53 protein-coding genes (1 of these 53 running past the window's edge) are annotated in these 56,077 nt (G+C 61.7%); 29 read left to right on the top strand and 24 right to left on the bottom strand.

Translation table 11 applies throughout. From position 1 onward, the window contains the following. Together HMPREF2724_RS03405 and HMPREF2724_RS03400 are read right to left on the bottom strand one after the other, a co-directional pair. On the bottom strand, positions 1-483 hold the 5' end (the start) of the coding sequence (locus HMPREF2724_RS03405) for a glutamate ABC transporter substrate-binding protein (RefSeq protein WP_070587169.1). 525 nt of this gene lie to the left of the window's left edge; the window shows 483 of its 1,008 coding nt (coding positions 1-483); the start codon lies at positions 481-483; the stop codon falls past the left edge of the window. Next, positions 483-1,943 carry a hypothetical protein gene (locus HMPREF2724_RS03400; RefSeq protein WP_210386635.1) on the bottom strand — a complete coding sequence of 487 codons (1,461 nt, stop codon included), beginning with the start codon at positions 1,941-1,943 and terminating at the stop codon, positions 483-485. The genes HMPREF2724_RS03405 and HMPREF2724_RS03400 overlap by 1 nt, the downstream gene beginning before the upstream one ends. Positions 1,944-2,040: 97 nt before the next feature. Between HMPREF2724_RS03400 and HMPREF2724_RS03395 the strand changes: the two genes are divergently transcribed. From HMPREF2724_RS03395 to HMPREF2724_RS03385, 3 genes are read left to right on the top strand one after another with little or no spacing between them, the layout of a single operon-like run. Further along, on the top strand, positions 2,041-2,550 hold the full coding sequence (locus tag HMPREF2724_RS03395) for an NUDIX domain-containing protein (protein ID WP_070587167.1): 510 nt from the start codon (positions 2,041-2,043) through the stop codon (positions 2,548-2,550). A 30-nt stretch (positions 2,551-2,580) separates the two neighbouring features. Further along, on the top strand, positions 2,581-3,540 hold the full coding sequence (locus tag HMPREF2724_RS03390; RefSeq protein WP_070587164.1) for an ABC transporter ATP-binding protein: 960 nt from the start codon (positions 2,581-2,583) through the stop codon (positions 3,538-3,540). A 14-nt stretch (positions 3,541-3,554) separates the two neighbouring features. Next, positions 3,555-4,322, top strand: coding sequence for an ABC transporter permease (locus HMPREF2724_RS03385; protein ID WP_062044454.1), 768 nt, complete (start codon positions 3,555-3,557; stop codon positions 4,320-4,322). 282 nt (positions 4,323-4,604) lie between these two features. Here the strand turns inward: HMPREF2724_RS03385 and HMPREF2724_RS03380 are convergent, their stop codons facing one another. Genes HMPREF2724_RS03380 through HMPREF2724_RS03365 form a run of 4 tightly spaced genes read right to left on the bottom strand, consistent with a single transcriptional unit; the run spans position 4,605 to position 8,382 of the window. Then, positions 4,605-6,074 (bottom strand): phospholipase D-like domain-containing protein, encoded by a 1,470-nt coding sequence (locus HMPREF2724_RS03380; RefSeq protein WP_070587160.1) that lies wholly within the window; start codon positions 6,072-6,074, stop codon positions 4,605-4,607. Positions 6,075-6,090: 16 nt separating this feature from the next. Then, positions 6,091-6,900 (bottom strand): exodeoxyribonuclease III, encoded by an 810-nt coding sequence (locus tag HMPREF2724_RS03375; RefSeq protein WP_062037049.1) that lies wholly within the window; start codon positions 6,898-6,900, stop codon positions 6,091-6,093. A 3-nt stretch (positions 6,901-6,903) separates the two neighbouring features. Beyond that, on the bottom strand, positions 6,904-7,713 hold the full coding sequence (locus HMPREF2724_RS03370) for a GNAT family N-acetyltransferase, cg3035/Rv0428c family (protein ID WP_070587158.1): 810 nt from the start codon (positions 7,711-7,713) through the stop codon (positions 6,904-6,906). 42 nt (positions 7,714-7,755) lie between these two features. Continuing rightward, positions 7,756-8,382 carry a peptide deformylase gene (locus tag HMPREF2724_RS03365; protein ID WP_061924803.1) on the bottom strand — a complete coding sequence of 209 codons (627 nt, stop codon included), beginning with the start codon at positions 8,380-8,382 and terminating at the stop codon, positions 7,756-7,758. A 16-nt stretch (positions 8,383-8,398) separates the two neighbouring features. On the opposite strand from HMPREF2724_RS03365, the gene HMPREF2724_RS03360 reads away from it, so the two are divergent. The 3 genes from HMPREF2724_RS03360 to HMPREF2724_RS03350 all read left to right on the top strand — a co-directional run bounded on the left by HMPREF2724_RS03360 (position 8,399) and on the right by HMPREF2724_RS03350 (position 10,700). Then, on the top strand, positions 8,399-8,662 hold the full coding sequence (locus tag HMPREF2724_RS03360; protein ID WP_062039327.1) for a DUF3263 domain-containing protein: 264 nt from the start codon (positions 8,399-8,401) through the stop codon (positions 8,660-8,662). Positions 8,663-8,679: 17 nt separating this feature from the next. Further along, entirely contained in the window at positions 8,680-9,456 is a 777-nt protein-coding gene (locus HMPREF2724_RS03355; RefSeq protein WP_070455284.1) for a LytR C-terminal domain-containing protein, read from the top strand. 107 nt (positions 9,457-9,563) lie between these two features. Continuing rightward, complete coding sequence (locus HMPREF2724_RS03350; RefSeq protein ID WP_070455282.1) at positions 9,564-10,700, top strand: glutamate--cysteine ligase; 1,137 nt, start codon at positions 9,564-9,566, stop codon at positions 10,698-10,700. Between the two features lie 17 nt (positions 10,701-10,717). On the opposite strand, the gene HMPREF2724_RS03345 is transcribed toward HMPREF2724_RS03350, so the two are convergent. The 8 genes from HMPREF2724_RS03345 to HMPREF2724_RS03310 form a co-directional block, all read right to left on the bottom strand. Next, complete coding sequence (locus tag HMPREF2724_RS03345; RefSeq protein ID WP_083286022.1) at positions 10,718-12,004, bottom strand: glycosyltransferase 87 family protein; 1,287 nt, start codon at positions 12,002-12,004, stop codon at positions 10,718-10,720. A gap of 19 nt (positions 12,005-12,023) precedes the next feature. Beyond that, on the bottom strand, positions 12,024-12,404 hold the full coding sequence (locus HMPREF2724_RS03340) for a monovalent cation/H(+) antiporter subunit G (protein WP_061924793.1): 381 nt from the start codon (positions 12,402-12,404) through the stop codon (positions 12,024-12,026). Beyond that, positions 12,404-12,676, bottom strand: coding sequence for a monovalent cation/H+ antiporter complex subunit F (locus HMPREF2724_RS03335; protein ID WP_061924789.1), 273 nt, complete (start codon positions 12,674-12,676; stop codon positions 12,404-12,406). Before HMPREF2724_RS03335 ends, HMPREF2724_RS03340 begins: the two co-directional genes overlap by 1 nt. Further along, the gene (locus tag HMPREF2724_RS03330) at positions 12,676-13,194 is read right to left on the bottom strand and encodes a Na+/H+ antiporter subunit E (protein ID WP_070455280.1); all 519 of its coding nucleotides are present in this window, start codon (positions 13,192-13,194) and stop codon (positions 12,676-12,678) included. Before HMPREF2724_RS03330 ends, HMPREF2724_RS03335 begins: the two co-directional genes overlap by 1 nt. Beyond that, positions 13,194-14,966 carry a Na+/H+ antiporter subunit D gene (locus tag HMPREF2724_RS03325; protein ID WP_070587156.1) on the bottom strand — a complete coding sequence of 591 codons (1,773 nt, stop codon included), beginning with the start codon at positions 14,964-14,966 and terminating at the stop codon, positions 13,194-13,196. The genes HMPREF2724_RS03330 and HMPREF2724_RS03325 overlap by 1 nt, the downstream gene beginning before the upstream one ends. Continuing rightward, a complete protein-coding gene (locus HMPREF2724_RS03320; RefSeq protein ID WP_070432320.1) occupies positions 14,959-15,459 on the bottom strand; it encodes a Na(+)/H(+) antiporter subunit C in 501 nt (166 codons plus the stop codon). Before HMPREF2724_RS03320 ends, HMPREF2724_RS03325 begins: the two co-directional genes overlap by 8 nt. 2 nt (positions 15,460-15,461) lie before the next feature. Next, positions 15,462-18,407, bottom strand: coding sequence for a Na+/H+ antiporter subunit A (locus HMPREF2724_RS03315; protein ID WP_070432319.1), 2,946 nt, complete (start codon positions 18,405-18,407; stop codon positions 15,462-15,464). Between the two features lie 377 nt (positions 18,408-18,784). Continuing rightward, positions 18,785-20,167: a dipeptidase gene (locus tag HMPREF2724_RS03310; RefSeq protein ID WP_070587185.1), complete on the bottom strand. Its 1,383-nt coding sequence runs from the start codon at positions 20,165-20,167 to the stop codon at positions 18,785-18,787. Between the two features lie 184 nt (positions 20,168-20,351). Here HMPREF2724_RS03310 and HMPREF2724_RS03305 point away from each other — a divergent pair, with 184 nt between their 5' ends. The 5 genes from HMPREF2724_RS03305 (at position 20,352) to ppk2 (ending at position 26,450) form a co-directional block, all read left to right on the top strand. After that, positions 20,352-22,373, top strand: coding sequence for an OPT family oligopeptide transporter (locus HMPREF2724_RS03305; RefSeq protein WP_083306083.1), 2,022 nt, complete (start codon positions 20,352-20,354; stop codon positions 22,371-22,373). A 292-nt stretch (positions 22,374-22,665) separates the two neighbouring features. Further along, positions 22,666-24,312 carry a chaperonin GroEL gene (gene groL, locus HMPREF2724_RS03300; RefSeq protein WP_070587153.1) on the top strand — a complete coding sequence of 549 codons (1,647 nt, stop codon included), beginning with the start codon at positions 22,666-22,668 and terminating at the stop codon, positions 24,310-24,312. A gap of 669 nt (positions 24,313-24,981) precedes the next feature. Continuing rightward, complete coding sequence (locus HMPREF2724_RS03295) at positions 24,982-25,167, top strand: PorH family porin (protein WP_062043238.1); 186 nt, start codon at positions 24,982-24,984, stop codon at positions 25,165-25,167. Between the two features lie 64 nt (positions 25,168-25,231). After that, a complete protein-coding gene (locus HMPREF2724_RS12610) occupies positions 25,232-25,399 on the top strand; it encodes a porin (protein ID WP_141748324.1) in 168 nt (55 codons plus the stop codon). Positions 25,400-25,550: 151 nt separating this feature from the next. After that, on the top strand, positions 25,551-26,450 hold the full coding sequence (gene ppk2, locus HMPREF2724_RS03290; RefSeq protein ID WP_070587151.1) for a polyphosphate kinase 2: 900 nt from the start codon (positions 25,551-25,553) through the stop codon (positions 26,448-26,450). Positions 26,451-26,666: 216 nt separating this feature from the next. On the opposite strand, the gene HMPREF2724_RS03285 is transcribed toward ppk2, so the two are convergent. The 7 genes from HMPREF2724_RS03285 to HMPREF2724_RS03255 all read right to left on the bottom strand — a co-directional run bounded on the left by HMPREF2724_RS03285 (position 26,667) and on the right by HMPREF2724_RS03255 (position 35,432). Beyond that, on the bottom strand, positions 26,667-30,617 hold the full coding sequence (locus HMPREF2724_RS03285) for a Pls/PosA family non-ribosomal peptide synthetase (protein WP_070587148.1): 3,951 nt from the start codon (positions 30,615-30,617) through the stop codon (positions 26,667-26,669). Continuing rightward, positions 30,618-31,076 carry a MarR family winged helix-turn-helix transcriptional regulator gene (locus HMPREF2724_RS03280; protein WP_062037089.1) on the bottom strand — a complete coding sequence of 153 codons (459 nt, stop codon included), beginning with the start codon at positions 31,074-31,076 and terminating at the stop codon, positions 30,618-30,620. 61 nt (positions 31,077-31,137) lie between these two features. Then, positions 31,138-31,467, bottom strand: coding sequence for a type II toxin-antitoxin system HicB family antitoxin (locus HMPREF2724_RS03275; RefSeq protein ID WP_062037092.1), 330 nt, complete (start codon positions 31,465-31,467; stop codon positions 31,138-31,140). 135 nt (positions 31,468-31,602) lie between these two features. Next, on the bottom strand, positions 31,603-31,905 hold the full coding sequence (locus tag HMPREF2724_RS03270) for a rhodanese-like domain-containing protein (RefSeq protein ID WP_070432316.1): 303 nt from the start codon (positions 31,903-31,905) through the stop codon (positions 31,603-31,605). Between the two features lie 27 nt (positions 31,906-31,932). Further along, on the bottom strand, positions 31,933-33,948 hold the full coding sequence (locus HMPREF2724_RS03265; RefSeq protein WP_070587146.1) for a hypothetical protein: 2,016 nt from the start codon (positions 33,946-33,948) through the stop codon (positions 31,933-31,935). Positions 33,949-34,080: 132 nt separating this feature from the next. Next, positions 34,081-34,737, bottom strand: a complete 657-nt coding sequence (locus HMPREF2724_RS03260) for a LuxR C-terminal-related transcriptional regulator (protein WP_062037101.1) — start codon at positions 34,735-34,737, stop codon at positions 34,081-34,083. Next, entirely contained in the window at positions 34,734-35,432 is a 699-nt protein-coding gene (locus HMPREF2724_RS03255; RefSeq protein ID WP_070587143.1) for a sensor histidine kinase, read from the bottom strand. The genes HMPREF2724_RS03260 and HMPREF2724_RS03255 overlap by 4 nt, the downstream gene beginning before the upstream one ends. Positions 35,433-35,542: 110 nt before the next feature. Here HMPREF2724_RS03255 and HMPREF2724_RS03250 point away from each other — a divergent pair, with 110 nt between their 5' ends. The 3 genes from HMPREF2724_RS03250 to HMPREF2724_RS03240 are packed head-to-tail and all read left to right on the top strand — an operon-like array spanning position 35,543 to position 38,555. Beyond that, positions 35,543-36,229 carry an ABC transporter ATP-binding protein gene (locus HMPREF2724_RS03250; RefSeq protein WP_070587140.1) on the top strand — a complete coding sequence of 229 codons (687 nt, stop codon included), beginning with the start codon at positions 35,543-35,545 and terminating at the stop codon, positions 36,227-36,229. After that, positions 36,226-37,626 (top strand): FtsX-like permease family protein, encoded by a 1,401-nt coding sequence (locus HMPREF2724_RS03245; RefSeq protein WP_070587137.1) that lies wholly within the window; start codon positions 36,226-36,228, stop codon positions 37,624-37,626. The genes HMPREF2724_RS03250 and HMPREF2724_RS03245 overlap by 4 nt, the downstream gene beginning before the upstream one ends. Continuing rightward, positions 37,623-38,555 (top strand): S41 family peptidase, encoded by a 933-nt coding sequence (locus HMPREF2724_RS03240; protein ID WP_070455268.1) that lies wholly within the window; start codon positions 37,623-37,625, stop codon positions 38,553-38,555. The genes HMPREF2724_RS03245 and HMPREF2724_RS03240 overlap by 4 nt, the downstream gene beginning before the upstream one ends. A 15-nt stretch (positions 38,556-38,570) precedes the next feature. Here the strand turns inward: HMPREF2724_RS03240 and HMPREF2724_RS03235 are convergent, their stop codons facing one another. Beyond that, complete coding sequence (locus tag HMPREF2724_RS03235; protein WP_070455266.1) at positions 38,571-39,404, bottom strand: endonuclease domain-containing protein; 834 nt, start codon at positions 39,402-39,404, stop codon at positions 38,571-38,573. Positions 39,405-39,599: 195 nt separating this feature from the next. Further along, complete coding sequence (locus HMPREF2724_RS03230; RefSeq protein WP_062037114.1) at positions 39,600-40,073, bottom strand: inorganic diphosphatase; 474 nt, start codon at positions 40,071-40,073, stop codon at positions 39,600-39,602. Between the two features lie 116 nt (positions 40,074-40,189). Here HMPREF2724_RS03230 and dacB point away from each other — a divergent pair, with 116 nt between their 5' ends. From dacB to HMPREF2724_RS03165, 14 genes are all read left to right on the top strand, one after another. After that, positions 40,190-41,464: a D-alanyl-D-alanine carboxypeptidase/D-alanyl-D-alanine endopeptidase gene (dacB, locus tag HMPREF2724_RS03225; protein ID WP_070455264.1), complete on the top strand. Its 1,275-nt coding sequence runs from the start codon at positions 40,190-40,192 to the stop codon at positions 41,462-41,464. Further along, the gene (gene tilS, locus HMPREF2724_RS03220) at positions 41,454-42,461 is read left to right on the top strand and encodes a tRNA lysidine(34) synthetase TilS (protein ID WP_070455262.1); all 1,008 of its coding nucleotides are present in this window, start codon (positions 41,454-41,456) and stop codon (positions 42,459-42,461) included. The genes dacB and tilS overlap by 11 nt, the downstream gene beginning before the upstream one ends. Positions 42,462-42,473: 12 nt before the next feature. After that, the gene (gene hpt, locus HMPREF2724_RS03215) at positions 42,474-43,061 is read left to right on the top strand and encodes a hypoxanthine phosphoribosyltransferase (protein ID WP_061924728.1); all 588 of its coding nucleotides are present in this window, start codon (positions 42,474-42,476) and stop codon (positions 43,059-43,061) included. Positions 43,062-43,087: 26 nt separating this feature from the next. Beyond that, entirely contained in the window at positions 43,088-45,430 is a 2,343-nt protein-coding gene (gene ftsH, locus HMPREF2724_RS03210) for an ATP-dependent zinc metalloprotease FtsH (RefSeq protein ID WP_070587133.1), read from the top strand. Beyond that, complete coding sequence (gene folE, locus HMPREF2724_RS03205; RefSeq protein ID WP_062037128.1) at positions 45,420-46,010, top strand: GTP cyclohydrolase I FolE; 591 nt, start codon at positions 45,420-45,422, stop codon at positions 46,008-46,010. Before ftsH ends, folE begins: the two co-directional genes overlap by 11 nt. A gap of 2 nt (positions 46,011-46,012) precedes the next feature. After that, the gene (folP, locus tag HMPREF2724_RS03200) at positions 46,013-46,924 is read left to right on the top strand and encodes a dihydropteroate synthase (RefSeq protein WP_070455259.1); all 912 of its coding nucleotides are present in this window, start codon (positions 46,013-46,015) and stop codon (positions 46,922-46,924) included. After that, positions 46,924-47,298 (top strand): dihydroneopterin aldolase, encoded by a 375-nt coding sequence (gene folB, locus HMPREF2724_RS03195; RefSeq protein WP_061924717.1) that lies wholly within the window; start codon positions 46,924-46,926, stop codon positions 47,296-47,298. Before folP ends, folB begins: the two co-directional genes overlap by 1 nt. A gap of 2 nt (positions 47,299-47,300) precedes the next feature. Further along, positions 47,301-47,768, top strand: coding sequence for a 2-amino-4-hydroxy-6-hydroxymethyldihydropteridine diphosphokinase (gene folK, locus HMPREF2724_RS03190; protein ID WP_070587129.1), 468 nt, complete (start codon positions 47,301-47,303; stop codon positions 47,766-47,768). After that, positions 47,765-48,229, top strand: a complete 465-nt coding sequence (locus HMPREF2724_RS03185; protein ID WP_061924713.1) for a DUF3180 domain-containing protein — start codon at positions 47,765-47,767, stop codon at positions 48,227-48,229. Before folK ends, HMPREF2724_RS03185 begins: the two co-directional genes overlap by 4 nt. 37 nt (positions 48,230-48,266) lie before the next feature. Further along, positions 48,267-49,394 (top strand): DUF6779 domain-containing protein, encoded by a 1,128-nt coding sequence (locus HMPREF2724_RS03180; RefSeq protein WP_061924711.1) that lies wholly within the window; start codon positions 48,267-48,269, stop codon positions 49,392-49,394. After that, on the top strand, positions 49,395-49,730 hold the full coding sequence (locus HMPREF2724_RS13095) for a Rossmann-fold NAD(P)-binding domain-containing protein (RefSeq protein ID WP_246818195.1): 336 nt from the start codon (positions 49,395-49,397) through the stop codon (positions 49,728-49,730). A 109-nt stretch (positions 49,731-49,839) separates the two neighbouring features. Beyond that, on the top strand, positions 49,840-50,067 hold the full coding sequence (locus HMPREF2724_RS13090; protein WP_246818194.1) for a 6PGD fold domain-containing protein: 228 nt from the start codon (positions 49,840-49,842) through the stop codon (positions 50,065-50,067). Next, on the top strand, positions 50,064-50,831 hold the full coding sequence (locus tag HMPREF2724_RS03170; protein WP_070432306.1) for a pantoate--beta-alanine ligase: 768 nt from the start codon (positions 50,064-50,066) through the stop codon (positions 50,829-50,831). Before HMPREF2724_RS13090 ends, HMPREF2724_RS03170 begins: the two co-directional genes overlap by 4 nt. A 10-nt stretch (positions 50,832-50,841) precedes the next feature. Further along, a complete protein-coding gene (locus HMPREF2724_RS03165; RefSeq protein ID WP_070587125.1) occupies positions 50,842-51,756 on the top strand; it encodes a 2-dehydropantoate 2-reductase in 915 nt (304 codons plus the stop codon). Between the two features lie 351 nt (positions 51,757-52,107). Here the strand turns inward: HMPREF2724_RS03165 and HMPREF2724_RS03160 are convergent, their stop codons facing one another. Next, positions 52,108-54,198 carry a PhoX family protein gene (locus HMPREF2724_RS03160; RefSeq protein WP_070587122.1) on the bottom strand — a complete coding sequence of 697 codons (2,091 nt, stop codon included), beginning with the start codon at positions 54,196-54,198 and terminating at the stop codon, positions 52,108-52,110. Positions 54,199-54,363: 165 nt separating this feature from the next. On the opposite strand from HMPREF2724_RS03160, the gene lysS reads away from it, so the two are divergent. Further along, on the top strand, positions 54,364-55,941 hold the full coding sequence (lysS, locus tag HMPREF2724_RS03155) for a lysine--tRNA ligase (RefSeq protein WP_070587120.1): 1,578 nt from the start codon (positions 54,364-54,366) through the stop codon (positions 55,939-55,941). Positions 55,942-56,077: the final 136 nt, after the last annotated feature.

The following is a 56,077-nucleotide window of genomic DNA, read 5'->3' as shown; positions in this document are numbered from 1 at the left end:
CATCGTGCGAATGACAATATCCACGCTTTCATCGTTGAGCGCTCTCGTGCGCTCTGAGGACTCGACGAAGCGGAAGTCCACCTTGTCTGGGTCGCCGAAGATATCGCGGGCAATCTCGCGTGCGATATCCACCTCAAAACCACGTACCTCGCCCGTGGCGGTGTCGCGGTAGCTCATCAGGTTATTGGAGCGGTCCACGCCGACGATGATGCGCCCGCGCTTATAAATGGCAGGAATTCTTTCCTTCGCGCTCTTGCCGTCCGGTTTGTAGGTGCCCTTCAGCGGCGCGTCCAATACCGGCCGGGGCTCGGCGCTGCCGGCGGGCTCGAAAATGGAGTTATCGGGAAGGGGAGGGCCCGCCTCCGCGTCTAAGGAAGCGCGCGGAATCCTTTCTTCCTCGCTGCCTAAGTCGGGGACACCGCAGGAGGCGGCACACAGGGCGGCCGCAGATAAGACGGCTAGAAGGCGAGTGGAATGAGCCATTAGAGGTACTCCTGGAGTCGCGGACGAATACCCAACCAGACGGCGATGATAGCGCCCATGGTCAGCAAGAATACGGCCGTGGCCACCATGGTCATCGCGTTGAGGCCTTCTTCCAGATAGGAGCGCATGGCCACGCGCGCCTCGCCGATGAGCTCCGCCAGCGCGGAATCCACGTCGTTGAAGGAGCTCGCGGTGGTCGGAGCGCCATCCGGGGTAATCGCCGTGGCTTCGTGGATAGCGTCGTCATAGTGGCCGTCGGCAAGCGCGTTCATGAAGACCTCGTGCGAGGCCTCCCATTCTTTGGTGGCGCTTTGTGCGGCTGGCAGGAGGGCGGGATCGGTGACGGGAATGTCGTTGTCGGCAAGCGCGGCTTCGTAGTCCTCGAGGGCCTGGTTGATGGAATAGACCGTCGAGCCAAAGCGCACCGTCATGTCGGACTCGGAGGAGCGCAGGACCAGCGCCAGGGTCTCCGAGGTGCGGGTCTGCTGGGCCTCAATCCGGGAGGCGGTGAGCGAGTCCCACGGACGGGAGACCGTCTCGAAGCTGTGATAGCCGGAGCTCCAGGTGGCGAAGTTCGCCATCGCGGCCCAGGAAAGCGCCAGGAAGAGCAGCACGCTGGCGGCCAAGAAGCCACGGTTGAAGCGGCGGCGCGTCAGGCGCCACAGCCACCACTGCGCGACAAAGAGGAAGAAAAGCGCCGCCACTAAGCCGGAAAGCGGGACCCACTGGGGGCTGGTCAGGCGCTGCTGTTGCTCCTTGACCTTGGCCGTGGTGAGTGAGAAAAGCTCGGCGGCCGCGGGCAGGATCTTGTCACTCATCAGCGAAGAGGCGTTGGACATATACGAGTTCGCCACCGCATTGCCCGCGCGGTGGTTGGTTCGCGCCTTTTCCACCAGGGCGGTATAGACGGGCAGCTCGCGCTGGATAAAGGTGACCAGCTCGCGAATGCGGGCGTCGTTAGTGTTGGTGCCCAAAACGGACTCGGTGGCCGCCACGGAGGCAGCGTCGATGGCCTTGTTATAGCGCTTGCGGTTGATCTCGGAGTCCACGCCCGCCTGGACGAAGCCCGTGGTGGCGACGGTATCCGCCAGCGAAAGGTTGGTGTAGAGGTGGTGCGCCGCGTTAGACATCGGCTCGGTGGAATTGAGCAGCTCGTCCAAGGCCTCGTGGCGGCTGGCGGAAGTATTCGACATCGACAAGCCGGCGGCGGCGAGCGCCACCGTCAGAATCACAGTGACGGTAAAAAGCTTGCCTGGGGTAGTGGCCGCGAAGTGGTAGAGACGGCGGGCCAACCGCGCCGGGCCAGCGAAGGAGTTCATGGCCAGCTGCGTGGCGTTGTTGAAGGCCGGGGTAGCGGGCTCGGTGACTTCGTCGAGCCAGTGATCGCCTGGATGCGCTTCGTGCGCGGCCGGATGCTCGCTGGGACGTGCGGCAGCATCCTCCAACCCTGTGCCAGTCATTCCCATAGAATAGCGCAGTTCCGCGCCGCTTTGGTGATGCACGCCACCGCTGTGCGCTGTCGCTGCACGCTGTCGCATGCAGCGAGAGGATCGTAGGATGGGCGCCATGAAGCAAGGAGAGCACATAAGTGGCGATGGCTGGGCAGCCGGCCCGGGCGGGATAAAGCTATGGGGCAAGTTTGGCGCGGCCGGGCTTTTCCTCCTTGCCGGCGAGCGCGTGCTGCTCCAGCACCGTGCGGAGTGGACCAACCACGGCGGCACCTGGGGCATTCCCGGCGGCGCGCGGGATTTCCACGAAAGCGCCGTTGCGGCTGCACTGCGAGAAACGCAGGAGGAATGCGCCATCGCGCCTGCCGACGTCCTGGTGCTCGGCGAGCGCGTCACCGCCGGGCCCTATCCCGCAGTGGGGGAGCTGCCCGGCAACTGGACCTATACCACCGTCATCGCACGCACCCGCGATGATGAGCCGTTGGACGTTATTGCCAACGAGGAGTCCAACGAGCTGCGCTGGGTGCACCTCGACGAGGTGGAAAAATTACCTCTGTTGGGGGCATTTCGTGAGGCCATTCCCTCCTTGCGGGCCTTTATCGCGGGCCAACCTCGGTGAGGAAGAAGAAACTATGGCACCCTTGACAGCATGATTGAAGTTGAGGGACTGACGAAACAATATAAGTCTGTCCGTGCAGTAGACGACCTCACCTTTAAGGTGGAGCCAGGCATCGTGACCGGCTTTCTAGGTCCGAACGGTGCGGGCAAGTCGACGACCATGCGCATGATTCTGGGCCTGGATAGCCCCACGGCGGGCCAGGCCCGTATTAACGGCAAGGCCTACTGCGAGTTGAAGAGCCCGCTGCGGGAGGTCGGCGCGCTGCTCGATGCCAAGGCCGTGCACCCGAACCGCACCGCGGCCAACCACCTGAAGTGGATGGCGCAGTCCAACGGCATTCCTACCTCCCGCGTGGATGAGGTGCTGGGGCTGGTTGGGCTTTCCGACGTCGCCGGTAAGAAGGCCGGCGGCTTCTCCCTCGGCATGGGCCAGCGCCTCGGCCTGGCCGGCGCCCTGCTGGGTGACCCGGGAATCCTCATCCTGGACGAGCCGGTCAACGGCCTCGACCCAGAAGGTATTCGCTGGGTTCGCTCCTTGGTCCGCGCGCTCGCGGCAGAGGGCCGTACCGTCTTGATTTCCTCCCACCTGTTGTCGGAGATGTCCATGACCGCAGACCACCTCGTGGTCATCGGCCGTGGCCGCCTAGTGGCTAGCCAGTCCACCTATGACTTTGTAAAGCAGCACTCGGATTCCTCAGTCATCGTGCGCTCCGATCACCTCGAAGAGTTCGGCGGCGCGCTGCGTGAGGCCAACGTGGCTTATACAGACGGCAGCGACGAGGAAGGTCGCAAGACCCTCATCATCAATGACGTCAGCACCGATTTCATCGGCCAGCTGGCATATTCCACAGGCGTTCCGCTCAACGAGCTAAGCCTGAAGCGCGCTTCGCTGGAGGATGCGTTCATGCGCATGACCGGCGAGGACGTGCAGTACCACGCCAGCACCCCAGGTGCTGGGCAGCCGAACCAGCCTAACCAGCCTGCCGCATAGGAGGAATGCTAAAAGTGATTATCAATACCCTCCGCGCCGAGTGGACCAAGCTGCGCACCACCAAGTCCTTCTACTGGACCACCGGCCTGATTTTTCTCCTGTCCTTCCTGTGGGCGCTGTTCAACGGTCTCAACGCTGAGATGGACCCAGCGATGCCGATTAGCCCGCTTACTGCCGAGGGCATGAACTCCATCCTGCTGATGCTGGGCATCCCGATCATCATGATCCAGGCCATCATGATCGTGACCACCGAATACCGCTTCGGACTGCAGTCCACGGTCTTCATGGCGAATCCGAATCGCTCCATCGTGGCGCTGGTCAAGCTCCTGATGTACGCGGTTATTGCCGCAGTCATCCTGTTCCTGGCGCTGGTGCTGATTTACTTTGTCTCGGACCTTTCCGCATCCAAGGAAATCGCGGACATCTACAAGCCTTTCGAAGAAGACGGCGGCAAGCGCGCACTGTGGCTCTTACCTCTGCTGGGCTTTATGGTCGTGATCTTTGTGCAGGGCTTGGGCTGGCTGCTGCGCCAGACCGCTGGCACCGTGGCACTGTCCCTGATTCTCTACCTGGGCATTGAGAACGTCGTGCGCCTGCTGCCGAAGGTCGGCGACGACCTCATCCCCTACATGCCATTTTCCGCCTTCGGCAACTGGGCTTCGGACACTGTGCCGGAAAACGTCCCATGGGACTCCTCGGCGGGAAGCGCCATCGTCTTCATCGTTTGGGCGGTAGCGCTGTGGATCCTCGGCGTCTTCGTGCTTGAAAAGCGAGACGCATGATCTCTTGGCCACTCCTGGCTACATTGGCGCTGTTGTCTTCAACAGCGCCTTTTGTCACTCGTCGCCATTTGCAGCGTGCTTCCTCACCATTTGGCTATCTACCCAGGGCTGAAAACCCAGACCTCCTGTTCGTGGATCGCTGCGCTTGCCGACGCCCCTCATTCCAGCAGAGAGCTGCATTTCCAGGTCTGGGTATTTAGTGGGGAAGGGGCCAAACGCGACGGGAGCGCAGGCAGTGTGCGGGGGAGGGCGGCCCAGGCGGCGCTGACGGTGCCGGTGGCGCTATTGCAGCGCCGAGGTCAGGCGCATCACGTTGTCCATGTAACGGCGCACGAAGCCGCGCTCGTTCCATTCCTCCAAGGTCAGCTCATGGCACACCGCGCGGTAGTTGCTAGCAAGCTGGTTAAACTCCGCCAATAAGTTGCCCTTGGCCACCAGCATCGTGGATTCGTAGTTCAAACCGAAAGAACGCATGTCCATATTCGAGGAGCCGAACATGCACAGCGGGTGGCGGCCCGGCTCGTCTGGGTCCGTCATGATGAACTTCGAATGCAGCACGAAAGGCTCTGGGAATTGGAAGATCCGCACCCCTGCCTCCAAAAGTGCCTGGTAGTAGGAGGACTGCGCGTGGTTGACCATGAACTGGTCCGCCTTGGCCGAGACATAAAGCTCCACGTCCACGCCGCGATAGCAGGCAGTGGTGACCGCCTCCATCAAAGATTCATCGGGCACGAAATAAGGCGAAACCATTACCAGGCGGTCTTTGGCGTGGTGCACCAGTGAGTTGAACATGCGCAGGTTCGGCTCCGTGGTGTAACCCGGGCCCGACGGGATGAGCTGGAGGAAGTTGGAGTCCTCGGTGTCCGCGTCGTCGTAAGGCAGCGGCTCCAAGGAAAGTGCTTCTTCTGATTCCAGGTACCAGTCCACCGCAAAGACCGCCGACATGGAGGTAACCACCGGGCCGGTGAGCTCTACCATGTAGTCCACCCAGTAGCGGTCTTTGGTGCGGTAGCTGCGCTTAATCATGTTCATCGAGCCCAGAAAGCCCGTTTGGCCGTCGATGATGACCAATTTGCGGTGGTTGCGCAGGTCAGGGCGGCGGAAGCGGAACTTGTGCAGCTGCAGTGGCAGCATCAAGTGCCAGTCGACGCCGATGGCGGTTAGGCGCCGGCCGAATTTCCAATAGCCGTGGTACTTCAGGCTGCCAATCTGGTCTAAAAGCAGCTTGACTTCCACGCCCCGCGAGCGGGCGCGTTTGAGAGCCTGGTAGAAGACATCGGTGGCCTCATCCCAGGATTGGATATAAATCTCGATGTAGACGTACTTCTCGGCGCGGTCGACGGCGTCGGAAATCGCGCGTATTGCCTCGTCGTAGTCGGCGTAAATGCCCCGATTGTGGCCCACGAGCGCCGGGAAACCCGTCAGATTGCGATTGAGCGCAATGACGGATTCCACCTCCGGAGAAAGCCTGCCCAGCGGATGATTCGGCGTACTCGCCGTGACGTCTTCCATCAGGTCATGGGCCTCCTGCTGGATGCGGTGGCGGCGGCGATTGATATATGGCGAGCCCATCAGCAAAAACAGCGGCAGGCCCACGATGGGCAGCAGCAAAATAGCCAGCAGCCAGGCCGTGGAGCTCGAGGGTCGGCGGCCTTCGGGCACAAATCCGATGGCCAAGATTTTGATGCCGTAGTCCAAGATGAGGAAAAACAGCTGCCAGAAAGAAAGATCGATGTTTAGTGAGAAGTCCATGCCCCGGTAGGTGCTCCTAACGCACCGAATCGAAGTCAGGCAGATCGAAATCTGCCAGCAGCGGGCAGTGGTCAGAGGTCTTGTCGCCGGCGCGTTCTACCATGTCTACCTGCGCAGTTTTCACCGTCGCGGCCAAGGACTTCGAGGCCAGCTGGAAATCGATGCGCATGCCCTCGTTCTTCTGAAAGCGCATCGACTTGTAGTCAAAGTAGGTCCAGCGCTGCTCTTCCGTAAAACGCCGCGTAACCTCCTCAAGGCCTGCCTCCTCCAGCATCTGGAAGGCCGCACGCTCTGGCTCCGTAACGTGGGTCTTGCCGCGGAAGGCCTCGATATCCCAGACGTCCTCATCGCGCGGGGCAATGTTGAAATCGCCGGTGAGCAGCAGCTTCGACTGCGCGCGGCTCTCGCTGTAGTGCGCCAGCGCGTAGAGGAAGCGCAGCTTGTAGTCGTAGTGGCGGTCGGTGATTTCGCGGCCATTGGGCACATAGAGCGACCAGATCTCTACGCCGCGAATCCGCGCGCCCACCGCACGGGCTTCCAAATCCTGCGGCTTTTCTGGGTCCTTGGCAAAGCCTGGCTGGCCGGGGAAGGAGTAGAAGACTTCCTCCGGCTCCGCCTTGGAGACGATGGCCACGCCGTTCCACTGGTTCAGCCCGTGATGGGTGACGTGGTAGCCGGCGGCTTCGAATTCCATAACGGGGAACTTATCGTCGGCAACCTTGGTCTCCTGCAGGCACAACACGTCGATGTCGTGTTTGGCCAGCAGGTCTACCGCCCGCTGCACGCGGGTGCGGACCGAGTTGATGTTCCATGTGGCTATGCGCATGGACTACAGGGTACCGCCTTTGCGCACGGCATACCCACGGCGATGGTGTTCTAAAAACCCGACTTCACTAAGCAGGGCCAACGCTGCGCTTTCCGACGCCTCCACCTCCACGAATGCATTCTCCGCACCGTTTGCTTTGCCCCAGGCCAAAAGCGCCTCCAGCTGTGAGGGGGTGGCGTTTCCAAGCAGCGAGATTCCCAGCCACACGCGCTCGTCGCCGGATTGGCTGAGCGTGGCGTCGAAAAGCGCGGAGTCAAGGTGCGGCTCGGCGCTCGCAGTGTCTAGGGAGCGGGTAAACACGAGGACCTCGGGCTTGAGCTGCCATGCCGCGGGCTCGTTATCGAGTACGCGCAATGCCGCCTTGCCGATGCGCTCCGGGATGGCCAGGCGGGTGGGCAGGTTGTGCTCGGCGTAGAAGGCGTCGATTTCTTCCATGGGCGCGGGCATGAAACCTGCGGAGGGGCCCAGAGGAATGGCGGAATCGGTGCCTTCGCCGAAGCGCATGAGCCATTGGCCATCATTGGTCCAGACTTTCGTCCCGCCGCGCGCTGCCGCGGCTGCCACCTCGACGGCGCGGATTTCGGAGTTGCGCACCGTGCGCGGCGAGAGCTTCTTGATGATCTTCAGCTGCTCGGCGGGGATTTCCACCGCCTCCAAGTCGGAAGGGTAGCCACCCACCGCCTGCGGCCGGATGACAAGCGGTGAGGTGCTCAGCACATGGCCGATGACATCGGAGTGGGTGCCGCCGAATTCGCGCCGGGCAACCACGCGGTCGCCGACGCTGACGGCATCAGAACGGAAGATATAGCTCATGTCGATTAAGGGCGATTAGGGGCGATTAGGGGTGCAGTCTATTTACGCGCCGTGGCCGAAGGGATCCTCGTCCTCGCCTGGCATCCAGGTCCAGCCGGCCTCGGTCCAACCGTTGCGCTTGATGGTCTTCTTGGCCTGGCGCTTGAAGCGGCCGGTGAGCACGTCGGTGTAGACGTAGCCGTCCAGGTGGCCGGTCTCGTGCTGGAGCATGCGCGCGAAGAATCCATATCCTTCGATGGAAATGTCGTTGCCGTGCTCGTCCTTGCCTGTAACGCGGGCCCAGTCGGCGCGGCCGGTGGGGAAGCCCTCACCGGGCACGGAGAGGCAGCCTTCGTCCTCGGAGCCGTCGTCGGCAGGCATGCCCTCGGGAATCTCGGAGGTCTCCAGCACCGGGTTGATGACGCAGCCCTTGCGCATGCCGCTTTCTCCAGCACCAAGCTGCTTGGCGCTACCGTTTGGGCCGTCGGTGTCAGGGCAGTGGTAGACAAACAGGCGCTTGTTCACTCCTACCTGGTTGGCGGCAAGGCCGACGCCATGGGCGACGTCCATGGTCTCGTACATGTCGGCGATGAGCTGCTGCAGCTCTGGGGAGTCGATGGGCTCAGTGACCGGCTCGGTGGGATTGTGCAGAACCGGGTCGCCGTGGATAACGATGGGGCGAATAGTCATGCCCTACAGTTTAGGCATGCAATCCTTGTCAGACCTAGACGCGGCCATTTTGGAGTTCGAATCGCATGCCCCGCGCGGTATCGGGCCTAAGGAAGAGGCCATTCGCGCGGAGCTGGATATCTCGCCGGTGCGTTATCACCAGCGCTTGAACGTGCTTCTCGACGCCCCCGCTGCCGCCGAGGCCTATCCGGTGCTGGTTGCGCGCTTGCGGCGCGTGCGGGACGGCCGTCAGGAGGTGCGGCGCGCCGCGCGGGAGGATGCACCAGATTTCCCTAATTAGAGACTAGGGTTGCTGCTGTGACTAATGTGAATTCAGATAAAGCAGCAGAATCCACCTCCACGCCGAGCAAACAGGCGGGTGCGCACCGCAGCTCGTCTAGCGGCCTGCCGCTGCGCGGCTTCGCAATGGTGCTCATTGCCGTTGCTGTCATGCTCGGCATGTGGGGCCTTTACACGCTGACCTCCAAAGACTCCACCGATACTGCCCAGACCGGCAGCACCGGCGTCGCCACGCTGCCGGCTCCCGCCGAGGGCGAGCCCGGCGCACAGGGCGGCCCATCTGCGCAGCCGGGTGCTGCCGGCAGTGCCGCGCGGGGCACGCAGGATGCCAAGGCTGGCCAAGACGCAGCCGGACAGCCTGCCAAGGAAGGCCAGGATGTAGCCGGCCGCGAGGCAGCCAACAAGGACGGTGCCGCTGCCGGCGCTGCTGGCGCTGTAGGTGCAGAAAGCGCTGCGGGTGCCGAGCGCGCCGCCAAGGACATCCCGGTCAACGTCTTTAATAACTCCGGCCGCGCGAACTTCGCTGCGGAGCAGGCAGACAAGCTGAAGGAGAAGGGCTTCAAGATCGGCGAGGTGGGCAACCTAGCTGGTGATATCCTCACCGTTCCGCAGACCACCGTCTACTTCCCGGCAGGCGATAAGGACGCAGAGAGCCTCGCACGCGAGACCGCAGCGCAGTTCTACGGCGCGCAGTCCATCCCGGAGGGTGCCATCGCCGAGTACCCGGCAGAGCTCAAGGCTGAATTCACCAAGGGCAACGCAGTCGTTGCAGTTCTGGCCATCCCGCAGGCCTAAAAGATTCGCAAGATAGATGCACGGTGGAATCGAAGACAAAATCCACCGTGCATTTAATGTATAAGAAAATGCTCTAGCTGGGCCTTGCTGCGGATAGACTCACAAGGGTGAACATCCCGGAAGAATCCTTCACCCGTTCGGCCGGGCCCACCTTGGGCGTTGAATGGGAAGTAGCCCTCGTCGATCCGCACTCTTGGGATCTGGTCCCGCGCGGCGCCGAGCTGATTGAACGCGTGCAGGCGGCCACGCCCGAAATCCAGCTGGAGAAGGAATTCCTCCAAAACACCGTGGAACTGGTCACCGGAATTTGCCACACGGTGCCGGAAGCAATCGCGGATTTGTCGCACAAGCTAGAGCATGTGCGTGCCGCTGCTCAAGGAATGGGCGTGGCCCTGTGGGCCTCCGGCGGGCACCCTTTCACGGACTACCGCGAGAACCCTGTCTCGGAGAAGGCAAGCTACTCCGAAATCATCAACCGCACCCAGTACTGGGGCAAGCAGATGCTGCTGTGGGGAACCCACGTGCACGTGGGTATCCGCCACGAAGACCGCGTGTGGCCCATCATCAATGCGCTGATGACCAAGTATCCGCACCTGCTTGCAATCTCTGCCTGCTCGCCAGGCTGGGAGGGCATGGATACTGGTTATGCTTCCAACCGCACCATGCTCTATCAGCAGCTGCCCACCGCCGGCATGCCTTATCAGTTTGCGGATTGGCGCGAGTGGCAGGACTATATGCGGGATCAAGCCATCTCCGGCGTTATCAACCACACCGGCTCGATGCACTTCGATATTCGCCCGGCGGCAAAGTGGGGCACCATCGAGGTGCGGATCTCGGATGCCTCATCTAATCTCCGCGAACTTTCGGCCATCGTCGCGCTCACGCATTGCTTGGTGGTCCACTATGACCGCATGCTTGATACAGATCAGGAGCTGCCCACGCTGCAGCCGTGGCACGTGGCTGAGAATAAGTGGCGCGCCGCCCGCTATGGCATGAACGCCTTGGTAATTACCTCTCGCGCAACGGATGAACGCTGGGTCAAAGACGAGTTGGTTGACTTGGTCGAGGAGCTAACTCCTCTGTCTCGCGAGCTGGGCTGCGAGGCCGAGCTGCAGCTCATCCACGAAATCATCGAGCGCGGGGCCGGCTATGAACGCCAGCGCCGCCTCTACGAGGAGACCGGCAGCTGGCAGAAGGTCGTGGAGGCCACGAGTAAGGAGATGGATAGCCTCCGTCCGCTCTAGGCCCCTCAAGGCTCGGCCTACTTGCGCACTACCGGAATGCGCACGTCGGTGGGGTAGTCCGCCACGTTACTCTGGCGTGCGGCATGCTTGCCGGATGGCTTGCCGTGCGGGAAGCACCCCCAAATGCCATAAACCGCGATGTAGAGGAAGCATGCAAAAGGCCACAGCAGCCATGCCCACGGATGCAGGTTCTCCATGGCCTCTAGGCCATGGGAGGACATCAAGCGCCACACCGGTGGGGAGACGAAGGGCAGCTCCACGAGCAGCAACGCCACGAAGGATGCCAGGCCCGCCAGCTGCGCACCCCAGAAGGAGGGCAGACGCTTGCCGACGGCCTCATTGACCGCCAGCATCACCCATACGCCGAGCGGTACTACCCAGACGAAGTGGTGGTACCAGGAAAAAGGCGAGACCAAGCAGGTGGCCAAGCCCGCCAGCGCCAGCGCGGCGGAGGAATTCTTATTGATCCAGGCGGTGCGCAGCGCCAGCATGGTCACCATCACCACGATGACCACGGCCAGGACCCACAGCGCGGTGTTCTCTTCGCCGTTGAGACGCGCGATGATCGAGCGCAATGACTTCGCGCCGGGGTGGTCCAGGTTGCCCACGCGATCAGAATTGAACATCTTATCCGTCCAGAAATCCCAGGCATCGGGGATGGTCTGCACGCCCACGTAGACGGTAAAGAAGAAGGTAAACACGCAAGCGAAGGCGGACCACCAGCGCTTCTGGAATAACAAAACCAGGCCCATGAAAGCAGGCGTTAGCTTCATGCCAGCGGCAAGGCCGATGCCGATGCCAGGCAGGCGCAACTTACGCGGTAGCAGGTCGAGGGAGACCAGGAACATCAAAAGGATGTTGATCTGGCCATAGAAGAAGGTGCCGTTTACCGGATCAGTAGCCAAGCTGCTTATAAGCAGCGCGAGGCCTACGAACCAAGAGGCTGGGCCCATCTTGTAGCCACGCTCGCGGATGACCAGCATGATAACGGCGAAAAGAGCGATGCCCGTGATCCACTGCCAAGTCACCATCAGGCCATGGTCGGAAAAACCAGCCATCCACTCGAAGAACCAGCCTGCAAACGGCGGGTAGGTGAAAGGAAAGTTGTGGATATACGGGGCGTCGTAAAGATCGCCGCCCGCCTTCACGTCGGCGCCGGCGAGCTGGTAGATCTTCAGGTCGAAAGGAATCCTGCCAAAGAAGGCGCGCCCGCGCTCATCCGAGACGTTGAAGCGGTAAATCACGAAGGCGGCGAAGGCCGTCAGGACAGTAGCCAACGTGGGCAAGCCGTAGAGCTTTTTCACCTGCTGTTCCCTTCAAAGGTTATTTTTTACGCAAAGCACGGGTTGCTGGTTTGTCGTTTCGGGACATCAGTTCCGGCGACCCGTAGAGGCCCTCACGGCGCGCGATTCGGGAAGTGCGCTGCGCCGTAACGGGACTCGTAATCATGGCAAACAGTACCAGCAACAACAGGATTCCCAGATCACCACGCTCTGCCGGGCCGAAGGAATCTGCGCCGGTGACGCGGAAGAATGCACCCAGGATGCTCAAGATGAGACCTGTCGTTTGCGGCTTAGAAATGGCATGCACGCGCGACATGGTGTCGGGAAAGCGCGCGACGCCGATTGCGGCTGCCAGCACCAAAAGCGCACCGGCGAGGATCAAGATGATCGAGATGATGTCGGCGAAAAGGTGATAGCTCACTAGGCATCCCTCTTTCGGAATCTGGTGACAGACACGGTGGAGATAAATCCCAAAAGGGCCACGACCAGCATCGCGGAGACCACCGAGGTGTTCAGCGTCCAACAAATATAGGCGGCCATCGCGCATTGGAACATGGCCACGAACCCGTCCATGCCCACCAGGCGGTCCAGCGAATTCGGGCCGGTGATAATCCGCCAGGTGGTAATCAGGAAGGCCACGACCAAGATGCCGGCGGCAACGCCCAGAAGAATGTCATAAAGCTGGGGATCCATTAGGGGTGGCTCCTTTCAAAAATCTCAATCATGCTTGCTTCGAGCCCCGCGACGTTCGCGATTTCGCGCTCTAAAGCGGTTTCCGACGCCGCGTCCAGGACGTGGATGGTCAGCATGCGGTTGGCGATGTCGATGTCGGTTACCGTGCCGCCTGGCTGCAGGTTGTACAGGCTAACCGCCAGAGACAAGATAAACTCGCTGTCCAGGCGCATCGGCAGCTCGAGGATGGCCGTCTTCGGTGGATCTTGCGGGCGCACCGCCAGCCAGGCCACCTTGAACGAGGCGTGGAATAAGTCGATGGTCCAGCCCACCATGAATAAGGCTAGCTTGCCCCAGGAGACCTTCAGCTCGGCAATCGGCATGGCAGGCAGTGGCAGCGCAAGCACCACGAACAGGCCCACCAGTAGTCCGCCAACTAGGTTGGCTACGGTGACCTCGCCCATGAGTAGGCACCACATGGCGGTGATCCACGCGATGAACCAGGGGCGGAAGCGGTGGCGGAGTCCAGCAAATTTCATTACTTCGCCTCGCTTTCGGTGGGTTGTGATTTGGGCTGTTCCTGAGGCGCAGTTTCTACCGCCGGAGCTGGGTCCTTGATGGGCCCACGGCGTACTTCAAAAGAATCCTGCTCGTTGGTGTAGCGATCCTTCTGGTTCTTGTGCCGGGTGGGGTTATCTGCGTTATCGCCCAGGACCGCGTAGCGGTAGATGGAATCATCCTGCGCAGACTCGGCGGCGCGGCTGGTCACGCCGGAGATCGGGCCGGCCAGGAAGGTGATGGACACCGAGGCCAGCACCAGCAGGCAGGTGGAAGCCAGCATGCCAAAGGGCACGCGGCCGACGTCTTGGCGCTCGTCGAATTCGACGACATCCGTGACGTCGGAAAGCGGCGATGGATGCGCCATCACGATGTTGCCTTCCGGGGCGTCGGCGCGGTCACGCAGGAAGCCCTTGGACCAGACCAAAACCATGACGTAGAGGGTAAGCAGGGAGGTCACTACGGCACCGCCGATGACCACCCAGGCCTGCCAGGAACCCTCGTTGGCGCCGGCCTGCAGGAGGATGACCTTGCCTAGGAATCCGGAAAATGGCGGGATGCCGCCCAGGTTCATTGCCGGAATGAAATACAAGATGGCGATGAGCGGAGCGGTATAAATCAGCGAGCCCAGGCGCCGCAGGGAAGAGGTGCCGGCCTGGCGCTCGATGAGGCCGACCACCAGGAACAGTGCGGTCTGGACCAGAATGTGGTGCACGGCGTAGAAGATGGCGCCGGACAGGCCCTCGGCAGTGCCCAGCGAGACGCCGAAAATCATGTAGCCGATGTGGCTGACCAAGGTAAATGACAAAAGACGCTTGATGTCGGACTGCGCGATGGCGCCCAAGATACCCACCAGCATCGTGGCGAGGGCAACCCACATGAGCAGCTGGTCCAGCCCGCCGGCGGTTAAGATAGAGGTGCGGGCGCGGATAATCGCGTAGACGCCGACCTTGGTGAGCAAGCCCGCGAAGACTGCCGTCACCAGCGAAGGTGCGGTGGGGTAGGAGTCCGGCAGCCACGCCTCCAGCGGGAAGACGGCGGCTTTGATGCCGAAGGCGATGAGCAGCACCGAGAAAATAGCGGTGCGGGTACCGGCCGGGATTTCCTCCATGCGCATGCCGATCTGCGCCATGTTCATGGTGCCGACCGCGGCGTAGATATAGCCCAGCGTCAGCACGAAGATCAGCGAGGAAGCCATCGAGACCATCACGTAGCCCACGCCCGCGCGCACACGCGCCGGGGAAGCGCCCAGCGTCAGCAGCACGTAGGAAGCCACGAGGAAGATCTCAAAGCCGACGTAGAGGTTGAAGAGATCGCCTGCCAAGAAGGACACGTTCACGCCCATGGTTAGCAGCATGTACGTGGGCAGGAAGACCGCCACCGGCTCGTCCTTGGAACCGTCGCGAATACCCTGCGAGATGGCGTACCACATCACCGAAAACAGCACTACGGACGAGGTAAACAGCATCACGGCGGAAAGGCGGTCAGCCACCAGCGTGATGCCCACCGGCGCGTCCCAGCCGCCCACCTGGAGCGTTTGAATTCCGGCCGTATCGGCGATGAAGATCAGCAGTGCGTTCGCGGCGGCGAGCAACAGCAGCGAGAAGAATGCGATCTGGCGCTGCACGCCGGTAAAGCGTGCGCACAGCATGGTCAGGGCCGCAGCCAGTGCCGGGATTATCACCGGCATGGGGATGAGGAAGCCGGTATAGGGCAGCAGGAAGTTAACCAGCGGAAGCAGCGTCTCAGTCATCGTTTGCCTCCTTTACTGGCTCTTCGAAAAAGTTGGGGCCAAAGGCGTCGCCCTGCTTGGTGGCGCGGCCGGTGGTTGGGTCATTGGAAGCATCGTGGTCCGGTGCCGCCGCGGCGTTGCCAGGGCGGGTGGCCATCGCTGCAATCGCGGTATCTTCCGCGTCATCCTCAATGACGTCGGCGGTGCGGTAGCGGTACTGGCGGTAGGCCAGGGTCAGGATGAAGCCGGTCAGTGCCATGGAAATGACGATGGCCGTCAGAATCATGCCTTGGGCCAAGGGATCGGCGATTTGATCGCCATACTGGGCGGTCTCGCGGCCGTCGATAGGCGGCGAACCCGCCTTGCCGCCGGCCTGCAGCATGAGCAGGTTAGCGCCGTTACCGAGCAGCAAAATGCCCAGCAGCATCTTGGTCATCACGCGGTCCAGCATGAGGTAGACGCCGGTACCGCACAGCACGCCCGCGGCGAGGAGAAGGAACAGGTTTGCTTCCATGTTTATTTCTCCTTTCCGGAGGTCATTGTTCGGCTTGCGGATTGCGCCGTGGCGCGGTTGCGCTGGCGGCGCGCGAGGGAGCGGGCGCGGTCGCGGGCGCGCTGCTTACGCATGTCCTCTTCCTCGTCGAGCTTGGCGCCCAGCGAGTTCAGGATGTAGAGCGTGAGCCCCACGACGATGAGGTAGACGCCGGCGTCGAAGACCAAGGCCGAAGGTAGTGAGACATCGCCCACCAGCGGCACCGGCAGCTTGGTGTAGCCGGTGGTCAGCGGCGGATGGCCGAAGGCAAAGGGGACTACCACCGAGGCGATCGAAATCAGCAGGCCGGTGCCCATGGTGCGCCCGCCGTCGATTGGCAGTGCCTCATCGAGCTCTGCGCGGCCGCCGGCGAGATAGCGCAGGATGAGCGCGAGCGCGGCCACCAGGCCACCGGCGAAGCCGCCGCCCGGCGCGTTGTGGCCGGAAAAGTAGAAGTAGAGCGAAAGTGCAATCATTGAGGGGAAGAGCAAGCGCGTGGTGACGTCCACCATGAGCGAACGGTTCAGCGCCTGCTCGGATTCCGCACCGGCTGCCAGCCAGCGACGCCCGGTCACGCGCAGCGTAGGACGCCGCGAGGAGCGGGTAAAGGACTGGGTGCGGTAGATCAGCGAGGCGATGCCGGTGGCCGCGATGACCAGGACGGTGATCTCGCCGAAGGTATCCCACGCACGCAGGTCCACCAGCAGCACGTTGACGGTGTTTGCGCCGTGGCCGATTTCCTTGGCCAGCTCCGGCATGAAGCTGGAGATGGACTCGCTGCGGCGGGCATTGATGGAAAACATGCCCACCAAGGTCACGCTAAGGCCAACGCCAACGGCAAGCCAGGCGCGCAGGCGCGAGACCTTGGGGTCTTGCTTCCAATCGGTGTTTGCCGGCATGCGGCGCAGCACCAGCATGAACAGCACCATGATGATGGTCTCCACGAGCAGCTGGGTTAGTGCCAAATCCGGTGCGCCGTGCAGGGCGAAGATGAAGGACAGACCATAGCCGGTCACGCCGACGATGATGACGCCGGAGAGGCGGTTATCGGTCACCGTCGCCGCAATTGCCGCGATCATGATGATGACGGCGGCGACTACCTGCCATGGGTTTTCCGCGACTTCCATGTGCACGTTGGTCAGATCGCCGCGGATCAGCATGATGACCGGCAGGATCATGAGCGTGCCGAAGATGATGGACAGGTTCATTTGCAGCGAACCGCGCTGGGTGGAGGCGGTGGTGCGCAGCGAGAGGGTGCGCAGTGCCTGGAGCACGGAATCGTAGGCGGCGTCGGCTGAGCCCAGCGCCGGGTACTGGAACTGCCACTTGGCCACCACATTGCGCTGCCAGTGCACGACGATGCCCACCACCACGATGAGCAGCGACAGGCCCAGCGGAATGGTGATGCCGTGCCACAGCGCCAGATGGGTGTGCTCGTGGTGGCCGAAGAGATTGTCCAGATGCTGGTTGATGCCGAGGGAAAGCGGGCTTGGCTGCAGGCCCAAGAAGATGGTCAGCGCGGTCAAGATTGCCGGCGGAATCCACAGCAGCGGGGCGAGCGCATGCATGTTCTCCACGGCTTCGGAGGTGCCCAGACGCTCGCCGTCTTTATCCTTTTTTACGGCGAAGGCGCCCCACAGGAAACGTAGCGCATAAGCCATGGTGAGCATAGAGCCCACCACGACGCCGACGAGCAGCATGTTGCGCGGCATTCCTACGAGGAGGGACTCGTGGAGGATGGCCTCCAGCGTTGCCTCCTTGGCCACGAATCCCAGCAGCGGTGGGATACCAGCCATGGACAGCGCGGGGATGATGGCCAGCAGATACAGTCCCGGTTTAGCGCGGCCAAGGCCGGAAAGCTTGGCGATGTCGCGTGTGCCCGAGGCATGGTCGATGGCGCCGACAATCATGAACAAAGCAGCCTTGAACAGCGAGTGTGCGAAGGTCAGTGCCAGGCCTGCTTGCAGCGCCTCCCGGGAGCCGATGGCCACGATGGAGGTGATAAAACCGAGCTGGGAGACGGTGCCATAGGCCAGAATCAGCTTGAGATCGCGCTGCTTTAGGGCCATCCAGCCGCCCAACAGCATGGTGAATAGACCCAGCGGAATAATGACGAGATGCCAGGTGGCGACCTCGTGTAGTTCGGGAGCGAGGCGGGTGACCAGGTAGATGCCTGCCTTCACCATTGCCGCGGAGTGCAGGTAGGCCGAAACCGGTGTTGGCGCTGCCATGGCGCCGGGCAGCCAGAAATGGGCGGGGGCGATGGCGGACTTGCTGATCGCACCGGCCAGGATCAGGACGATAGCGATCGTGATATAAGGCGTCTGTGTGATCTGCTCGAAATCTGCGAGTGCGCTGAAGGTCCACTGGCCGGTCTGTCGGCCCAGCAAAATGATGCCCATGAGCATCGCCAGGCCGCCCAGGGTGGTGATCATCAATGCCTGCTGGGCCGCACGCCTCGAGGAAGCTCGTTCTCCGTAGTAGCTAACGAGGAGGAAGGAAAGCAGGGAAGTGATTTCCCAGAAGACGTACATCATCAAGATGTTGTCTGAAACCACCAAGCCAAACATGGCGGTGGCAAAGGCAGTCATCTGCGCGCCAAACATCGCAAGGCGCCGCCGGGTTTGGTCGAAGTAGCCCCAGCAGTACAAAAGCACGAGCGCGCCCATACCTAAGATGATGAGGCTAAATAGCGCCGATAGCCCATCCATCCGCAGGGTGATGTTGAGGTTGGCGTCCGGCATCCATTTCAGGTTGTACTGCAGCGAGTTGCCGTCATTGAACGTGGAGTTTGTCAGCTGGCTGAGTACCCAGAAAAAACCCGCGCCCGGGGCGATGGCAAGAATGCCGAAGGCAGGCCTGCCCAAGTAATAGATCAAAAATGGGGCGAGGACTGTGGCCAGTATTAGAGCACTCAGCACTGCTATCACAGTTAAGCCGGATCTCCTTTGCAAGATGGAGACGCGCGAGCATTTTTAGGCGCACGTGCGACGTTGTGTGTACACGAAATCGAGCATGCGCCGATGAAGACATCTAGGCCACCGAAAAGACCTGGTTGATGAACCACTGTGAAAAGGAAACCCCACTAGAGGGGTGCCGCTGGCAGCGTCAACGCCCTGCCTTAAAAGAAAGTAGGGGGCGTATCACATTTGGCGCAGCCAATACGGCCACTATACCGGCATAACCAGCAAAAGTCACTGATTTTTAATCAGACAGTATTATATGGGGCTATTTTGGCTGAACACAGCCTCAATAGCCCCATGAGTTCAACGCAGTCACAGCGTCTGCTGTGCGGTCTGCCGCGCGATTAGGCGAAGCGCTGGAGGAAATAAGCCTCGGCGGTGGCGATCTTTTCGATCTCGTTTGGATCGACGGACTCGTTTGCCGAGTGGATGGTGGCCTGTGGATCCTCCACGCCGAAAAGCGCGATCTCTGCGTTCGGGTGCTTTTCCTGCAGCTCCACGGTCAGCGGGATGGAACCGCCCATGCCCTGGGAGCTGGTCGCAGTGCCGTATGCCTCAGCCAGGCACTCGCCGAGCAGCGCTGCGGCTGGCTTTGCAGGATCGGTCTCGAAACCGCGGTTGGCCTCCAGAATGTCGACCTTGATGTGAGCGCCCCACGGAACGTGGTTCTTCAGGTGCTCGGCAACTGCCTCGGCGGTGGCGCGCGGATCCATGGTGGCCGGGGTGCGCAGGTTCAGTTTTGCAGCGGCGGTAGCTGGAACGGCATTGACGGCTTCGGCAACCGGGGTAGAGGTAAAGCCGGTGACGGTCACGGCCGGGCGAGCCCAGATCATGTCGGCGATTTCGGTGGCGCCGGCCGGATCTTGTGAGCCCATGATTTCGGTGCCCTCAAGCATCTGCGCGTCGGTACGGAAATCTTCCGGCTTATAAGCGGTGGTCTGGCCCTCAGCCAGCGGCCAGGTGCCGGCGCAATCGACGCCGTCGATAGTGGTGCGGCCGTGCTCGTCGCTCAGGGAATCGAGTGCGCGCATCAGCGCCTTAACGGCATCCGGAGCGGCGCCGCCGAACTGGCCGGAGTGTACGCCGGATTCGAGGGTGTCTACCTGGACATAAATCTGCGCGCCGCCGCGCAGGGAGGTGGTCAGCGTGGGCTGGCCAGCCTTGGCGTTGCCGGCATCGGCGATGAGGATGGCGTCGGCAGCGAAAAGCTCCGGGCGCTCCTCGATGAGTGCGGACAGGCCCTCGCCGCCGCGTTCCTCAGAACCCTCGATGAGGAAGGTCAGGTTGAGGTCGGTGCCACCGTTTGCATCGATAGCGCGCAGGGCGGCCAGGTGCATGGCGATGTTGCCCTTGCAGTCTGCCGCGCCGCGGCCATACCAGCGAGTATCGCCGGAAGGTGCAGTGCGCTCGGTCAGGGTCAGCGGGTCAGATTCCCATGACTCGCGTGGGCCGACCGGGACTACGTCGTAGTGGGAGTAAAGCAGGACGGTCTTGGCACCCTCTTTGCCGGCGCGCTTGCCAACGAGCGCGGTAGAACCGTCCGCAGTATTCACCGCCTCGACCTTGACGCCGGCGTCAGTAAGGGTCTTTTCAACCCACTGCGCTGCCTTCTGGGCTTCTTCCTCGAGGCCCGGCTCGTTGTGTACGGAGTTGAAAGAAACGAGTTCTTTGAGCTGCGCGAAGATATTCGCGCGATCATTTGCGATGTAGTCAGAAATAGCAGTCATGTTGTCCAACATACTCGCAGGGTTGGACACGCACGCCAGGTGCCGTTTGGAGAACCTGTCCGAAAATTAGTATTGCCTGAACGTTTGAGATCGTGCCCGGGTGAACTAGAGTTCTAAGAATATTTAATTCCCATAATTAAATACACATACCTTCACATTGGTTTCTCGTTAGAAAGGTCTCGGCATGGCACACGACGCCGTCCAGGCTTCCCCCGCTTCTGCGTCCCACTCACCAGGGGCAACAGACAATGATGCAAGTTCTTTGCGCGAGCTGACGCTGCGCGGCATCCTAATCGGCGGACTCATCACGTTGGTCTTTACCGCAGCCAACGTCTATCTCGGCCTCAAGGTCGGCCTGACCTTCGCCACCTCGATTCCGGCAGCCGTTATTTCTATGGCTGTGCTGCGTCGCTTTGCCGGGCACAATGTCAAAGAAAACAACATTGTGCAGACCATCGCTTCTGCGGCCGGCACTCTTTCTGCCATCATCTTCGTCCTGCCGGGCCTGGTCATGGTGGGCTACTGGAAGGGATTTAGCTTCTGGGAGACCGCAGCTGTCTGCGCCATCGGTGGCGTGCTCGGCGTAATGTACTCGATCCCGCTGCGCCGCGCGCTGATTACCAGCTCTGACCTGCCCTACCCGGAGGGCGTTGCCGCCGCTGAGGTTCTCAAGGTAGGCGATAGTAACGGTGCGTCGGAAGCCGCTGCGGAAGAAAACGCCCAGGGCTTGCGCGTCATCTTGGTTGGCGGCGTTATCTCCGCGGTGATGGCGCTGTTGGCTGCGATGAAGGCTGCAGCCTCCTCAGTCTCGACCTACTTCAAGCTGGGTTCTGGTGCCACCACCTTGGGTACTTCGCTGTCGCTGGCTCTCATCGGTGTGGGCCACCTCGTTGGCCCGGCCGTCGGCTTTGCCATGCTCATCGGCGTCATCATTTCCTATTTCTTCCTGCTGCCGATGCACACTGCGGGCGACGTCTCTGGCCTAGACGCCACTGCGCTGGCTGATACCGTCGATTCCGTTTTCTCCGGCGAGGTCCGCTTCATCGGTGTTGGTGCCATGGCCATCGCCGCGATCTGGACGCTGATCAAGATCACCGGCCCGATCATCAAGGGCATTTCTGAGTCTCTGGCTTCCTCCCGCAAGCGCAAGGAAGGCCACACCGTCGACGTCTCCGAGCGTGACATCCCGTTCCCGTACGTGCTTGGCACCATCGTCATCTTGATGGTTCCGATTGCGCTACTGCTATGGGACTTCGTACGCGGCACCGATATCCACGAGCACATGGTCGTGCTGATTACAGTCTCGGTGCTGTTTACCTTGCTGGTTGGCCTCATCGTCGCTTCCGTGTGCGGCTACATGGCCGGCCTGATTGGTGCGTCTAACTCGCCGATTTCTTCCGTTGGCATCATCGCCGTGCTGGCTGCCTCGCTGCTGATTGCCGCGGTAACTCGCGGCAGCAGCGCGGACCCGCTTTCGCTGGTGGCTTATACCCTCTTCACCGCGGCCATCGTCTTCGGCATCGCCACGATTTCGAATGACAACCTGCAGGACCTGAAGACCGGTCAGCTCGTCGGCGCGACACCGTGGAAGCAGCAGGTTGCGCTGATTATTGGCGTCCTTTTCGGCTCTGTTGTCATTCCCCCGATCCTGCAGATCATGCTCAACGGCTTCGGCTTCCAAGGCATGGAAGGCGCGGGGGAGGACGCTCTCGCTGCCCCGCAAGCTGCGCTAATGTCTTCGGTGGCATCGGGCATCTTCGATAACTCCCTGGACTGGAACCTCATCTTCACCGGTGCCGTCATCGGCGCGGTTCTCATTGTTGTTGATGAAGTTCTGCGTAAGACCACCAAGAAGTTCTCCCTGTCCCCGCTGGCCGTGGGCATGGGCATGTATCTTCCGGCCGCGCTGACCATCATCATCCCGATTGGCGCAATCCTGGGTTACTTCTACGACAAGTGGGCGGCAAGGCAGGCTAATCCGGACTTTTCCAAGCGCATGGGTACCTTGCTGGCAACCGGCCTCATCGTTGGTGAGTCTCTGTTCGGCGTGGTCAATGCTGCCATCATCGCGGCAGCCGGCGGCGAGTCCCCGCTGGAGATCTTCGAAGGTGGCACCTCCGCTAACGTCTTCGGCCTCATCCTGTTCATCACAGTGCTGGGCTTTATTTACCGTTGGACCGCCAAGAAGGTGAAGAAGGCCGAGTAGAACCGCGAAAACGCGAAGAACTCAATAAACTTCGCAAACTCCGCAACTTAATTTCTGACACGAACACCCTCCGGAACGCTCACAGCGAACGTACTGGAGGGCGTTCGTGTCTTTCCTTGCACTCGTAGTGGTCGAGTGCCAGAATGGTCGCTAGCACTCCCACCGGGTAAGTGCCAGAAAATCTCATCTATGTGGTTGAGGCTGGTTAACACTCACCAGCCGTGCCGTCGCGGGCGTCCGTATAGATACAGACGTGAGTGTCGTCCTAAACAAATCAAGGAGCACAAACACAATGGCAAAGCTTATTGCTTTCGATGAAGAGGCACGTCGCGGCCTTGAGCGTGGTCTGAACACGCTGGCCGACGCAGTAAAGGTCACCCTCGGCCCAAAGGGCCGTAACGTCGTCCTGGAGAAGTCCTGGGGCGCTCCGACCATCACCAACGATGGCGTCTCCATCGCTCGCGAGATCGAGCTGGAAGATCCTTATGAGAAGATCGGCGCTGAGCTGGTTAAGGAAGTAGCAAAGAAGACTGACGATGTTGCCGGTGACGGCACCACCACCGCTACCGTTCTGGCACAGGCACTCGTACGCGAGGGTCTGCGCAACGTTGCAGCAGGCTCCAACCCGATGGGCATCAAGCGCGGCATCGAGACCGCTACCAAGGCAGTCGTTGACTCCCTGCTTTCTTCCGCTAAGGAGATTGAGACCCAGGAAGAGATCGCTACCACCGCTGGTATCTCCGCCGCTGACCCAGCAATCGGCGAGAAGATCGCTGAGGCTATGTACACCGTGGGCAACGGCTCCGTAAACAAGGACTCCGTTATCACCGTGGAAGAGTCCAATACCTTCGGCGTTGACCTCGAGGTAACCGAGGGTATGCGCTTTGATAAGGGCTACATCTCCGGTTACTTCGCTACCGATATGGAGCGCCAGGAGGCAGTCCTGGAGGATCCGTACATCCTGCTGGTCTCCTCCAAGATCTCCAACATCAAGGACCTGGTTCCGCTGCTGGAGAAGGTCATGCAGTCCGGCAAGCCGCTACTCATCATCGCTGAGGATGTTGAGGGCGAGGCCCTGTCTACCCTCGTTGTGAACAAGATCCGCGGCACTTTCAAGTCCGTTGCGGTTAAGGCACCGGGCTTCGGCGACCGCCGCAAGGCCACTCTGCAGGACATGGCCATCCTCACCGGCGGCCAGGTCATCTCCGAGGAGGTCGGCCTCTCCCTCGAGACCGCCGAGCTCGAGTACTTGGGCCAGGCACGCAAGGTTGTCGTCACCAAGGACGAGACCACCATCGTTCAGGGTGCTGGCTCTCAGGAGCAGATCGACGGCCGTATCAAGCAGATCCGTGCCGAGATCGAAAGCTCCGACTCCGACTACGACCGTGAGAAGCTGCAGGAGCGCCTGGCCAAGCTGGCTGGCGGCGTTGCTGTCCTGAAGGTCGGCGCTGCAACTGAGGTGGAGCTCAAGGAGCGCAAGCACCGCATTGAGGACGCAGTCCGCAACGCAAAGGCTGCCGTTGAAGAGGGCATCGTTGCCGGCGGTGGCGTCGCCCTCCTGCAGGCTGCCTCCGCTCTGGATGCGTTGAATGACCTGACCGGTGACGAAGCAACCGGCGTCAAGATCGTTCGTGAGGCACTGTCTGCCCCGCTGAAGCAGATTGCTCACAACGCTGGCCTGGAGCCGGGCGTTGTTGCTGACAAGGTTGCATCCCTGCCAGCAGGCGAGGGCCTGAATGCAGCTACCGGCGAGTACGTTGACCTGATGTCCGCTGGCATCAATGACCCGGTCAAGGTCACCCGCTCCGCACTGCAGAACGCTGCTTCCATCGCAGCGTTGTTCCTGACCACTGAGGCTGTCGTTGCTGACAAGCCGCAGCCTGCTGGTGCAGGCGCTGGCATGCCTGACGCTGACGCTATGGGCGGCATGGGCTTCTAATAGCGCCAAACCTCGAAAGGCGTCCATGTAGCTCCGTGCGAGCTAGATGTTGTCGATTTAAGGCGCCCTACGTGAGATAAAGAACGTCTCTCGTAGGGCGCTTTCGCGTGTCGCTACACGGAAAGATGAAAAGTGTGATTCCAAACCTCAACTTTCACACTAGACAACAATTTTCACAGCTAGCGGCCCATTTTTGAGGCTGAATGGCGGTTGATTGGTTGCGCCTTCGCCTCTATTTGACTGCCTGGAACTCCGGGCGAAAGCGAAAACGGCCAATCTGGGGTCTTTGGTACACCCCCGCATTGGGGCAATTTTGGAACCGATTTTCCGCTGAATTTCTGAATTTTGGACCGTGTCCATCGGGGGGTTTCTGATGTTTGTTACACACTTTTTCCAAAGAATTTGACCATTTCTGTCTATCGTCAGAAAACCCGCTGGTAATGGGCATTCTAATTAACTTTCGAGTAAGAAATGACTTGGAGTATGCTGTGTATAAAGTGACGGTTGGGAACTGTGGGGAGCTTTCCCGAGATTTAAAAACTCGAGAGTTTCGGATTGATTTTTGAGCGCTGTGTGACAAAATAGTTACTTGTGACGCCCACAGAGGGTGTCTGCAAATCCGCAATACCCTCGGGTGTAAATACCCGAAACCTATCCAAGGAGTTCATTATGGACCTCTCCATGATTCAGACCCACCTCGAGAACTTTGCTACCACCTGGGAGAACTGGACCAAGGTGTTCCAGGGCTTCGCTAACGTTCTGAAGTTCGTCGTCGATTTTGCAACCCCGGGTCAGGATGGTTTCATCCCAGCTGAGACCGCTGCTGCAACCACCTCCTCCATTTTCGAGCAGTAAATTTCAACGGCTTGGGTAGCATCGCCTAAGTTGACAACACCTTTAAGAACTTAAGGAGTTCAAAATGAACCACGATAACTTCGATACCGCCGCAGCTGAGAACGCACAGACCGTTGCTGACCAGTGGTCCACCCTGTCCTCCGATGGCGTCTTCGGCTTCATCTTCGACCTTATGGGTCAGTTCGCTGACATCGCTGAGGCTGCCGCAAAGCTCATCGGCCTGATTGCCTAAGAGCATCTTCGCGTAAGCGATTTCTAAGAGCCTCACCTTTAGGTGGGGCTCTTTTGCTATGTCTGGGTGGGGGAGACCTTAGGGGTAAATCGGTAGAGTTGCAGTGTAATTTAACGCGCCGAATAGTTGGGTGACCGGTAAACTTTTAAGTATGGCTGATATTAAAGACGACGAACTTCCCGAGATCGACCTTGCTAAGACCGACGGCTACGTCGTCGATGATTCTGATGAGGATGACCCGGCGCTGATCATGCCGGACGGTTCCCCCATCGATACCTGGCGAGAGAACTACCCTTACGAAGAGCGCATGACGCGTGATGAGTATGAGGCCACCAAGCGTGCGCTGCAGATTGAGCTTCTGAAGTGGCAGAACTGGACCAAGGAAACCGGCCAGCGCCACATCATCTTGTTTGAGGGCCGTGACGCCGCTGGCAAGGGTGGCACCATCAAGCGCTTCAACGAGCACCTGAACCCGCGTGGTGCGCGCACCGTCGCACTGGAAAAGCCCTCCCCGCGTGAGTCCACCTCCTGGTACTTCCAGCGCTACATTCAGCACTTCCCAGCAGGCGGCGAAATCGTCTTCTTCGACCGCTCCTGGTACAACCGCTCCGGCGTCGAGCGCGTCATGGGCTTTTGCACTGAGTCCCAGCACGCAGAGTTCCTGCGCGAGGTGCCAATGCTCGAGAACATGATTCTTGGTTCCGGTATTTCCCTAACCAAGCTGTGGTTCTCCGTTACTCGTAAGGAGCAGCGCACCCGCTTCGCTATTCGTCAGATTGACCCAGTGCGTCAGTGGAAGCTTTCCCCGATGGACCTGGCGTCCCTCGACAAGTGGGACGACTATACCCGCGCGAAGGAGGAGCAGTTCCGCTACACGGATACTGAAGAGTCGCCGTGGATCACCATCAAGTCCAACGACAAGAAGCGCGCCCGCATCAACGCTATGCGCTACGTGCTCTCTAAGTTCGAGTACACCAACAAGGACCATGAACTGGTCGGCGAGCCTGACCCGCTCATCGTTATGCGCGGCCGTGACCAGATTGGTGACTAACGTTTGTTTCGCCGTGAGGCTCTAGGTTGGCTCTAACGCCGAAAGGCTGGATGCACGATGCATCCAGCCTTTCGCTTTGCGCCTCATCGCCCTAAGTGCCAGATCGTGGGCCTACGATGGCTAAATCTTCCCACGAGTTGGCATTTAGGCAGGCACGCCGGCGAGAAAACGCCGCTGCAGCCTATTCCGCAGAGGAAAATCGGCGGCAGGCCGGGCCTAGTCCCACGGCTCAATTGGATTGCCCTGCCATACTGAGTTGGCGGGCACGCGGTCGCCGCGCATGACGAGCGAGCCGGGGCCGACGGTGCCGGCGTCGCCAAGCAGCGATGCTGGCAGTGCGACCGAGTGGGCAGCAAGGGTCGCGCCGTCTTCGATGGTGACGGTATCCAAGCTCATCACGCGGTCCTGGAAGAGGTGGGTCTGCACCACGGTGCCGGGGCCCACGGAAGCGCCCTTGCCCACGTAACAGAGGTCCGTCTCCGGGAACCAGTAGGAATCGATCCAGGCGCCCGCGCCGATCTTTACGCCCAGCGCGCGCAGTCCGAGATTGATCTCCCCAGCGCCCAGCGTGTGCTGGAAGAACCACGGTGCAGCGACGGCCTCAACGAAGGTGTCCTGCAGCTCATTGAGCCATACGAACGCGGACCACAGTGGGTGGTCGGCCGCGCGGTGCTTGCCCACGCAGATCCACTTCACGGCCACGGTGATAGCCATGCTGACCGCGCCAATTGCCATAAGCAGCAGTCCAGAGACAGCCCAGGCAAGGCCCACACCGTAGTTATCCACGAGCACGTACATGGTGGCTAACGTTGCTGCCAGCAGCATCGCCGAGGTCATCGGCGCGAGCAGGCGCATGGTCTCAACGAGACCGCGGGCCGCCTTCACTCCGAAGCCAGGGTTATAGGTCAGGGACTCGCCCTGTACGCCCTCAACGCTGGCCTCCACGCGGCGCATGCGCTCCGGCGGCGAACCCCACCAGTTCGAGCCCGACTTGGACTTCTTCGGCGTCGAGGAGAGCACCGCAACCAGCGAGTTCTTACCCAGCTTGCGGCCCGGGCCCGTGATGCCGGAGTTGCCCACGAAGGAGCGCTTGCCGACCTTGGTCTCGCCCGTGAGCATCCAGCCGCCGCCCAGCTCGTAGCCGCCGATCATCGTGTCGTCGGCCAGGAAGGCGCCGTCCTTGATGTCCGTCAGCTTCGGAATCATCACTGCTGTGGAAATCTCCACGTCTTTGCCGATCTTCGCGCCCAGCGAGCGCAGCCACGTCGGGGTTAGCTGCGAGGCGTAGAGCGGGAAGAGCGTCGTGCGGGCTTCGTCCATGAGACGCTCAACGGACCACAGGCGCCAGCCGGCAGCAGACCGTACCGGAGCCACGCCAGGCTTGAGGCCGATGGACAGAATCCGCACGCCCAGCCAGGTCTGCGCCATGAAGCAGGCGAATGCCGCCAGTGCGCCTAGCGGCGCGAAGAAGATCGAGCCGATGAAGTCGTTGCCCGCGGTCATGCTAAGGCCTGCGACAACGACGGCCGCGCCCACAGCGAGAGCTACCACCGGCTGGATGGCCAGCAGGATCGACGTTGCGCCGTAGAACGCAACCCACCACGGGCGGCGCTTCGGCGGCTCGGCGGGGAAGCGGTGCTTGGAGCGGCCTACCTTCTTGGCAGGCGAACCGGACCAGCGCTGACCGTCCTTGATCTTCTTTCGAGCCGTGACCGTGGAGCCGGCCTCCACGTGGGCGTACTTGTCCACATTGGTGCCCGGCAGCAGGGTAGATCGCGCACCAACGCGCGCGCCTTCGCCAACGTTGATGGCGCCAACGTGCAGTACGTCGCCGTCGAGCCAGTAGCCAGAAAGATCCACTTCCGGCTCGATAGCCGCGTGGTCACCCAACTTGAGCAGGCCCGTCACCGGGGGAAGAGAGTGCAGGTCAACGCCGCGGCCAATCTTCACGCCGAGTAGGCGCGCGTAGTTGTTCACCCACGTCGCGCCCGCAATCGAGCGCGAGCCCGAGGCATCAGCCCAGCGCTCCGCGGCCCAAATGCGCAGGTGCGCCGAGCCTCCGCGCGGGTAGTCGCCCGGCTTGATTCCCGCAGTGATAAGGCGCGCGCCGATGCCGCCTATCGGGATGCGGCCAATCGGAGTCGCAAAGAGCACCACCATGACGGCAACCAGCCACCACGGGGTAGTCAGCGCCCAATCCGCACCGAGCGCGTTCGCCACATTCGAGCCAAGCAGCAGCCAGGTCAGCCACGAAGTCGCAGCCAAGGTCATCACCGGAATCTGGATGAGCGTCTGCACCACGCGCGTGCCCATGCCCACCTTGCGCACCGTGCGTTTGGGCGCAGCCGAAGGCCGCTCCTCGACGCCGCCGATGTGCTCGGCCAGCGAGCCTAGGCGCGGGTGGTCGTAGAGGTCACGCACCGCCACGGTGGGGTAGCGCTCACGGATGCGGCCTACCAACGTCGCCGCGGCCAGGGAGGTACCGCCCAGGGAGAAGAAGTCCGCGTTCTCATCCGAGACAGAAACGCCCAGCGTCTCCACCCACAGCTGTGCCAGCCACTGCTCGGTCTGGGTAAGGCCCGCGGCCTCCACACCAACGCCTGGAAGTGGCCACGGCAGGGCCTTCTTATCCACCTTGCCCGAGGTGCGCACCGGCAGCTCTTCCATCACGCAGATGCGCGGGACGAGTGCAGCCGGCATGGTCTCGGCCAGACGCTCGTGCGCGGCTTTTTCGTCAAAGCCCTTCGCCTCATCCTCCAAGGAAACGTAGCCCACCAGCACGGACTCGCCGCCCGGCGTCTTCTGCACTGCCACCGCGGAGTTATAGACGTTCGGCAGGGCCGCCACGTTGGCTTCAACCTCGCCGAGCTCGATGCGCCTGCCGCCAATCTTGACCTGGTCATCGATACGACCTACGAAGTACAGGCCGTCTTCCTCCAGACGGACGTGGTCGCCCGTGCGGTACGCGCGCTCCCACGCCATCGAGTCCAGCGGCGCGTACTTTTCCGCATCCTTTGCCGGATCCAGGTAGCGCGCCAAGCCGACGCCGCCGATAACCAGCTCGCCGACCTCGCCCACGCTCACCGGGGAGCCTTGCTTATCCACGACCACCAAGTCCCAGCCGTTCAAAGGCAAGCCAATGGAAACCGGCTGACCCGGCACCATGCGCTGGGCACAAGCGACGACCGTCGCCTCCGTCGGGCCGTACGTATTCCACATCTCACGCTCGTCTGTTGCCAGGCGGTCTACCAGCTCCTGCGAGCAGGCCTCGCCGCCGACGATGAGCAGGCGGATATTGTCCAGCGCCTCTGCCGGCCACAGGCCCGCCAAGGTCGGCACCGTGGAAACAACCGTGATGTCGCGGCGGATGAGCCACGGGCCTAGGTCCATGCCGGAGCGCACCAAAGAGCGTGGCGCCGGCACCAGGCAGGCACCGTGGCCCCAGGCCAGCCACATCTCCTCACAAGAAGCGTCGAATGCCACTGACAGCCCGGCTAGCACACGGTCGTCGGGGCCCAGCGGGCCATGTGGGTGATCGACCAAAAACAGTGCGGCCTCGGCATCCACGAAAGCGGCCGCGGAGCGGTGGGTGACGGCCACGCCCTTCGGCTTGCCCGTGGAACCGGAGGTAAAGATGATCCACGCGGTGTCATCCGGCGTCGGTGCACCCTGGTGGGCGTCCTTTCCTACGCGCTCAGCTGAACGCAGCGATCGGAAGCCCTCATCCGTAAACAGGCCATCGATGTCGGCCTCGCCAAAGACCATCTCGGCGCGCTCGTCGGGATCGTCTGCGTCGACCGGCACATAGGCCGCGCCCGCAGCCAAGGTGGCCAGAATCGCGAGATAGAGCTCTCGCTTGCCGGAGGTCATGCGGATGCCGATGCGGTCGCCGCGGCAGACGCCGTTGGCCTGCAGCTCGGCGGCCCATGCCTGGACATCGGTGATGAGCTCTGAGTAGGTGAGCACCTCGCCGTCGTCAAGCGCGGCGGCGTCCGGGTTTAGCTCTGCAGTGGTTTGCACGATGTCCCACAGTGTGCGCTCGCGCGGCGCGCGATCCCGCAACAGGTATTGCTCCGGAACATGCACGAAGCCCGCGCCGGGCTGCCGGGAATCTAAAAGGTCTTCGGGCAGCGCGTGGCGCCCGGTACTAGCGTCCTCTTCCGCCATTTAAGCATCACCCTCGCTTGAAGACATGATGGCGCGGGCCAGCTTGCGCAGGTGCTTGAGCTGCTTGGAGGTGGACTCGTCGAGGGCTTCGTCCTCGGCTGCGGCGACGAGCTCCGCGAGCTCCTTGTGGGCCTTCACGCCTTTCTTGGTGGAAGCCACGATCTGACGGCGGCGATCCTTCGGGTCGCGCTCGCGCTTGGCCCAGTTGCGCTCCTCCAGGGAATCGATGAGGCGCACCATGTCGGAGGCGTCGATCGCGAGGGTCTCGGAGAGCGCGGACTGGGAAGCAACGTCACCATCGACGAGGCAGGTAAGTACCCAGTACTCGCGGATGGTGGTCTGCCGGGTGCTGAGCGCTTGCTCGACGCCGTCGCGGGTGCGGCGGCGGAGGCGCTCCAGCTGGAAGGAAGGAGACTCTAGGAGCGCGGTAGGGATGGAAATAGAATTCAATGAAGGCATGCCGATGATTCTAACGCGCCTACGGCGGAACACCTAAATTATGGGTTATGGCCCATTAGTTTTACGCCGAGGCTAGCTTCTGAACAATGAGGGTGTTAAGGGATACGCCCTCTCGCTCCGCTTCAATGGTGAGGCTCCGGTGGAGCGATTGAGGGATGCGAAGGTTGAACTTTCCGGAAAAGCTGCGTTGGCCAAAAGGTTCTGGGGCTTGCTCATTGTTGCGTTGCATATCTTCTAGAGTTTCTTCGACGATGCTGCGCAGCTCGGACTCAGCGGTAGCTGCAGTGGAGTCGAGCCATGACAAGGAGGGGAACTCTAGGACTGTGGCAACGAATTCTCCATCCTCTTCGGACCACGCGGTTTGGTAGGTGTATTTGTCTGCGAGGTTCATGGTCTGCTCCTAGAAATAGAAGTCGCACTCAAGTTGCAGCTCAGAGAAGCGAACATTATTCCGAGAAGTCCGCATCTTGATGAGGATCTTTTCTATCTTTGAAACCACACTTTAGTGGTACCGAAAATAGTACTACTACTGGTTGGGGTAAACCATGGGGCGGCCCTGGGCTTTCCACGCATCCGTGCCGCCGTCGACGTTGATGACGTCCCAGCCCTTGGTGTGCTCCAAGTACTGGCACACCTGCATGCTGCGTCCGCCTAGGTGGCAGATGACGTAGATGTCTCGGTCCGGGTCAATCTCGTCGAGGCGCTCGACGAGGTCTCCCATCGGGATGTGCGTGGCGCCCTGGGCGTGCTCGGTGTTCCACTCGTGGTCCTCGCGGACGTCGATAAGCTGGGCGTTCTCTGGTACTTCCTGGGGCGTTACGTTTCTCATGCCCCATACCCTAGTCACGCGTTGGGCCTAGTGCTGTTCCTCCACTCGCCGCGTCCAGGGAAGGGCTTCAAACTCCGCGCGGTCTCCGTTCACAAACCGCTCAAGGAGGGACAAGGCTTCGTCGATGTCCTCAAGGAGCATCTGGAAGTTTTTCTCCTCACCGTTGTTGTGGCCCCATTCGACGAGGTAACGTGCCGCTCCTGTTTCTGAGGGTTGCACGCGGTCGACCTGGCAGTAATCGCCCGGGACTATTCGGTCAAAGGCCGCTACCCACGCTCCCACTTCGGGGAAGCCGTCCTGGCGAACTGCTTCGAGAAGGTCATCGTTGAAAAGATATGCAGCTGAGCCGAAGACCGTGGCATTGACCATGAAGCGCTCTTCCTCAGGGATATCTGAGGATGACTTCTGATCTTGCCAATTCACTTTGTCTACCAATTGCGCTGGGGAGTAGGTGAATTCAACCATCAAATCCAGAGCAAGGGGCAGTGGGATGGATGGGATTTCGTGTAGGTTCCCGTCGGGGGTGACAAGGTCAAGCGAAACGTTGTCGCCCGTATAGGTTGTTTCCAAGGTATAACGCTCCTGGAAGTCCACCTGACTCCCGGATCGAACCTCAAGCCTCCATCCTGTGAAGAGGCGAAGCCCTGCCTCGAGTACGGAGGAGGATGTAGTCACCTCCCAGGTGTTCACATACAACTTATCCGCGAGTAGCTTCAACTGGCAGCTCTCAGCCCCTGGAAGCGGCTTGCCCGACGGGTTATACAGCGCCAGGGAATCATCGACAACAAGCGAAATGCCATAGTCCTGTGCCAGATGAGTTAGTCTCTCGATCGTGACCGTCCTGACGTCAGCAGGGATGAGCAGCCGAGTAAGTGCTTGGGCCTCTACCTGTTCCTCAGCGAGGAGGATTTCGCTTCCGAGCTTTGTGTTAATCCTCTCAATGTATTTCTGCATCCGAGGGCTGGGCTCGCCATTATGGTCAGCGCGGATGCGGTGCATCATGCATACTGATGCTTCAGTCCACTGTTCCTCGCGCTCTGGTAGCTCCATTGCTGTGACCGTGGTGTACGGCGCGGGATCCGAAGATGAAGAGTCCGGGAAGACCGTGGAAATCATCTCGCCGTTGCCGTCTAAATAGTGCTCCGCCACTGCGATGACTTCGTCTGCAATATCGAAGGTCTGCACATTGTCGGTGCCGAGGTTATCGTAAACCTTTGCGGTCCACTGTCCCTGTGTATTGCGGCCGTAGGCCAGGGAAAATGTTGGCCATTTGTGCAGGTGGACCATCACGCCTTCGGGGAGCTCCTTCACCGCGTCCAGCCGGCGCCAGGGTGTTTCGTGGCGGAATGAAGGATCCAGGATAGGTTTTGATGCGCGCTGAGAAAGCGGCTCCCATGCGAATTCTTCGATCAACGGGTTGCGATCACTGAAGGAAAGCAGAGTTTCTCGTGCTTCTTCGTAAGTATCGACAGTGAGTGTGCGGAATACCGGTTCAGTGGCCTCTGGAGGGAGGCTGGACCATATCAGTTCGAACTGGCCGCTTGCGCGCACGTGCATGGACATTTCGAGGCCGTAGCTTCGTTCTTCCGAGCCATAGTTGATTACCTGAATCCACGTCTGTTCGGGCATCGGCAGGCGGAGTGCGTCTTCAAAGGCGCGATCAAGCATAGGTCTGCTGACCTGTCGCCACATAGTTCCCATGCAGTTCCTGATGGAGGAAAGGCCATTGCTGCTCGTGGGGATTCCAGTCGCATTAAAGAGGATGTCTGTGGTTCCAATGAAGACCACCAAGCCGTGGTAATACGCCAACAAAGCTAGCTTTTCTTGGAGCTCTAAATTGCTGGAATCCATCGTGACCGTGACGGCCGAATGCGCGGGCACGTCCTGTCCGAAGAGCTTGGAGAGTGCCGCCGATGCCTCTTCCATTTCTGGATCCGGCTTACGAAAGGAATCCAGCCCTTCCGTCTGTATTAACTCCAGAAAATAGTCATGGTCGGCAATTAATTCTTTCTTAAAGCGCACGATGTTGAGCTGCACGTCCATTAAGCGGGGTCCTTCCGGGGTGGGTTGGGCAAGGGCACGAACAAGCTTATATGTCTTGCGTCACAGTTTTCTTGGGATCCTCTGGACGGTCTCTGTCAGGGCGCTCTTGTCGACGGTGGGCGGGCGCGGGCTTTAGCGGTGCGCTGAAAGGTACTCCAAGATTGCCTTGACGCGGCGGTTGTCTTCGCTGGGATCTAAACGCAGCTTGGTGAAGATATTGGAGACGTGCTTGGCCACCGCGGCGGAAGAAAGGACGAGCTCGGCGGCGATGTCCTTGTTGGACTTGCCGCGGGACATGAGTTCGAGCACCTCGCGCTCGCGCGGGGTGAGCTCACCCAAGCCGCTGCGCCCGGAGCTCATTAAAGCCTGAGCCACGGTGGGGTCGATGACGGTGCCGCCCTGGGCCACCACGTCCAGGCTGGAGAGGAAGTCCCGCACTTCGGAGACGCGGTCTTTCAGAAGGTAGCCGGTGCCGGCATCGGGGGAGTCGAAGAGCTCCACCGCGTATGCGGGGGCCACATATTGGGAGAGCACCATGACGGGCAGGCCCGGGTATGCGTTTCTTAAGTTCACGGCGGCTTTCAAGCCGTCGTCGCCCATGCCCGGCGGCATGCGCACGTCCGTGATGACGATGTCCGGAAGCTCATCGCGCAGCTTGTCCACCACCGCCTCAAGCGCCGGGGCGGAGTCCGCCTGGCCCACAATTAAATGCCCGCGGCGCTCCAACAGGCCGGCGAGGCCCTCGCGCAGAATGGCGGAGTCATCCGCCACGACGATTCTCAAACTCATTGGTGAACTCCTGACTGTCCGCGATCGAGAAGAAGGGGAATCGAGCACGTCAGCCTCGTCGGCCCGCCCGGGGGAGAGCTCAGCGTCATCTCTCCGCCGAAAGCGACGAGGCGCTCGGCCATCCCCGCTAAGCCGTGACCTTGTAAAACCTGTGCGCCACCCGGCCCCTCATCCACCACGGTGATTTTCAAGGAGGCATCCGCGGTCACTAAAACGGAGACCGGCGCGCCGGGCGCGTGCTTGGCAGCGTTGGTTAAAGCCTCCGTGCCGAAGAAGTAGCCGCAGGCCAACACGGAAGCGGATAGCTTGGGCAAAGGATGCGGGGCGAAGACGCTGACGTGGGGGCCGTGGGAAGAAGCAGCGTCGGCAAGCGCGGCCACCAAACCATGATCCTGCAGGACCTGGGGGTGGATGCCGTGCACCGTGGCGCGCAAGGACTTGAGGCCGCGGTCCACGTCCTGCTTAGCAGCGGTGAGGAGCTCGGTGAGGTCAGCGGGGGCGTCGAGAAGAGCCTCGCCCAACTTCATGCTCGCGGCCACGAGGTATTGCTGCGCGCCGTCGTGCAGGTCGCGCTCGATGCGGGCGCGCTCGACCTCGTAAGCGTCCGCGATGGCGCGGCGCGAGGCCGTGAGCTGCGCAATCTGCTGCGCCTGCTGCTGCTCGTGCGTGGTAGGTTGGGGCTTCTTTCGGAACACGGTTCACAGCATATCGGGCGCCCCGAACTACAGGGGTAGTGCTGGCACTACCTTAAAGAGCAACGCTAGGGCTGTTCTTTCCGCGGGCCCGGCACGGTGGAATGAGAGACATGGCACAGACACTTTCCCTGACAGACATCACCAAGGACTTCGGCGGCGGCCCGGTGCTCGCCGGAATTTCCCTCGATATTAAACCGGGCGAGCTCGTGGCCGTCATGGGGCCGTCTGGCTCCGGCAAGTCCACGCTGCTGCACTGCATGTCCGGCGTGCTCACCCCCACGCACGGTAGCGTGCGTTACGGGGACGAGGAGCTCTCCGCGCTTTCCGACGCCCCCCGCTCCCGCACCCGCCTGCGCAACTTCGGCTTCGTCTTCCAGGATGGTCAGCTGCTGCCGGAGCTCAGCAACGTGGATAACGTGGCGCTGCCGGCCATGCTTAACGGTATGGGGCGGGGTGCGGCCCGCAGGCGCGCGATGGAGCTTCTCGATCAGCTGGGCCTGGGTGGCCTGGCGGACCGCCGCCCGGCGCAGGTCTCCGGTGGCCAGGCCCAGCGCGTGACCATTGCGCGTGCGCTGGTGGCGAACCCAGGCGTTGTCTTCGCCGACGAGCCGACCGGTGCGCTGGATCAGTCCACCGGCCACGAGGTCATGCAGATGCTCACCACCATCGTGCGCCAGGCCGGGGCGAGCCTGGTCATGGTCACGCATGACCCGAAGGTGGCCGATTGGATGCAGCGCCGCGTGGAGATTCGCGATGGCATCATTCACGACGACCGCCGCCTGGGGGTGATTCGATGAACACCGCCACCTTGGTCTATGACCTGCAGCGCGAATCCATTCGCGCGCGCTCGGGCACGGGCATCGTCTCTCTATTGGCGATTGTGAGCCTGACCATCGGTTCCGCCATTGCCTTTTTGGTTGCGGGTGGTACCTGGATGTTTTGGGAGCGCGCCCAGCACGTCGAGGACGCCGCGCCCGCCCTCAAGGAGGCCTTTGGCAACGAGATGGAGGCCTTCCTTTATCCCTGGTTCGCCCTGGCTCTCTTTGCCTGCGCGTTCATCCTTCCCGCGCTGTTTAACCTCACCTCCCAGGCCGCCGTCCTGGGTGCGTCCGGCAGGGAGCAGCGCCTGGCCACCCTGCGCCTGCTGGGCTTAAGCTCCCGCCAGGTGGAGCGCATGGCAATTGTGGAAACCGGCCTCCAGGCGGTGATCGGCATCGTGCTCGGCGGGCTGATTAGCCTACTCGTCGCACCGGTCTTTACCCAGCTGGACTTCCAGATGCGGCCCATTGATCTGACAGAGATTCTGCTGCCCTGGTGGGGATATATAGCCGTGGCCGGTGTGCTTTTCCTCCTGGCCATCGGCGCGGCACTGTACGGCATGCGCCGCGTGCGGGTGAGCCCGCTGGGCGTGGCCAAACGCCAGATGCCCGCGGCCTACCGCTGGTGGCGCGCCATCGTCTTCCTCATCATCGTGGCAGTCGGCGGCGTGTTCCTCACGGGCAAGGCGGGCCCGCCCACCGCGATGGTCGTCGTGGTCATGTTTGGCATGCTGATGAGCATCAACCTCATCGCGCCTTTCATCCTGCAGCTGGGCGCGCACGTCTTCTCCCTCTTCCCCGGAACCGCGCACTTCGTGGCCTGCCAGCGCGTGGCGGGCAATGCCCGCCCGGCATGGCGGCGCAGCGCTGCCATCGGCTTCTTCGGCTACCTGGCCGGCTTCCTCGTTGCCGCGCCCCTGGGCTCCGATGCCTTGGCCTCGGTGCTCAAAGAAGATCCCGGGATGAACGTGGTGTTCAAGGACATCTCCACTGGCGTTGTACTAACCCTCGTCTTCGGCTTCACGTTGACCACCATGTCCATCATCCTGGGGCAGGTTTCCGGCATCTTCGAGGACAAGGAGCTCATCCGCTCCCTGGATCTCATGGGCGTGCCGCGTGGCTTCCAGTTCCGGTCCGGCGCCCTGACGATCATGGGGCCGGTGGTGGGCTTGAGTTTCTTCGGCTTCCTCTTCGGTGGCGGTATCGCCTCGCTGATGTTCTTCTCCAGCGTCGATTCAAGCGACGTCGACGTGAGCGCTCGCCTGCTTATGGCCTTCGGCTTCTTGGCAGTGGGCTGGCTGGTTACGCTCCTTGCCATCGTGATTGTGGAGCCTCTCCGCGGTTACGTGTTGCGCACGGGACGGCGAAAAGAATGAAAACGGTACTGAGAATCTTCGGTGGACTCTTTCTGGTTGCCTTCATCGCCGTGCTCGCGGCCGTGTATTTCTTCGGCCCTTCCTATGGCGGGGCGTTGTTGGGTAAGTCCTACTTCCTCTTCAACGCCAGCGAGAAGCGCATCAACACCGCGATGGTGGATACTGCAGCAATCACCGGAATCTATGGCGAGAGCGAAGAATTCCAGCGCGCCCGCGAGGCTTTCAAAAAGGACCCCACGAACGCCGAACTCCTCGATGCCGCCATCGATGCCGCCGGCGGCAAGCACTCCAAGGTCTTTAACACCGAGAAGGAAAAGGCCATCGACAACGCCGAGCCCTCGGTTTCCTTCGAGGACGGCATCCTGCGCGCCACCGTCCCGTCTATCGGCCGCCACGATGATGGCCAGGCCTATGCCGATACCTTGGCTCAAGGCCTGACTGCCCACCCGGAGGCCTGTGCCGCCGTGGTGGATCTGCGTGGCAACGACGGCGGCGATATGGGCCCGATGTACGCGGGCTTAAGCCCCCTGCTGCCGGATGGCACCGCGCTCTCCTTCGTCAGCCGCATGGGCACATCTGACGTGGTCATCGACGGCAATTCCGTCACCGGCGGCGGCACGCCCACCACCACGTCGGGCGGCAAACTTGAGGTTCCCGTCGCCGTGATTACCGACGACGAAACCGCCTCCTCCGCCGAAGCCACCCTCCTGGCCTTCCGCGGGCTGGACAACGTGCGCACCTTCGGCGAGCCGACCGCCGGCTACGCCTCCGCGAACGTGGTTCTGGATTACCCGGACGGCCGCTCGCTCATGCTCACCACGGCCAAGGACAAGGCGCGCACCGGCGAGGAATTCGCCGAGGACCCCATCGCCCCCGATGCCCCGGAATCCGAGCTCGATTCTTGGCTCGCTTCCCGCTGTGGCTCCTAAGCACGTTGCGGCTTCCTAGCCGCAACGCTCGCCTTCCCACCGCCAGTAGTGGTGCCACTTCCACGGCGGAGGAACGAACTCGCCCCGCCGTTTGATGACCGCGAGGACCTGGTGCACAGCGACGTCAAGGTGGTGCTCAATCGTGGCGGCGGTGAAGTGGAGGGGCAGGTAGCCGCGCTGGATGGCGTCGTTAAGCTTCTGGCGGTCGATTTCGAAGCGCTGCCGGTTCTCGCCTTTGTGATACGCATAGCCGTCCACCTCGATGGCAACCTTGTGTTCCTCTAGCACCAAGTCCCAGCGGTAGGGCCCAACCCGCACGTTGTTGCGGACTTTGACGTGGGGTTCAAGGCCCCGGGTGAGGTCGCGCTCCGGCTTGCTATCCGCCCCGACGATGGCCTTCTCCAACACCTCACGCGTGTGCTTGGGCAGGCGGCGAAAGTCCAGCTGCTCGGTCTCGATGCGCGAGCGCCCGTGTGGCCCAGCGAAGAAGGCCTCGATGAAGGCCACGCCATCCTCCTGCGCCATGGCCTCAATGCATTGCAGCGGGCTGCACACGTTTACCCCGTTCATACTGCCCAGCGCCTTGGGCCGTGCCCGCCGGCTGCGGAAATACGTGCTTGATGCCATCGTTCCTGCACGCAGGAAGTGAAGCGGAAAAGTCAGTTCTTGGCCAAGATACTGCTGAGCGGCGGAATAGCCGTCTAAAGCTGAGTCCGGCCAGCGCCGCGAGACGACTTCAGCGAGCTCGCGCGGCGTTGGCACCGCAGATAAATACAGACCGCGGCAAATCTTGATTGCCTGCCCCTTAGCAGCGCGGCGAGTCCCCGCGCGTCCCTCGAAAATTTCCATGTGCCCCCGACGAGTACGTTTCTAACAAATAAGCCCCCAGAAACCGCTGTTTTCGGCCCCCTATTTGATCGAATCGTACGTCACGAACGAGGAGTTGTCGCGGTGACAAAGAAAAAGGACGTTTCGATCAACTAAGGCCTCTCAAACCCTCGGATTTTGAGCCCTATTTGATCGAAACGTCCCTAGAAACGTGAATTACTTGAAGCGAGCGATAGCCTCTTCGAGGATCTTCTCCGCCTCAGCCTTGTCGCCCCAGCCAGAGCCGGTAACTTCCTTGTTCGGCTCCAAGTCCTTGTAGTGGACGAAGAAGTGCTCGATCTCGTCCTTGATGGAATCCTCAACATCGTTGATGTCCTGGTAGCGCTCCCAGCGAGGATCATCGATGACGCAAAGCAGCTTGTCGTCGCCGCCGGCCTCGTCGGTCATCTTGAAGACGCCGAGGACGCGAGCCTCAACAACAACGCCCGGGAAAACTGGCTCCGGCAGGATAACGAGAGCGTCGAGCGGGTCACCGTCCTCACCCAGGGTGTGGTCGATGAAACCGTAATCAGCCGGGTATGCCATTGGGGTGAACAGGTAGCGGTCGAGGTGAACCTTGCCGGTCTCGTGGTCAACCTCGTACTTGTTGCGGGAGCCCTTTGGGATCTCGATGGTTACTTCAACGCTCACTGCGTATTCCTCCATACAAATTGTGGGTACTGGGGGATTGCGGCCGAGAATATTCGGCATCATCAATCGCTGCCAATAGTCTACCGTGCCCCATTATCGCGCTAGGGTGAAAGGCGATGAAAGCGAAGCATATGTGGTGGACGGGCACGGCCGTGGTGATGGCCGCTGCCATTGCAGGCACGGCTGCACTTGGGGTAAACATCCAGAGCGCCTACAACAATTTGGACCACGGGTCCCCATATTCCCAGCCCACGCCGGCGACCCCTTTGCAGGTTGCCCAGCCCGGCGATGTGGATTTAGAAGCGCTGAAGGCCCGCCTTGATTCCCAGGCCAAGGACCCCGCGTTGGCGACGTTCGGCGCGCAGGTCATCGACACCACCAGCGATGAGGTGGTGTGGGAGCGCGACGCCCAGCGCCCGCTGACGCCGGCATCTTCCACCAAGGTGTTAACCCTTGCCGCAGCCACGTTGGCGCTCGGCGAGGACGAACGGATCACCACGCAGGTCCTGCAGGGCGAGCAGGAAGGCACGGTTGTGCTGCGCGCGGCTGGCGACGTCTGGATGACCTCCGCACAACTCGATGACCTTGCCGCCCAGGTGGGCAACGCTAAGCGCGTGGTGCTGGATACTTCCGCATGGGCAGGCCCGCAACAGGCGCCGGGTTGGGATCCCGAGAATGTCGACGAAGGCTTCGTGGCGCCTATGCAGCCCGCGATGCTTTACGGCGGCCGCCTCGGCGCCACGACTGGCGACGTCCCGCGTAGCCACACCCCGGCCACGGATCTTGCGCATGCACTGGCAAAACGCTTAGGCACCGACAAGGTCGAGGAAGGCGATGCTCCGCAGGCCGGCGTCGTGCTCGGTGAGGTACACTCCGCGCCGCTGGCCGAACGCGCGCAGGAAGCCGCGAAGCATTCCGACAACGTCATGACCGAGGCCATTGCCCGCGAGCTGGCCACGGCCCGTGGAAAGGAAGCCAGCTTCCAAGGCGCCACCGAGGCCACCCGCGAGGTGCTCGAAGAAAACGACATCGACTTAAACGGCGTGAATATTAAGGACAACTCCGGGCTGTCCACTGAGAACCGCATCCCGGCGGCAGTGCTGACGCGCATCATGGACATCGCCGCTACGAACGACACCCTGCGCCCCCTGCTGGGCTATCTTCCGCTGGCCGGTGGCGAGGGAACCTTGTACGAACGCTACGGCGATTCGCCTGCCCGCGGCTATGTTCGCGCCAAGACTGGCACGCTGACCGGCGTCTCTGCGCTGGCTGGTACCGCACAGGGCCAGTCCGGCCACGTCTATGCCTTCGCCTTTTTGGTCAACGACGGTGACATCTTGGCCGCCCGCAAGGCCCAAGACGCGCTGGCCAGCGTGCTGCATGAGTTCTAAATACGCGGCAAAGCCCTTCTGGCCGCGAGTTTCGCCAAACTTTCTGGCCTGCCGCCGCGCGGTGGTGGAGTGGGCGCAGGAGGCAAAGCCACAAGAAAGCATCGCCGTGGGGCTCTCCGGCGGCGCTGATTCTCTGGCACTGACCGCGGCCTTGGTGGCCGAGGGCTTCGAGGTACAAGCCCTGTGCGTCGATCATGGCCTGCAGCCGGGTTCTGCGGAGCAAGCCGGGAAGGCCGCCGGCCAAGCAGAAAGCTTGGGCGCGCGGGCAGAAGTACTGAAGGTGGAGGTTGCAGATCGAGGCTCCCTGGAGGCCGCCGCGAGACTAGCGCGCTACCAGGCTTTCGCCGGAGCGACGCGGCTGCCCGTGGCCGTGGCGCATACCGCCGACGACCAGGCCGAGACCCTGCTGCTTGGCGCGCTGCGCGGCAAGGTCGCCGGCATGCTGCCTGCCGCCGAGATTGAGGGCGTGCGCGTGGTGCGCCCCCTGTTGCAGGTCCGCCGCGCGCAGACGCTTGCCGCCTGCGAAGAGCTGGGCCTTGCGGTTTGGCATGACCCGCAAAACCGCGATACCTCCTTCCGCCGCGTGGCGCTGCGCCGCGAGATTATCCCGCAGCTTTCCCAGCTGATTGGAGGAGACTCCGTGCCCGCACTCGCCCAGGCGGCGGGGGATGCCGCGCTTGACGACGCCGCGTTAAGTAACGCGGCGTTGAGTAAGGCGGCGTTAAGCAACGCGGCACCGGGAAGCGAAGGCCTCGACGCTGCGGAGTTGGCAGCTCTTAGCGAACCGGTGCGACGGCGTATCCTGGCTGCGTGGCTGCATGAGCAGGGGGCGGAAGTAACCCGTGAGGTGCTGCGCGGCGTCGGCAAGCTGTGCACCAACTGGCACGGACAGGGAGGCGTGGCCGTGGCACCGAGCCTGAAAGAGCAAAAAATCATGGGGCAGAGGTTGGAAGTAAGAAGGGTTGGTGGCAAACTGGCACTATTGCCCGGTCACTAAAGGAGCGCAAGCGTGCACGACAAAAAAGATTTCAACGTCCCAGCAAATGCTTACGGCAAAGACGTCGAAGCCGTCCTCATTGGCGAGGAAGAGCTGCAAGCACGAATCCAGGAAATGGCGGATAACGTAGCCGCTAAATATAAGGACGCAGAGGAAGAACTCATCCTCGTTTGCGTGCTCAAGGGAGCCGTTTTCTTCATGACGGACTTCGCGCGCAAGCTGTCTATTCCTTCCCAGATGGAGTTCATGGCGGTTTCTTCCTACGGCAACGCCACCTCCTCTTCCGGCGTGGTCCGCATCTTGAAGGACCTTGACCGCGACATCGAAGGCCGCGACGTTCTAATCGTTGAGGACATCATCGACTCTGGCCTCACCCTGTCCTGGCTGATCCGCAACCTCAAGGGCCGCAACCCGCGCTCCCTCGAGGTGGTCACCTTGCTGCGTAAGCCGGAGGTCATTCGTGCCGAGATCGATCTGTTCGATGTTGGATTCGATATTCCGAACGAGTTCGTCATCGGCTACGGTCTCGACTACGCGGAGCGTTACCGCGACCTGCCTTACGTCGGCACCTTGCATCCAGACGTCTACACCAACAAATAGGGATTACTAGGTACAAATAGGTACTAATGAAAAACAAGAAACTCCTTCGCTACGGCGGAATCGCAGCGCTTGTACTCGTAGCGCTTTATGCATTCACCTTCTTTACCAACGATGCACGCAACTACGTCCAGGTGGAGACATCCGTAGCGGTCAAGCAGCTGACGGACAAAAACGTCGCTGAGGCGCAAATCGACGACCGCGAACAGCAGCTGCGCCTCAAGCTCAAAAAGCCAGTGACGGTGGAAGAGCGCGAGGGCGTCGAAGAAATCATCGCCAAGTACCCGGCCCGCGCCGGCGAACAGATCTTTAACTCTGTTAAGGACTCCGGCGCGGAGAAGTACCAGACCAAGGTCACCCAGGAATCTTTCCTGGGCTCGATGGTCAGCTTCCTGTTGCCGATGATCATCCTGTTCGCGTTCCTGTTCTGGTTCATGTCCCGCATGCAGCAAAACGGCGGCGGGATGTTCGGTATCGGCGGCTCCAAGGCCAAGGAGCTGACCAAGGACATGCCCACCAACACGTTCGAGGACGTGGCTGGTGCCGATGAAGCAGTGGACGAGCTGCAGGAAATCAAGGATTTCTTGGATGATCCCGAGCGCTACCATGCCCTCGGCGCGAAGATTCCGCGCGGCGTTTTGCTCTACGGTCCTCCCGGCACGGGTAAGACGCTGCTGGCCCGCGCCGTTGCGGGCGAGGCGGGAGTTCCTTTCTTCTCCATCTCCGGCTCGGACTTCGTGGAGATGTTCGTCGGCGTGGGTGCTTCCCGCGTACGCGACCTGTTTAAGCAGGCGAAGGAAAACAGCCCGTGCATCATCTTCGTCGACGAGATTGACGCCGTGGGCCGCCAGCGTGGCTCCGGCACCGGCGGCGGACATGACGAGCGCGAGCAGACCCTGAACCAGCTGCTGGTGGAGATGGACGGCTTCGGCGACCGCGAGGGCGTCATCCTCATCGCGGCCACCAACCGCCCAGACATCCTGGACCCGGCTCTGCTGCGCCCGGGCCGCTTTGACCGCCAGATCCCGGTCACGAACCCGGACCTGGCCGGTCGCGAGCAAATCCTGCGCGTGCATGCGAAGGATAAGCCGCTGGCCAAGGAAGTCGACGTCGCCCAGCTGGCCAAGCGCACCGCCGGTATGTCCGGCGCGGACCTGGCTAACGTCCTGAACGAGGCTGCACTTTTGACCGCCCGCATTGGCGGCAATGTGATTACTTATGACGCTCTCGAGGAGGCCACCGACCGCGTCGTCGGCGGTCCGCGCCGCCAAGGCAAGATCATCTCCGAGCACGAGAAGAAGGTCACCGCGTACCACGAGGGCGGCCACACCTTGGCCGCTTGGGCGCTCAAGGACATTGAGCGCGTTTACAAGGTCACCATCTTGGCCCGTGGCCGCACCGGTGGCCACGCGATGACCTCGCAGGAAGACGACAAGGGCATGTACACCCGCGACGAGCTCTTCTCCCGCTTGGTCTTTGCCATGGGCGGCCGTGCTGCCGAGGAGCTCGTGTTCGGCGCGCCGACAACCGGCGCCTCCTCTGATATTGAAAACGCCACCAAGATCGCTCGTTCCATGCTGACCGAGTACGGCTTCTCCCCGGACCTTGGCACCGTGAAATACGGCAAGGAGCAGGGCGACCCATTCGGCTACGGCATGGGCGGCGGTTCCATCGAGTACTCCGAAGACGTGGCTACCCGCATCGACGAGCAGATGCGCTACTTGTTGGATCGCGCGCATCAGCAGGCCTACGACATCTTGGCGGAGCACCGCGACTACCTGGATAAGCTCGCGGAGATGCTGCTGGACAAGGAGACCCTCCGTCGCCCCGACCTGGAGGGCATCTTTGAGGGCATCGAGCCACGCGCGGCTTTCGACGTCTTCCCGAACGAGGACGATCGCTTCCCGCGCCAGGCTGGCCGCGAGCCAGTCAAGACTCCGGCCGAGTTGGCCAAGGAACGCGGCGAGGAGCTGCCACCGCGCATGACTTTGGTTGAGGCTTCCCGTGCGGCACGCGAGCGTCGCCTAGCAGGCCAGGACCCACAGCCCACCGGCGAGATTGGCTTCAACTTTGGCCAGCACGCGGGCGACAAGGTCGATAGCGAGAAAAACACTTTCTTCGCACCAGAAGAAAAACAAGCCGAAAAGCCGGCACAGCCTGCTCCGGCTCCCGAACCTCCCGCTGGCCAGGCCCCGAGCGCCCGCCCGACCCCCGAAATTCCCCGCGTCGGCAGCCGCCACGCCAAGCCGCAGCCTGACCGCGACCAGTGGTCCAGCTTCGGCGAGAACCAGCGTGCCAATAACCCGTACAACGCGCCTCGCTCTGGCAACCAGGGCCAGGCCAGTCCCTACAAGGATTCAGATGAGCAATAACATCCCCGCCAGGGGCGAATTTGATCAGGCCCGCGCGGAGGCAGCGATCCGCGAGTTGCTCATCGCAGTAGGGGAGGACCCCGACCGCGAGGGCCTGCAGGAGACGCCAGCCCGAGTCGCGCGCGCTTACAAGGAAGTCTTCGCCGGCCTGCACGCGGACCCAACCGAGGTCCTGCACAAGACCTTCGCCGAGGAGCACCAAGAACTGGTCTTGGTGCGCGATATCCCGATTTACTCCACCTGCGAGCACCACCTGGTGCCTTTCTACGGCGTGGCGCACATCGGCTACATCCCGGGCCCAGACGGCCAGGTCACCGGCCTGTCCAAGCTAGCCCGCCTGGCCGATATGTACGCCAAGCGTCCGCAAGTCCAGGAGCGTCTGACCTCCCAGATTGCCGATGCCCTGGTGGAGGTCCTCCACGCGCAATCTGTCATCGTGGTCATCGAATGCGAGCACCTGTGCATGGCCATGCGCGGCATCCGCAAGCCTGGCGCTACCACCACGACCTCGGCCGTCCGCGGCGGTTTCAAGTCCAATGCCGCTTCCCGCGCTGAGGTAATGAGCCTTATTAGGAGCTAGAAATGACTGTCAGTGACTTGACCGTCCCGGGCCGCACGCTGGTCATGGGAATCGTGAACGTCACCGAGGATTCTTTTTCTGACGGCGGGCGGTGGCTCAACATCGACGCCGCGATTGAGCACGCCCGCGAATTGGTCGCGGCGGGTGCAGACATCATCGATGTTGGCGGCGAATCCACCCGCCCCGGCGCAGTCCGCGTGGACGCGAAGGACGAGGAAAACCGCGTGGTTCCGGTCATCCGCGCGCTGCACGAGGAGGGCATCAAAACCTCCGTGGATACGATGCGTGCGTCGGTGGCGGCGGCGTCGGCAAGCGCGGGCGTGGACCTCATCAACGATGTCTCCGGCGGGCTTGCGGACCCTGACATGCTGGCCGTGATGGTCGATAGCGCGCTGCCCGTGTGTCTGATGCACTGGCGTACCGTACAGTTCGGCTCCGCCGCCGGCAGTGCGGACCATGGCGGCGATGTCGTGCGCGACGTGCACGAACGCCTAGCGCAGCTGAGCGACGCCGCCCTTGCAGCAGGCGTGCGCGCTGACAACATCGTCCTGGATCCGGGCCTGGGCTTTGCTAAGACCCCGCAGGATAACTGGGCGTTGTTGAAGGCACTGCCGAGCTTCCTTGAGGGCGAGTTTCCGATCCTCGTGGGCGCTTCCCGCAAGCGCTTCCTCGCCGCCATCCGCGAGGACCGCGGCGTGGAAGCCTCGCCCGTGCTCGCCGATCCCGCCACCGCCGCTGTCACCGCGATCTCCGCGCAAATGGGTGCGTGGGGCGTGCGCGTGCACGAGGTCGGCGTCTCCCGCGATGCCGTCGACGTCGCCGCCGCGTGGAACGCTGGCTTGGCCTATTCTGGCGGCGTAAACGCCACCCGTAGCTACACCAACGGCGCTGCGTCTAAGGAAGGAAACCGCTAATGGCAGACCGCATCGAACTGACCGGCCTGGAGTGTTTTGGTTACCACGGTGTCTTCGAGGAAGAAAAGCGCGAGGGTCAGCCCTTCCTGGTGGACATCACCTGCTGGACTGAGTTCCCAACCACAGATGACCTTGCGAACACCGTAAGCTACGCCGAGCTTGCCGACGTCGCGGCGGACATCGTCGAGGGCCCGTCGCGCGATCTCATCGAGACCGTGGCCAACGAGGTGGCCGATACCGTGATGCAGCGTTATGACCTGCTGCATGCGGTCGAGGTGACCATTCATAAGCCGAAGGCGCCGATTCCGCGCACCTTCGCCGACGTCGCCGTCGTGGCGCGTCGCTCGCGAAAGAGCATGCGAGGAGGCAAGTGACGATGCGCGCGGTACTTTCGATTGGCTCCAACATGGATGACCGCCGCGCATTGCTGCAGACGGTCTTCGACGAGTTCGCCGCGGAAACCGTGGCGGCCTCGCCCATTTATTCCACCCCGCCGTGGGGTGTTACGGACCAGGACGAGTTCCTTAACGCGGTGCTCATTGTGGACGTAGAGGAGAGCCCAGTGGAGTTGCTGCGCCGCGGCCAGGCCCTTGAGCAGGCCGCCGAGCGCGTCCGCGGGCGCCACTGGGGCCCGCGCACCCTGGACGTGGACATCGTGCAGGTAGAAGGCGTGACCTCTAGCGATCCGGAACTGACGCTTCCGCATCCTTATGCCCACGAGCGCGCCTTCGTGCTGGTGCCATGGCTGGCTGCGGACCCAGATGCGCGGCTTGGCGATACCCCGGTTGCAGACCTCATCGCTGCGCTCGACCTGGCCGAAGTAGAGCAGGTGAAGCTGGCATGAAGCGGACGTCGATAGGCTGGCTTGTCGGAGTAGGGCTCTTCGTTGCCGCTGCGGCTGCGATTTTGACCTCCCGCTTTTACGGCTCCATGCTGGCCATCCCGGCGACTGTTTCCATTTCCCTGTGGGCCGTGACGGCCGTGTGTGTCTTTTTGACGTGGAAGGTGCGCCAAGCCAAGAGCAAAGAACACGGTATTGGTCTAGATAACTCGCAGCTCAATCCCATGACCATCGCGCAGTTTCTGCTCGTGGGCAAAGCCTCGGCGTGGACCGGCGCCATCGTCGGCGGCGGCTACTTGGGCATGTTGGTCTATGTGCTTCCTCATGCGAATGAGCTGGTGGCCGCCGCTAGTGACCTTACGGGCGTGCTGACTTCCGCCCTCGGCGGCATCGCCATGGCAGTGGCTGGCGTGGTCTTGGAACGCCACTGTGAGGTGCCGCCCGACGCGCTGGGTCAGACTTAGTGGGCTAATTAAAGGATCGGACTGTAAATTGGTTTCCATGACTGCTCCGACCCCTGAACCACAGCAATCCGCCCCCAAGAAAGCAGACGCCGGCTCGATTGGCCTTATTGCACTGGTGATTTTGGCCGTCATCGCCAGCTTGGTCATGCTCATTTCGGGCTCTGCTAGTGCTTTGAAGCTGGCGCTCATCGCCGCATTGTGGGCGGCTGTCCTGGGCTTTTTCATGGTGGTGCGCTACCGCCGTGAGGCCGCGGAATCGGCTGCGCTGCTGGAATCTGAGCGCGCCCGCAAGGTCGAGCCAACCCAGGGTGATTCCGACATTATGGAGGAAATTCGCCGGGAGCTGGCTTCCATCCGCGCCCAGATTGAGGAGCTGTCTGGCCGCGAGTTCACCTATGAGCCAGCCGCGCTGCACGCTGAGGCACGCCGCATCATGGAGCTTGAGGAAAAGACCCGCGAGACAGAGGTCAACTTCACCCAGGCTTCCAAGGGCGCGCCAACTGCCGACGCCGTCGCCGGCCGCCTCGGCTCCCAGCCCAGCGCCCGCGCCCCGCAGCACAACCCGCTGGATGACATCATCTCCCAAAAGGTCCAGCAGCGCGGCCAGCAGACTCAGCAGTCCCAGCAGGCGCAGGCCCAGCAGTCCCAGCAGGCGCAGCGCCAGGCCCAGGAGCGCGCCCGCCAGTCCTTTGGACGTCCGACCTTCCCAGCACAGGGGCAGGCACAGCAGGCACAACAGCCGCAGAACCAGCAGGCGACTGCCCAGCAGCAGCCGCAGGCGAAGCCGGCCTCCGCAAAGCCGAGCCAGCACTTCCCAGGCGGCCAGCCGCAGAAGTCCCCGCAGTCGACTTTCGACACCGCTTCCTTCCAGACCGTGCGCTGGGATGGCCAGCAGTCCTCCCACTCCAAGCCGGCAGAGACCAAGTCCGCGCAGGCTAGCGGCCACCACGCTGCCAACGCCGCGCAGTCTGCTGGCGCACAGCAGGGCCAGCAGGGCCAGCAGGCACAGCCGCAGCCGCAGCAGGCAAGGGCGGCGCAGCACGCTAGCCATAAGCACCGCGCGCCGGAGCAGGAAGGATCCCGCGGCCGTCGCCGTAGCGACGAGCCACGCGAGGGTTCTGTCTCAGTGGCCGAGCTCATGGCCGCAATGAAAAAGAAGAAGTAAATGCGCGCACCGCGGATGCGCGTCGCGCTCTTCGGAAACTCACAAGCCGGCCAGCTTCTCGCTGAGGAGATGCGCATGGTCGGCCACACCGTGGAGCCGCTCACAGAACTAACCGAGCTACAGGACTATCAAGCACTCATCATCGCGCTTGGCGATGCCCGCTTGGAGCAGGCCGTCGACATGCTCGAAACCTACGTGCACGACGGCCTCATCGTGTTTCACACTTGCCTTTCCCGCGGAGTGCAGGTGCTCGATCCCTTAGAGACCCCGCGGCTGCGTCGTCGCCGCCATCGCGCCGTGCCATGCGCGCCGCTGGGCCACCACGACCATCGATGAGCTTGGCCAAACCATCGCCGAGCTGGTGTTGGGGGAGTTCCAAGCCAGCGGGGCGTCGCTAAGCGATAGCGAAAGGCCCGCGTTTGCCGCCCGCGTGTACTATGCCCAGATGATGACCGAGCTGGCCGTGCGCGCGAACGAGGACGTCTTCAGCGAGACTCTGGTCAAAAGCGCCGAGGCCCTCGAAGCGGCCGAAAGCGCCGAAATCATCGCGGCGTATCGGGGCATCACCGAACCCGGAATGCGCCGCGCCTTCGTCGAAGCGGCCCGGCGATTCGGCGAGGTCTTTCGCCGCGAAGAACTAGAAATGTGGGCGCTACAGGAGGAGAACCGATGAACATCGTCGAGGACATCGAACGCATTCGCATGGTGGGCAGCGCCTACCGCAAGACCGGCCGCCGCGTAGTCCTGGTTCCCCTTGGTCGCGGCGTGCACGCGGGGCACCTGGCGCTGGTGCAGGCCGCCCGCCGGATTCGCGGCGCGGTGGTCGTCGTGGCGCTCACCGACCTGCAGGATGCACAGCTGCTTGGCGAAGTCGACGTCGTCTGGCATGCGCCCCAAGCCCCCGAACGCACGCGGATCGTGCCGCAGTGGCATGGCATGGAGGACATTAGCGCTGAGCTAACGCGCATCATTGGTCTGATTGGTGCGCTTGCGCCAAGCGACGTCGTCATGGGCGAGAAGGATTACGAGCTGCTCGTCGCGACCCAGCAGGCGTGCACCGACCTGCACCTGGGCGTGCGTGTCCAGGGCGTGCCGGCGGTACGCATGGCTGATGGCGTGGTGATGAGCCTGCGCAATGCGGACGTGGCGCCGGAGGCTCGCGAGCAAGCTAGTGCGTTGTCGGCGGCGCTGACCGCGGGTGCCTATGCGGCTGAATCTGGTGCTGAGAAGGTACTTGAGGTAACGCGCGAGGTGCTGGCTGCTGCAGGTGTGGAACCGGAGTACTTGGAACTGCGCAGCCGTGACTTGGGCGAGCCGCCGGCTGAGGGCGACGCGCGCCTCTTTGTCGCGGCCACACTCGGCGGGGTGCGGCTGATCGATAGCGTCGGCCTGCCATTGGGTATCGGTTTCCGCAATTTGGAGAACCAAGATAGCTAGTCTGGAACCCATGAAGATTGGATTTCTGGGCGCAGGCGCCATTGGCGGTTACTTTGGCGGCACTCTTTCGCAGGCAGGCCACGAGGTGGGCTACGTAGCCCGCGGCAAGACCCTGGAAGCCCTGCGCTCGGGGCTCACGCTTATCGACGCCTCTGATAACGAAACCTTCATCCCCTCCCCACCGGCGGCGGAAACGTTTGCCGAGCTAATTGAGCAATTGGGCGGACTCGACGTGGCCATTATCGCCACGAAAGCGCTGCCGGGGAATGACACTTTCGGCCCAGATCCGGAATCGCTCACGGGTATTCCCGTGGTGACCACCCATAATTCGGTGGAGATTCCGTACTTGGCTGCAGCGCATTTCGGTGAGGAAAATGTGCTGGCTGGTGTTGCTCGCGTCTTCGCGACCCGCCTGGGGTCGGCGAAGATTAAGCGCAACCCCGGTCCGTTGAGCTTGGCATTCGGCCCGATGACGGGCTCGATTCCGGTGGGGCAGCAGTTGGCCGCTGCCTTGAACGAAGCCGGCGCGCGGGGCAAATATCATGCGGAACCATTGGTCGATGTGTGGGCCAAGGCCATGTTCGTAACCACCACGGGCACTTTGGGCGCATTGGTTGACCGGCCGATTGGTTACCTCATCGACGAAATCCCGGGGCAGTTGGAGGCCTTCATGCGCGAGGTCGAGACCGTCGCTCGAGCGTTGGAGGTCGCGCTGCCGAATAACGTGGTGGAGCAGACGATGGGTTTCGCCCGCGAACAGTATCCGCAGGCCACGACATCAATGCAGCGTGATATCAAGGACCGTTTGCCCAACGAGCTCGATGCCCAGGTCGGCGCCATTCGCCGGATGGGCCAGCGCGCTGGAGTTGCGACCCCGCTCTTCGACTTTGCTCAGGACGTGTTGGAGGCCCAGCTCCGCAACTAGCGCGCCCGCCCTCACTGAGCAAACACCCAGGCCTGGAACTGCACCCCTGGAAACCCAGACCTCCTGTTCGCGGTGCGCTGTCATTTTTCGCGCCCGGACCGCGACCTTGAGGTCTTGGTATCCAGGCCTGGGTAAATGGAAAGTGGTGGAGTAGCGGCGAGGTAGTGCGCGCCACAAATGCAAATGGTGAGGTCACCCCGTAACCACTGAGGCCTGTGTTGGCCAGTGTGATTATTGTTGGGTGACCTCACCATTTGGTCCTCACCATTTAGTTAGGCAGCAGCCAAATGGTGAGGTGGTGGCCAAATGACTAGGCAGCGGCCAAAGGCGAGCGGCGAAAAGGAGAGCGAGCTAGTTAACGCCAATCTTGCCGTCTTTCCATACCACAACCACGGCCGGGCGCGGGGTGGTCTTGCCACCGTCAGGCCAGTGGGAGGTCGCGGCGTCGAAGGTGGCGTCGTCAGCCTCGCCCGGGTGCTGGACGTTGACCATGACGCGGTCGTCGTCAACGATTGGGCCACAGGTCTCTGCGCCGGCCGGAACCGTGAGGAAGCACTTCAGCTCACCGCGGGTATCGCCGCTGGTGGTGACCGCATAGAGGCCGTCGTTGCTGTCCAGTGCGTTGCCGTCAGTGGTAATCCACAGGTTGCCGTGGTTGTCGAAGGCCAGGTTGTCCGGGCAGGAAATCGGGGAGACCTTGGACTTATCGAAACCGCCGAAGTAGGTGTTGGCTTCATTCGGGTCGCCGCAAACCAAGAAGAGGTTCCAGGTGAAGGACTCGCCGACGTGGTCATCATCAATTTCCATGACCATGCCGTTCTTGTTCTCCTTGACTGGAGCCCATTCCTTGGCATCTTCCTTGTTCTTCTTGGCGTTCTCGCCGGTAGCGCCGCGGTAGGAGTTATTGGTCAGCGCCACGTAGACCTTGTGGGAATCCGGGTGGACCTGGATGTCCTCAGGGCGGTCCATCTTGGTAGCCCCCACCTTGTCAGCAGCTTCACGGGTAAAGATCGCAACCTCTTCCGCGCTGAAGCCATCAACGTGAGATTCAAACTTGTTGTTCTCCGTGTCAGAGGTCAGCAGCTTGACCCACTTGCCCTTGCCGTCGAAGGCGCCGTCCTCAGGCAGAACGCCCGAGCCGTCGATTTCGTCCTCAGGGGAGTTGCCCTCCATCACGGCGACGTACAGGGTGCCGTGGTCCAGGATGGAGAGGTTGTGCTCGATGTTGCCCTCTTCGTACTTCTTGGTGGAGATGAACTTGTAGATGTATTCGAAGCGGGAGTCATCGCCGGAGTAGCAGACCACGGTGCCGTCATCAGCGATGTGGATGTTGCCTGCCTCGTGCTTGAAGCGGCCCAGCGCGGTGTGCTTGACCGGAGTAGAGGTTGGGTCCAGCGGGTTAATCTCAACGATCCAGCCGAAGCGGTTTGGCTCGTTTGGCTCCTTGGAGCAGTCGAAGCGGTCGTCGAAGCGCTCCCACTTGCGGGCGGTTTCCTTGTCCTCAATACCGAAGCGCTCCAGCGACTTCTTTGCCTTCTCGTCCTTGATATCGCCAGCAGCGAAGTACTGGTCAAAGTTCTCCTCGCCAGACAGCATGGTGTTCCATGGGGTCACGCCGCCGGAGCAGTTGTTCAGCGTGCCGCTTACGGTCTCACCCTTTGGATCGGCCTTGGTCTTGACCAGGTCGCTGCCCTTAGCAGGGCCAACCAGCTGGAACGGGGTAGTTGCAGTAATGCGGCGGTTTAGCGGGCCGAACTCGCGCTTGAGCTCGCCGGTATCGCCAACCTTGGAGACCTCCAGGATGGTGTGGCCGTGGCCAGCCCAGCCGATCTTGACCTGCTCTTCGGTGGGGTTCTCCGGGTCATAATCCGGGAACATCATCGGCTCGGTGGTGTACTCGTGGGAGCACATGTAGACCAGACGCTCCGGGTTGTCCGGGTGCTCGATGAGGCCCGCGAAGTCATTGTTGAAGCCGAACTGCTTTTTCGCAGCTTCCGCAGTTTGCTTATCGACGTCGAATTCCGGTGCCCCCTCAATCACCGGGTCACCCCAGGCGATGAGCACTGACTGCTCGTAGCCCTTCGGTACAACGACCTCGTCCTTGGTGTTTGGCTGGACCGCATCGAACTGCATGCCCTCTGCAGAGGTGAGCTCGACCTTGGCATCGGTAGTCTTGCCGGCGCCTGCGTTGCCCTCGGAGTCACCCGGGCCCGCGCCGTCGCCAGAGCAGGCGGCCAGGGCTGCCGAACCGCCTACTGCAACCACGCTGAGGCCGCCCGCGCGCAGTGCGGTACGGCGAGAAAGCGGGGTGGTGAAACGGTCACCGAAGTAGGAGTTGTTGGAAGGGTTATCGCATTCGCCCAAGCAGGCGTTGCCGCACTTGTAGGTGCAGGTCAGCGAGGAACGCGAGGAAGTAAAGAGGTTAAGGCCTTTGAGTGCCATTATGTGATGCTCCTGATTTCATGTTTTAAGTCATGAGGTTTTCCGGAGCTTATATAAGCACATCTGCATTTACAGCCTGTGTAATCGGAATGTCATTTGAATGAACACTCGTTAAACGGGTACGAGATCGCACTGTCTCAAGGGGATCGACTACCCTAGACAATCGTGAGCGAGCAGAAGAATACCCCCGAAGTAAACGACGTCCCTGAGCAGCTGCGCATTCGCCGCGAAAAGCGCGAGCGCCTGCTGGCTGAAGGCACCGAGGCATACCCGGTCACCGTGGACCGCACCATTGCCATGAAGGACCTTCGCCACAAGTTCCAGGTCCTGGCAGAAGACCAAGAGCCGGGCCAGGAAGCCGACGTAACCTACCTGCACGCAGGCGACGAGACCGAGGTCGAGCACGCTATCGTCGGCCGCCTTATCTTCATGCGCAACACCGGCAAACTTTGCTTTGCCACCTTGCAGGACGGTGACGGTACCCAGGTACAGGCCATGCTTTCTTTGGCCGAGGTCGGCGAAGATCAGCTGGCTGCCTGGAAGTCTGACGTTGACTTGGGAGACTTCATCTCCGTGCGCGGCCGCGTCATCGCTTCGCGCCGCGGCGAGCTTTCCATCATGGCCACCAAGTGGACCATGGCGGCGAAGTCCCTGCGCCCGCTGCCCGTTTCCTTCGCGGACATGAATGAAGAGACCCGCGTGCGCCAGCGCTACAACGATCTCATCGTGCGCGAGGAGGCTCGCAAGAACGCGATGACCCGCGTGAAGGTCATGCGCGCGCTGCGTAACTACATGGAGGATCAGGGCTTCGTCGAGATCGAGACCCCGATGCTGCAGACCTTGCACGGTGGCGCGGCAGCTCGCCCGTTCGTGACCCACTCCAACGCTCTCGACATCGACCTTTACCTGCGCATTGCGCCGGAGTTGTACTTGAAGCGCGCCGTCGTTGGCGGCATCGACCGCGTCTTCGAGATCAATCGCAACTTCCGTAACGAGGGCGTCGACCGCTCCCACTCTCCGGAGTTCGCCATGCTAGAGACCTACGCGGCCTGGGGCGATTACAACGATTGTGCTCGCACCACCCGCGAGTCCATCCAGGCTGTGGCCGAGGCCGTTTTCGGCTCCCACAAGGTTACCCTGGCTGATGGCACCGAGTATGACTTCGGCGGCGAGGAATGGCCGGAGATCGAGATGTACCCATCCCTGAACGAGGCGCTTGCCCGCAAGTTCCCGGGCCAGCCGGAGGTCACCATCGACTCCACCGTGGAAGAGCTCAAGGAGATTGCCAAGGTCATCGGCCTGGACGTTCCAAAGAACGGCGGTTGGGGCCACGGCAAGCTGGTCGAGGAGATTTGGGAAGTCCTGTGCGAGGACCAGCTCGAGGGCCCAATCTTTGTCAAGAACTTCCCGGTTGAGACCTCCCCGCTGACTCGTCAGCACCGCTCCATCCCGGGCGTTACCGAGAAGTGGGATCTCTACGTCCGCGGCTTCGAGTTGGCCACCGGCTATTCCGAGCTGGTGGACCCGGTTATCCAGCGCGAGCGTTTCGAGGATCAGGCCCGCCTGGCCGCCGGCGGCGACGATGAAGCCATGGTTCTCGACGAGGACTTCCTGGCCGCCATGGAGCAGGGTATGCCTCCAACAGCCGGTACCGGCATGGGCATGGACCGCCTGCTCATGGCACTTACCGGCCTGGGCATCCGCGAGACGGTTCTCTTCCCAATCGTGAAACCGGAAAAGTAGACGGCTTTAGCAGGCTGGAATCTCGGCTGCGGATTCCAGCTCGCCCCGATAGAAAATCACAAAATTCGAGTGTTTTCCGTCGGGGTAGAATCCGGTGAGGTCGTCTGCATAAGCCACGACCTCTAAGCTGCAGCGA

It is taken from the genome of Corynebacterium sp. HMSC071F07 (genome assembly GCF_001810285.1).
Classification (GTDB): domain Bacteria; phylum Actinomycetota; class Actinomycetes; order Mycobacteriales; family Mycobacteriaceae; genus Corynebacterium; species Corynebacterium simulans.
The sequence above is the reverse complement of the archived record's forward strand: the minus strand, read 5'-3'. Positions and strand labels throughout refer to the sequence as shown.

What these genes read in the sequence shown, in the direction of transcription:
- dacB (WP_070455264.1), top strand. Translation starts at nt 40,190, where the DNA reads ATGAAAGCGAAGCATATGTGGTGGACGGGCACGGCCGTGGTGATGGCC.
- HMPREF2724_RS03360 (WP_062039327.1), top strand. Translation starts at nt 8,399, where the DNA reads ATGCAATCCTTGTCAGACCTAGACGCGGCCATTTTGGAGTTCGAATCG.
- HMPREF2724_RS03320 (WP_070432320.1), bottom strand. Translation starts at nt 15,459, where the DNA reads ATGGAAGCAAACCTGTTCCTTCTCCTCGCCGCGGGCGTGCTGTGCGGT.
- HMPREF2724_RS03185 (WP_061924713.1), top strand. Translation starts at nt 47,765, where the DNA reads ATGAAGCGGACGTCGATAGGCTGGCTTGTCGGAGTAGGGCTCTTCGTT.
- HMPREF2724_RS03285 (WP_070587148.1), bottom strand. Translation starts at nt 30,617, where the DNA reads ATGGCGGAAGAGGACGCTAGTACCGGGCGCCACGCGCTGCCCGAAGAC.
- tilS (WP_070455262.1), top strand. Translation starts at nt 41,454, where the DNA reads ATGAGTTCTAAATACGCGGCAAAGCCCTTCTGGCCGCGAGTTTCGCCA.
- HMPREF2724_RS03310 (WP_070587185.1), bottom strand. Translation starts at nt 20,167, where the DNA reads ATGACTGCTATTTCTGACTACATCGCAAATGATCGCGCGAATATCTTC.
- HMPREF2724_RS13095 (WP_246818195.1), top strand. Translation starts at nt 49,395, where the DNA reads ATGCGCGCACCGCGGATGCGCGTCGCGCTCTTCGGAAACTCACAAGCC.
- HMPREF2724_RS03180 (WP_061924711.1), top strand. Translation starts at nt 48,267, where the DNA reads ATGACTGCTCCGACCCCTGAACCACAGCAATCCGCCCCCAAGAAAGCA.
- HMPREF2724_RS13090 (WP_246818194.1), top strand. Translation starts at nt 49,840, where the DNA reads ATGATGACCGAGCTGGCCGTGCGCGCGAACGAGGACGTCTTCAGCGAG.
- HMPREF2724_RS03235 (WP_070455266.1), bottom strand. Translation starts at nt 39,404, where the DNA reads ATGGAAATTTTCGAGGGACGCGCGGGGACTCGCCGCGCTGCTAAGGGG.
- HMPREF2724_RS03330 (WP_070455280.1), bottom strand. Translation starts at nt 13,194, where the DNA reads ATGAAATTTGCTGGACTCCGCCACCGCTTCCGCCCCTGGTTCATCGCG.
- HMPREF2724_RS03395 (WP_070587167.1), top strand. Translation starts at nt 2,041, where the DNA reads ATGGGCGCCATGAAGCAAGGAGAGCACATAAGTGGCGATGGCTGGGCA.
- HMPREF2724_RS03295 (WP_062043238.1), top strand. Translation starts at nt 24,982, where the DNA reads ATGGACCTCTCCATGATTCAGACCCACCTCGAGAACTTTGCTACCACC.
- HMPREF2724_RS03250 (WP_070587140.1), top strand. Translation starts at nt 35,543, where the DNA reads ATGGCACAGACACTTTCCCTGACAGACATCACCAAGGACTTCGGCGGC.
- folK (WP_070587129.1), top strand. Translation starts at nt 47,301, where the DNA reads ATGCGCGCGGTACTTTCGATTGGCTCCAACATGGATGACCGCCGCGCA.
- ppk2 (WP_070587151.1), top strand. Translation starts at nt 25,551, where the DNA reads ATGGCTGATATTAAAGACGACGAACTTCCCGAGATCGACCTTGCTAAG.
- HMPREF2724_RS03165 (WP_070587125.1), top strand. Translation starts at nt 50,842, where the DNA reads ATGAAGATTGGATTTCTGGGCGCAGGCGCCATTGGCGGTTACTTTGGC.
- folB (WP_061924717.1), top strand. Translation starts at nt 46,924, where the DNA reads ATGGCAGACCGCATCGAACTGACCGGCCTGGAGTGTTTTGGTTACCAC.
- HMPREF2724_RS03170 (WP_070432306.1), top strand. Translation starts at nt 50,064, where the DNA reads ATGAACATCGTCGAGGACATCGAACGCATTCGCATGGTGGGCAGCGCC.
- HMPREF2724_RS03275 (WP_062037092.1), bottom strand. Translation starts at nt 31,467, where the DNA reads ATGAACCTCGCAGACAAATACACCTACCAAACCGCGTGGTCCGAAGAG.
- HMPREF2724_RS03240 (WP_070455268.1), top strand. Translation starts at nt 37,623, where the DNA reads ATGAAAACGGTACTGAGAATCTTCGGTGGACTCTTTCTGGTTGCCTTC.
- ftsH (WP_070587133.1), top strand. Translation starts at nt 43,088, where the DNA reads ATGAAAAACAAGAAACTCCTTCGCTACGGCGGAATCGCAGCGCTTGTA.
- HMPREF2724_RS03380 (WP_070587160.1), bottom strand. Translation starts at nt 6,074, where the DNA reads ATGGACTTCTCACTAAACATCGATCTTTCTTTCTGGCAGCTGTTTTTC.
- folE (WP_062037128.1), top strand. Translation starts at nt 45,420, where the DNA reads ATGAGCAATAACATCCCCGCCAGGGGCGAATTTGATCAGGCCCGCGCG.
- HMPREF2724_RS03280 (WP_062037089.1), bottom strand. Translation starts at nt 31,076, where the DNA reads ATGCCTTCATTGAATTCTATTTCCATCCCTACCGCGCTCCTAGAGTCT.
- HMPREF2724_RS03270 (WP_070432316.1), bottom strand. Translation starts at nt 31,905, where the DNA reads ATGAGAAACGTAACGCCCCAGGAAGTACCAGAGAACGCCCAGCTTATC.
- HMPREF2724_RS03245 (WP_070587137.1), top strand. Translation starts at nt 36,226, where the DNA reads ATGAACACCGCCACCTTGGTCTATGACCTGCAGCGCGAATCCATTCGC.
- HMPREF2724_RS03305 (WP_083306083.1), top strand. Translation starts at nt 20,352, where the DNA reads ATGGCACACGACGCCGTCCAGGCTTCCCCCGCTTCTGCGTCCCACTCA.
- groL (WP_070587153.1), top strand. Translation starts at nt 22,666, where the DNA reads ATGGCAAAGCTTATTGCTTTCGATGAAGAGGCACGTCGCGGCCTTGAG.
- HMPREF2724_RS03375 (WP_062037049.1), bottom strand. Translation starts at nt 6,900, where the DNA reads ATGCGCATAGCCACATGGAACATCAACTCGGTCCGCACCCGCGTGCAG.
- HMPREF2724_RS03265 (WP_070587146.1), bottom strand. Translation starts at nt 33,948, where the DNA reads ATGGACGTGCAGCTCAACATCGTGCGCTTTAAGAAAGAATTAATTGCC.
- HMPREF2724_RS03335 (WP_061924789.1), bottom strand. Translation starts at nt 12,676, where the DNA reads ATGGATCCCCAGCTTTATGACATTCTTCTGGGCGTTGCCGCCGGCATC.
- HMPREF2724_RS03160 (WP_070587122.1), bottom strand. Translation starts at nt 54,198, where the DNA reads ATGGCACTCAAAGGCCTTAACCTCTTTACTTCCTCGCGTTCCTCGCTG.
- HMPREF2724_RS03370 (WP_070587158.1), bottom strand. Translation starts at nt 7,713, where the DNA reads ATGAGCTATATCTTCCGTTCTGATGCCGTCAGCGTCGGCGACCGCGTG.
- HMPREF2724_RS12610 (WP_141748324.1), top strand. Translation starts at nt 25,232, where the DNA reads ATGAACCACGATAACTTCGATACCGCCGCAGCTGAGAACGCACAGACC.
- folP (WP_070455259.1), top strand. Translation starts at nt 46,013, where the DNA reads ATGACTGTCAGTGACTTGACCGTCCCGGGCCGCACGCTGGTCATGGGA.
- HMPREF2724_RS03325 (WP_070587156.1), bottom strand. Translation starts at nt 14,966, where the DNA reads ATGACTGAGACGCTGCTTCCGCTGGTTAACTTCCTGCTGCCCTATACC.
- HMPREF2724_RS03260 (WP_062037101.1), bottom strand. Translation starts at nt 34,737, where the DNA reads ATGAGTTTGAGAATCGTCGTGGCGGATGACTCCGCCATTCTGCGCGAG.
- HMPREF2724_RS03400 (WP_210386635.1), bottom strand. Translation starts at nt 1,943, where the DNA reads ATGACTGGCACAGGGTTGGAGGATGCTGCCGCACGTCCCAGCGAGCAT.
- HMPREF2724_RS03365 (WP_061924803.1), bottom strand. Translation starts at nt 8,382, where the DNA reads ATGACTATTCGCCCCATCGTTATCCACGGCGACCCGGTTCTGCACAAT.
- HMPREF2724_RS03390 (WP_070587164.1), top strand. Translation starts at nt 2,581, where the DNA reads ATGATTGAAGTTGAGGGACTGACGAAACAATATAAGTCTGTCCGTGCA.